This is a genomic window from Methanobrevibacter arboriphilus, assembly GCF_019669925.1.
Lineage (GTDB): Archaea > Methanobacteriota > Methanobacteria > Methanobacteriales > Methanobacteriaceae > Methanobinarius > Methanobinarius arboriphilus_A.
The window spans coordinates 634,388-687,050 of sequence record NZ_AP019779.1 but is presented as its reverse complement, the minus strand read 5'-3'; the positions used below and the strand labels follow the sequence as shown (position 1 = coordinate 687,050).

Here is a 52,663-nt window from a genome sequence, read left to right as displayed (position 1 = left end):
GAGATGCAATGATAAATGAGTCTTCAATGACTGGAGAACCATTATCCATCCATAAAACCATTGGTAAAATAGTTCATGGTGGAACAGTAGTTGAAGAAGGTTCTATAATTGTAGAGGTCAATGCAATTAATGAAGAAACAAGGATAAACAAGATCATTAATTTAATAGAAAATTCTGAAAACTTGAAAGCAGAAATTCAAAGTAAAGCAGAATACTTAGCTGATTCAATAGTTCCATTTAGTTTGCTAGCTACATTATTCACTTATTTGTTAACTAGAAATTCTACTAAGGCTTTGTCAGTTCTTATGGTAGATTATTCTTGTGCTATTAAACTGGCCACTCCAATTTCAGTAATATCTGCAATGGAAGAAGCATCTGATCATAAAATGATGATAAAAGGAGGAAAATATCTAGAAAATTTTGCTAAGGCTAAAACAATAGTTTTTGATAAAACTGGAACATTAACTAAAGCTTGTCCAAAGGTAGCTAAAATAATTTCTTGTGGAAATTTGTCACGAGATGAAGTATTAAAAAATGCAGCATGTTTAGAAGAACATTTTGCACATAGTGTTGCAAGAGCAATTGTAAAACAAGCAGAAATAGAAGGTCTTCAACATGAAGAATACCATGCTGAAGTAGAGTATGTTGTGGCACATGGAATATCAACAACATTAAATAAAAAGAAAACTTTAATTGGCAGTGCTCACTTTATTTTTGAAGATGAAAGTGTTTCAATAACTAAAAAACAACAAAAGTTAATTGACGATAGTATAAATGAATATTCAACAATATTTTTTGCAATGGATGGTAAGTTAGAAGGGATTATTTGTATAGAAGATCCTATAAGAAAAGAAGCTAAAGATGTTGTAATTAAGTTGAAAGAATTGGGAGTTGAAAATATAGTTATGTTGACTGGAGATAGTGAAAATGCAGCATATCATGTTTCAAAAGAATTAAAAATCACTGAATATAGATCTCAAGTTTTACCTGAAGATAAAGCAAACATTGTACAAGATCTTCAAGATAAATTTGGAAAAGTTATAATGATTGGGGATGGAATTAATGATTCTCCTGCATTATCAGTTTCTGATGTATCTGTAGCTATGAAAGATTCTTCTGATATTGCAAGAGAAGTAGCTGATATATCCCTACTTTCTGATGATTTAAACCAGCTTTTAACACTTCGAATTTTAAGTGAAAGAATGCTAGATAAAATAAACAATAATTATAATGGCATATTAGCTATTAATACGTCTTTAATTGTTTTAGGAATAACTGGTATTATGAGTCCTTCAAATTCTTCATTAATTCATAATCTTTCGACAGTAGCTTTTGGAGCATTAAGCACAAGAAAATGTTTAGATAAATAATTTATACTATTTTTAATTTTAACTTTAATTTTTAAAATTTTTTTATAAGTTTTTTGTTATATGTTTGGAGTGCAATGTGGTTTATCATTAGTAGCCCCATAAGCTCTTCTTTCTCTTTCTTCAATTTTTAAGACTATTCCATTGCTAAATATTTCATAGATAATATCTCCATCTTTTATTTTCATTGATTTTGAAGATGCCTTTATTGTATCATCATCTTTCTGATAAAATTGGGATATTGCTATTTCTAAATTGTTAGTTATTGTAATTTTTTTGTCTTTTTCAGTGTATTTATCGATTCTCTTTTTTATATATTTTAAAACCTTTTTTTCATCTGACATTTTTTAGCCTCGAATTTTTCATTAAGTAAACTTGAATATTTGATTTTTAATTCATACCTTTTATTTTTATATTGTGTTAGACTAATCCAATTATATATTCATATTTGTAGTTTTTATTAATTATTTTTTTTGGCTTGATTCTGGGATTTTTATTATAAACTATCTATATTAACTATTTATATAGTGCAATCAATAATTATAATATATTATAATAATTATAATAGAGATAATTTATAATAATTATACTATAGATAACGATAATAACTATACTAAAGATTATTATTTAGATAATTATGGATAATCTAGAGGTAATTATAGAGATAATTTTATTAAAAATAATTATATTTTTATTAAAAATAGTGATAATTAAAAATATAGATAATTCTATTATAATATAATCTAATTTTAAGCATAATTGATTTTCACACGTGATTATATGGATATTTTAGAAATGACTGACTTAGAAAAAACAATATATAAATATGCACTTTTAAATGCAATTAAACATAAAGGAAATGCGAACCCCGGAGCTGTTATGGGAGCTATCATGAGTAGTGAACCAGATTTAAGAAAAGATGCTAAAAAAATAGGGTCCATATCTGGTAAGATAGTTACAAATGTTAATGAAATGTCTATTGAAGAAATAGAACTTGAAATAGCTAATTTAGGCATTGAAATTGAAGACAATAAATCTAATAATGAGAAAGAGAAGGGCCTTTCAGATTTACCAGGTTCTCATAAAAATGTTGTAATGCGTTTTGCTCCTAACCCAAGCGGTCCTTTACATATTGGTCATGCAAGAGCTGCAGTACCTAATGGGGAATATGCTGAAAGATATGATGGAAAATTAATTCTCCGTATTGAGGATACTGATCCAAAAAGAATTTATCCTCCTGCTTATGATATGATTCAAGAGGATCTTGAATGGTTAAATATAAAAATTGATGAAATTTATTATCAAAGTGATAGGTTTCCAATTTATTATGAATATGCAGAAAAACTAATTAAAAATGGTGCTGCATATATGTGTCAATGTGAAGGTGGAGAATTTAAAAAATTAAAAGATGCTTGTGAACCTTGCCCTTGTAGATCAAAATCTCCTGAAGAAAATATGGTGCTATGGAGAGAATTTCCTGATATGGAGGCTGGTCAAGCAGTTCTTCGTGTTAAAACTGATATAAATCATAAAAATCCTGCTATTCGTGATTGGGTAGCTATGAGGATTGTTGAAGAAGAACATCCTCGTATTGGAAGAGAATATAAAATTTATCCTATGATGAATTTTTCAGTAGCTATTGATGATCATTTAATGGGGATGACTCATGTTTTAAGAGGTAAAGACCATTTAGCTAATAGTGAAAAACAAAAATATCTTTATGAGCACATGGGTTGGGATGTTCCAGAGTTCATCCATTATGGAAGGCTTAAAATGGAAGATATTGCACTTAGTACTTCAAAAGCCATGGCTGGAATTGACGAAGGTAATTATATGGGTTGGGATGATCCTAGACTTGGAACTCTTAGAGCTATAGCTAGAAGAGGAATTCAAAGCAAGGCAATCCATGATTTAATGGTTGAAATTGGTGTTAAAATGTCTGATTCAGCTATTAGCTGGAAAAAAATTTATGGTCTTAATAGAAATATCTTAGAAGAAATTTCTAATCGTTATTTCTTTGTTCCAAACCCTAAAAAAATTAATATATATGGCCTAAATATCGAAAAAGATAATGAAACTAATATTAATAAAACTAATATTGAGATAATCGAAAGACCTCTTCATCCAGATCATTTAAAAAGAGGTAATAGAAAACTTGTTTTTGATGGCGAAGTCTACATTTCTAGTAATGATTTAGGTGATGGTATTGTTCGTTTAATGGATGCAGTAAATATAAATATTAAAAATAATGATATTTCTTATAATAGTAAATCTTTTGAAGAAGCAAGAGAATTGAAAGCTAGAATTATTCAATGGGTTCCAGCTAATGACAATATTAAAGCAAAAATTGTTATGGATGATGCTTCTATAGTAGAGGGGATTTGTGAATCTTATTGTAAAAATCTTAATGTTGGGGATATTGTACAATTTGAAAGATTTGGTTTTGCAAGACTAGATGAGATTAGTAATAATGAATTGATTTTTTATTTTGCTCATAAGTAAGAATATATTTATTCATATTATTTTTCATCTGCTCTTGGAAAAAAAGAATAAAGATCAGATGGTAAAAATATGCGTATGAATAATAATGATTTAAATATTTTAAATCAAATAATTGAAGAAAGGAATGTAAAATATAGAACATACCATGCTTATAAATCTTCTTTAAAAAATTACCTTAAATTTCAAAATATCTCTTTTGAAGAACTATTAAAAGAAGCAAAAGAAGAACAAGATTCTAAAATCCCTTGGTATGATAGAACAATTGTTGAAAGATTAACTAAATATAGAAAATATTTATATAATACTTTCAATGGATCAACAGCATCAAGAAGACTATCAAATATTATAAGATTATATAAGGATTCAAAAGTTGAAATGGGGGAGTTACCTTATTTTAATGAAAAAAATGCTAATTATAGTGATCCAATAACTTTTGATGATTTAGCCACATTGGACGAATTGAAAGAGGGTTTAAATATTGCTCCCCCTATAATGAGAGCTATAATTCTTTTCATGTTAAGCAGTGCATGTGCAAAAGTAGACACACTAAATATAAAAGTTATAGACTTCCTAGAAGCTACATCAAAATACCATAATATTAATACATATATTAAAGAAGATATTGAAGATAAATTTAAACAAGAGAATAAAATTGTTAATAATATTATAGGTGTTCTTTTAGAAAAAAATAGGATGATTCCTACTTTTAGACTTAAAAGACAGAAAACTAGCAAATATTTTACAACTTATTGTAGTCCTGAAGCAACAAATGCAATTGTTTCATACTTAATTTCCCTTAAAGAAGAATTAAACTATAATGATAATCTATTTAAAATCAATGAAAGATATTTCAATGATAAATTTAAAGAAATTAACGACAAGTTAGATCGTTTTAAACAGAGAAAAACAAAAAAATTCACTTCTCACATGCTTCGTAAGATGAATGCAAGCTTATTATATAAAAATAATTATTTTGTTTATTCGGATGAATATAAGATAGCTCTTGATAAAGAACAAATAGAGGCATTACATGGTCGTTCTAAGGGCTCTACTGAGGCCAGTTATTATAAAGATAATCCTGAAATTTTAAAGATGATTTATATAAATGCTTTGCCTTTAATCACTGTTTTTCATGAATATACTAATAAAGAACTGGAAGATATGGTTAATTCAGAAGCTGAAAAGAAAGCTAATAAGAAAACAGAAGCTATTCAAAAAGAGTTAGATGAGAAAAATAAATCAGAGAAAGTTATGAAAAAAGAAATTGATGATCTAAAGAAAACTCAAAATCTAATTCTTGAAAAACTTAGTAGTTAAGATGGACAATTATTATTAATAGAATTACATATAATATACATGATTAACAAAATAGGAGGGTTCATCATGAGTGTTAAAGAAATAAAAATTGAGAAAGAAATTTATAAAAAATTAGGTATGAGAGAAGCAGCTGAACAATTTTTTGATAATATTGACAGTGATGGCTCTAAAATTGTTATAGATTTTAATAAAGTTGAATTCATGAGTAGGTCTTTTGCTCAAGAATATATTTATCAAAAAACAATGCGTAAACTTCCTATAGAGGAAAAAAATATGTCTCAAAATGTTAAAGGAATGTATGATATTGTTTGTAATGATTATAAAAAACACTTAAATAAAATATAATTTTCTTTTTTATTATTTTTTTAATTTTAGTTATTACTTTTTCACTATTTTCTCATAATGATTAATTAATGAATTATTAGCTTATTTTTTCCTTATTGACACATATTTTACACTTGCAATCCTACTTTTTTTCTCTTATTTTCTTTTAATACTACTCATTTATTTTTTTTTTATTTTTTTAAGACTTTTTTACACTTGAAATATCACTTAACCTTTGTGGAAGTTTATATATTATGTTTTACAATATTATAATTGGGGGTTTAACATTGAGGTTAAGAAAATATTTATTTTTCTTAGCCTCTTATTTTTACTTAGAGTTTGGTAGTTCATAAAAAAAATGATAGGTAGTTTTTATTATGAACTCAAAAAAAGAAATAATAAGTGGACTTAAAAAAGAATCAGTTTTAAATGTTTTAAACAATATTAGTAAAGGCTATAAATCTAAAATAGAGTTATTAAGTATTTTAGATATTAGTTATAAAGAGTTAACTAATATTTTGTTGGGTCTTAAAAGGAAAGGTTATATTAAAATGTTTAAATTTTATGGTAATGATGAAATGTGTTATTGTGTTACTGTTAATGGATCTATTCTTTTAAGAGAAAATTAGTAAAATAATAGTAAGTGGATAAGTTCTCTTTGGTTGACTTCAAGATAAAATCAAGGAACATCAATGCCCTTATATTTGACAGGTAAAATAACGAACATAGCCTAATCAGAAAAAATCTTAGTTTCAACCCTCTATGGAATTTATTTGATTAACTGAATAATCGCTGATAGTAGGATTAGTAAGTATGCGAGGATGTTGAGGATTTCCCACATGTTTACCAGGCCTCCAATTTTTAGTAACTAACAATTAAAGTTTGGAGTGTTGAGGATTAGAGTAAAACATTAATCATTAGTCCTGAGATATTTTACTATAATTGTTAAACTATAATTTTTTGGAAGTATTAACCGAGAACTATCCAAACGTTATATTTATTGTTTATTTGTTTTATAAAGTTATCTGTTCAAAAAATTAGGGTGTTTTAAAATTATGTGTAAGAAAATTTAATAAAAAAAATAGTAAATAGTTGTTTGTCGTCGTAGCTCTCAAGAGGAGAACTACGAGCATGAATACAACAAGCAATAGACAAACAGCACAGAAGACAATAGATTGGGGTCTTCATATAGTAAAATACCTCATTTAGAGGGTTTAACCTAACCTCAACTTTAGGCATGTTATAATATGTATGAGAATGTATATAAAAGTTACTAATTTCATGATAAATCATGACAAAAATATATAATTAAGAACTAATAAAATTTATAAATTTTTATAAAAAGTATTACTAAAAATCAACAATTTCAAGGTTCATTTATAAAGAAGTTGAAAATATACACTGGTGATCATTTTTCCAGGTTAGCTGAAAAGTAATACTTTATAAATAGTAAACATTTAAAATAAAATTTAATTAAATTAATAAAAATTATAAAATAGTATGAAAATCATTTATAAACAATTATATACCTATTATTACAAACAAAAAATATAGAACTATCATTAACAATAATGAAAGTTTTAAAAACAAAATGAATTTTTGAGAAAATAAGAAATATTTTAGGAGAGATGTAAAAATATGAATTTCGAAACTGAATTAATGTATCTTAAAGAAAGGATTGAAAAAGCAGAAAGCTTAGATGATTTAGAGTATTTAAGAAGAACAAATGAAAAAAAGTATTGGTGGACTAGTATACTTATAACTGGCTTATTTTACGGTTTAAATGGAAAAGTCGGAAAAATGATTCTTGGATGGATTGTTGGTGTTATAACATTAGGGATTTATTCTTTATATTTAATTTATACTAGTTATAAGGATCAAAAAGAATTCAATGATCAAATGGAATTTTATATTTTGAATAGGAAGAAGGAATTAGAAAAAACAAATATTTCAAGTACCAATAATTCTATTGTTTCAGATGAAGATAATAATTTAAATTTTTGCCCATCTTGCGGAAATGAAGTAGAGCCTGAAATAAAATTTTGTGGAAACTGCGGAACAAAAATTGGTGAATAAAATTTAATTATTTTTATTTATTATTTTTTTTTATTAGTTAATTAAATATAAATATGAGTAAAAATAAACAATAAAATCGGTAATCGTGAGATTTTATCAGTAGTGAAAGGTTCAAACGGTACGGCAATACCTCACCAATCTCTACTGAACGGTTACCAAATCTCATTACTCTGTAGGAGACAATAAAATTAGAGCAACCAATAATAAATATGATTGCTATGGTATAAATAGCTTACCATTATCCCTTATAAACTTATCTATGGGTTTATTATGGGTAGCTAGGGCTATAAATAATTTTTATATATTATCAAATAAAACTAGTTTATTTATTATAAAAAATATATTTAAAAAAATAATTCAATTTTCTTTTTCTTTTTGTAGAGATACATATAATTCGTTATTTTCAGCATTGACTACGTATTCAACGGTATCTCCATCTTCAACATTTAATATTTCTGCAACTTTTACTGGCAATGTTATCCTTAGTGACTTGGAAACATTATTTGCAGGATTTGCTTTTACTTTAAATCTCATTACTTCCATACCTCCATATATATATTTCATAGTATATAATTATACTTTTATGTTATATAAATATATCCTATAAAAATTATAAATATAGGTAACATTTATATACTATAAAAAACAACTTATATATTAAGAAAAATTGAGAACGGCAATTTTCAATATTTTTCTAAAACTCTGTAGGAGACAAAATTAAATGAATAATGAAAATAGTAAAGGGAAATTAACCCATTCCCAAAAAACTGAGGGTTGTAACACAGACGGTTTAAATCAGCTGAAAATAGTAAGTGAAGCTAAAAGCTTACTTGAAGATTTTGGATATACAATTTTAAGTCCAAATCGAAAGGAAGAGATTGTTGGCTTACTAGATGTTCAGTCAGAGAAGATTAATTCTCTTGAAAATAGATTAAACCAAAATACTAATTTTGAAAACACTAGCTCAGAATCACCTGAAAAGGTGAAAATATGAGCGGAAGGATATATTACACTATCCAAGACAACACCGGCTTATATCCTATAGGTAGATATTATCCTAAATGGAATCTTAATCTTGAATCTAAAGATAAGAAAATGATAGCTATTTTTAAAAAAGGCATTGAACAAGGAGATTATAATGGTCATGTAACCTTAACTCGTTCTGTTCTTCATGCTAATTGGATTTTCCCTAAAGAAGAGATTATTGCAGAGATTCATAATAGTAAAGATTTCTATCGTGAGCCTTTAGCTGAGTTATGTAGGATTGAGGGGGAAGAATAATGAATTCAACCCCTATTTTATTTTTAAAAGATTTTGAAAGAGTATCTGACACTCAAAAAGTCATTCCTAAAGGATTGGTTTCTTGTAAAGCTAAAAATTATCAGTCTAATGTTGGAGTGATAGAATGAATCACTCTTTATATCCTAAAAGGGAAAAGTCTTTCACTGAAAAACACACTGAACTTATTCTTTTTTTATTATGTGTTTTTGTTGTAATTTCTGTATTCATTGTAGCGTACGCTATCGCTGAACAATCAATATTCACAGCACTAGGAGGCTTTTAAAATGTCTAAACATGAGTTTTATTCAATTAATAAAAGACAAAAACATATCAAAAGTGCTAATAAAACTATAGGTTTTGGGCATAAATCTCATTTGCCTCTATCTTATTACCTCGAGGCCGGTGTTTCAAATGGGCATCATGAAGCAGTCGATATGAGTAATGCTTTCTTATTTTGGCAAGTAATTGATAATCAATTGAGTAAACTATTAAATTTTAGGGGTGTGAGAACATGAGTTCCATTACTATTGAAAAACTAAAAAAAGAATGGAACACTCTAGTTGATATTGGTTGGGTTGATTTTATCTCAAAAGATGGAGAAATTAAATTAAATCCTTCTGCTGGTATGACAGCAAGTAATGGTGAATATATTAACAGAAAAACATTAGAACAAATGTTTAAAGAAGCATTCTTACTTATGGGTGATTGGATGCTTGAAAAGTATAAAAGTAGTTTCTATTATGGTGGTGTGGCTTATGAATGAAATAGCTACTAATAATAATGGATTATCTGAGTTAAATTCCAAAGGAATAGTAACCATTGATACTATTCTCTTTCCTAAGTCTATTGATGATGAAATTCATAATAATGAATTATTAGCTAATGTTTTTGCTAAAGTAATTGAAAATAATAGTTACTTTAGTGAAATACCTGTTAAACACAAAGATAAAAAAACAGGGAAATACGTTAAAGAAATTAAAAAATGGGTTAATATTAGTGGTTGGAGTTTCATAGACCGCGTCTTGAAAATCACACCACATATCATTAAGATTGAGAGGAAAATTGTAAAAAAAGGGAAACAAGAAATAATTCAGCATTGTAGTACTTGTGAACTCAGAACATTAAAAGGTCAAGTAATAGCTACTGGAATAGGGAAAGCCAGTTCTAATGAAAAATTTAAAGATGGCTGGTCTGAATCAAAATTAGAAAGCTTATCACAATCAAGAAGCATCAGCAAAACTCACAGACTATACTTCCAAGACATTCTAGAAAAACTAAATTTAAACAATGACTTCATTATAGAAGCTGACTTTGTTGAAAAATCATCAAATAAAGACCCTGAAAATGCTACTGAACTAATAAATAAACACTCTAAAATGATGAAAAAACACTCACTCCTATCTGATGAAGAAATAGACAAGAATACAGAAAAATTGAAACAAGACCTTGAAAAATCCAAAGAAGAAGCAAAAAAGAAAGAAAACCGTAAAGGACCAGTAATAACAGGAAGTTTCACTAAAAAGGAAGATGAGAAGACAATAGCTGAGAAGGCCATTGAAGACGGTGAAAAAAGAGCAAAAGAAAAAGAATCATCTGATTTTAAGAAAGCTAATGAAGTAGAGAAAACCAATGACTTAGTCGATGACCCAGCAGCACGACAATTCATTAAAGAAATTATCCTAGACATTAATTCTAATAACGAATCTTTAATTAAAAAAGAAATTGCCGATAGGGTCAAGGACAATGACAGTGGCGTTACTATGAAAGAAGCTAGTAGAGCCATTAAAGAGTTAGAAAGGAATGGTGTACCCTCATGAGTAGCAGACTAGAAAAAGCTACTCTTATTCCTTCTGAAAATATTCACGAATCTTATTTAGATTCTGAATATATCTTTTATGAAGTAAAAGGCTCTGATGGACTAGGCTATTATCTTGTAGCTTGTAATCATGACAATCTTTGGAGATGTACTTGTGATGATTTTACTGGCAGAGGATTAAATAAAGATGAAGGTAGTTTTCTTTGTAAACACATTATAGCAGTTATATTACATATTGCTCAAAAAGGAGTTTAAAAACATGAATAATAAAAAACATCTTCTTATTGATTTTGATAATAAGGCTGCATTTGAGTTAAATCGCGATTGTAAAGGGCCAGAATGTAATAAATGTGGTCAATTCTCAAAAAAAGATATTAGGGATTTAGCTGCTCAAGAAAAGATTCATAGTATTATAAAGGATCTTCCTAAGGGTGAAAAGGTAGCTGTTATTTTTTCAATAGCTGATGAATTATTACAAGATGAACATAAGCATACTCAAGTAAGGATGATTAGTTCTTTAATTAATAGATGGGGATTAGGTGATTAGCTATGTCATTTAAAAATGCATTCAAGGCCATATTCATTAGTTACTACAATAATAAACCTATCCGTGCTAAATATCTTAGGAAAATAGCCCATAGAGAAAATGTAAACTTTAATAAGCTTTTAAAGGCTGTTATGGAGAAAGGTTTAGATTTAACTCTTTAGGTGGTTAGATGAAAAAGGGTAAAAAGTATACTGAAACTGTATCTGCTAAAATCACCCCATATACTGCTGATATTATAAGAGATAGTAAATATTCTGTTCGTGAGGCTATTGAGTATTTTGTTAATCAGATTAAAGATCCAGTTGAGAATCTTAAGATAAGAAAGAAGATTTTAACTGAAGAAATTGAAAGGATTATGATTAGAGAGATTAATCCTTTAAAAGAAGAGTTGGGTGATGTTGAGTACAAGTTGAAGCAGTTTAATATTGATACTACTGTTGATGATAATGTATTAGCCATTGCTCGGAAGGTTAAAAATCTTTATATTAGGCAGTCTATTTATGATAATCTGTTAAATTTTATTAAATCAGATAAACAGATTGTTGCTGAGGTTAATAGGTGTCACTTGCCTTTTGAGGAGTTTGTTGTTATTGTTGAGAGGTTGATAGACAGTGAATAATAAGTATTACCTTAGTGTATTACTTTTTAGAATCTATTGTAGGGTCAGGTAATATAGTAATATATTACGGTAATACCGATGACTATAAGATAATTTTAGAAGTATTACCTGCAGGTTTTACTTTTTAGTCGTTCTTAGTCTAAAGATTATTATTATTATTATTATTTATTATTAATATTTTAATAATTTTTATTTAATTTTTTATTACACTTGAAATATACGACTAAAAAACATTGAACATTGAATGAAAAAGGTATAATATGTTAGCTAAATTAAATTTTCATAATGATAATGAACTATTCTATTTTGATATTACAGAGCAGTTCAAAACAACTACTAGTTTAAAAGAATACTTCGATAATATAAAGTCTTTCAGTATCAATAAAATGGTTTTAAATCTTGAAAGCTATGAAATACGTGAATTAGAAGATGATTTTGATCGTGATATTGATGTTGATATATACTGCACAAGATCAGTTGAAATAAAAAATGAAAAAGTAAAACAGAATCAGAAGAAATTATTTGATTTTAAAAGGTGAATATTTATGAGTCCTGAAGAGCTAAATGAACTTAAATTATTATTAGACGAAGGTAACACAGATAAAGCAATAGGTAAGTGTTTAGATTATTCAGAAGGAACTATTCAACGTAATAGGCTTAATATTTTTAAGATTAAAAGATATAAAAATCGAAAAGAGGAGTTAAAACATGAAACCATCAGAACATGATTATCATTGTTGTGATTGTGGTAATCACGATAACGAAGAAGAATGGTGTAATTTAAAAGATGAATCTAAACTAAATACAGAAATAGGTTGTTTAGATGTGCTATTTTTATAATGAGGTGTAGCTAAATGACTGGTAATGACAAGGATTTTTTTAAAACATTTTTATTAACTTTAATAGCTTTCATTATTCTAATTTCTTGTTTAATCTATATGGGAGAAGTCAGTGCAGCTGAAGTTGAGGTTTATGGTTATTCAACTAGTGTAGTATCTGGGTGGGTTATAGTTAATAATACTTTTATTAATCATTGTCCGCTATGTTTAGCTAATAATAGTCTGGTTGTTGGTTTAAAGCGTGATGATGAGATAACTTGTTCATATTGTGGGGCAGATTATAGTTTCGATGGTTATGACAAGATGTATTCACCACGTGCTAGGTTAATTGAAAAAGAGGAGATTTAATGGATACTATAAAATTTGATAAATATTATTCAAAGCTTAAAAATAAAAGTTTCACAACAATAAGAGCCCATTATAAAAATATAAAATTAGGATCTGTTGTTGAATGTAGAGTAGCTGGAAAACAGGAAAAAGAAGAAGATATTATTTTCTATGCAAGGTTGAGAAAAATTAAAGTTCAGACACTATGGTTAATAGATGATGAAATACTTGAAAAAGACTTAAAATTACATAAAAGTGATTGTTATGGTATTTCTATTGATGATGCATTGCGTGTTTTAAGAGAATTTTATCCTGATTTACAGCCAGAAGATAATGTTTTTATTTATTATTTTGAAAGAAACTAGGGGTGTGATTAATGGATTGTGAAGAATGTGGTAACAAAATTAACAATGTAAATGTAACCAGTTTAGTAGCTAATCATGGTTTACATTGTTTTTGTAGTGAGGACTGTAGAAAGGAATATTTAAAAAGAGAGCTTGAATATAGAAGGATGGATATGGTGGAATAATGGTTAATCGTGTTGAAAGGAAAGATGGTTACTGTGAACTTTTACTACTTAAAAATCGAAAGCAAAAGCTCATAGATAAAGAATATGCTAAAGTGTCAGCTGAGGATTATAATAAAATAAAAAAATATGACTGGAGAGTTTATAAGCTTGGTGGTAAATTAGTCGCAGCTACTTATGTTGGCCGTGATTTTACTACTATTAATAAATTATTATATCCTGATTTAAAAAGGTTGCATAGGTGTAATGATGATAGTCTTGACTATCGTAGATTCAATATTAAACATTTCAGAAATGAGAAAGCTGTTAAAAATCAGGAAAAACTAACTGTTGAGGAGAATAAGCTTGTAAGTGTCAGTGCTTCTACTTATGATTCTCTTGAAAAGTTTAAAAAAGATAATGATCTTGAAGATCAAGACACAGCTATAAATCACTTACTAAATAAGACAAATAATAGTTTCTTAGCTAGAATTAAAGGAGTTGTGAAATTATGAATGTTAAATTATTGTTTAAAGACGATGAAATATTATATTATGGATTAAAAGAATTTTATAAGCATTTAGAAGATGAATTTGAATTAAATAATAGTACTGAAGAGTTAAGAGTTTTATTTAATAATACTCAAGAATTTGAACTTAATCATAAGAAAGTTGAAGCAGATATTTTTGTTTTTAGTGAAGATGAAATTTATTTTGAAAAGAAAATTGATGAAAAATATGTTAGAACTGATTATTGTAATTATAATGGTATTGATTCTTTGCAATGGATAGTTAATGATGAATTTATTAATTTATGGACTGAATAATCAAGGTGATAATATGAGTGAAGATAAAAGTGTTATAAGTAAAGCTATTGAGGATTATGATAAAAGACACGAAAATACTGATATTGATAAAGTTGTAAATACTGATAGGGCTTCTAAAAAACTTCAAACAGATCATATTAAAATGAAAGCCGATGAATTAACTCAAGATGATTTTAGTGATGATTGTGTTGATTCAAGTGATAATAAAAAAATCCGAAATAAAGAAACAGGAATTTGTATTCCTCATGAGCTCGTTGAACATAGAAACAGTCCTGTTAGGCTGTTAGAAACTTTAACAAATAATAGAGAAGTTCTTATTTTAGATAAATTACAAGAAACACATAATGCATTTATGAAAGCTAAATATGAGCTTTATAAAATAAGAGGTGAGTTTTACTCAAATAAAGAAAACTGGGATAAATGTAAAGAAAAGACCGGGAAACAATCAGATACTATATTTAAAGAATATTTCCAATCATTCGAGGAACATGGGAAATTAATGATAGAAAGAGAAAAGTCTGAATTTAAGTATGAACAATGTAAAAGGGTTTTTGAAAGCTTATTGAAATGAAGTCTAAAATTAAACTTTTATTTAAAATCCTCCTACTATGGTGGATTTTAATCATAGTAACTACAAGCATATTATTTATTAAAAATGGAAATATTAATTGTTTCAATCCACTAATAGGTTTATCTGTAGCTACTATGTGTTTTATTGTTAATTGTCAAATCCTAGGAGAGTTATAAGTATGACTTCTATATCAGAAAGAAACTTGAATCGTAGGGAAATAATTAAAGCAATAGCTCATACTTATTTAAAACTTGAAGGTGAAGCTACAGCTAAGGAAATAGCATTGTTCATCAATAAAAATAATTTGTTGCATGGTTCTATTTCTACTAGTTATATTAGTAATATTCTTGGCCGTGCTACTTTTAAATGTTATCCTAAACGTTTTAAGAGTGATAATGGTGTATGGAGATTAAATGTATAAGAAAAAAAATGGGAATTGTGGAGGATTATTTATCCTCATTTTAAAAAAGATATAATTATGAAACTACTTTAACCCAAGTTTCATATTTTCCAAAGTCTAAATTAGAGGAGTTATTATCCACGCTCGAACCGTTATGACCTAAAAGGTGATATTCTGGGTTTTTGAAAATGTTTTCTTCTAAATGTTTTTTACTATACTCAGTTTCCTTTAAATCGTCCCAGTCATCAATTGTGAAATCTTTTATGATTATCATGTATGGTTTAGAGTCCCCATTAGTGTTTATTTGTAATGAGTTCATTATGGGGTTATGTCTTATGGATTTGTAATCTGGATGTCTTTTAAGATTAACCATTTTTTTTTCACCTCCTTATTATTATATGTGTATGAAGTAGTTGATAAAATATTGTAAAAATTTAATTTATATATTATAATTTTTATAAGGAGATAAAAATTAATAACAAGGGTGTTTTTTATGGCTGTTTGTAAGTTTTGTGGTTCTGAATTTGATAAAAAACATAATAGACAAATGTATTGTAATGAATATTGTAGTAAAGAAGGTGAAAAAGAGAATAGGAGAAAAAGAAGATCAAAATATTATCATAGATATAAAAATGTTATGCATGAAGAAACTAAGTATGGTTTAGGTAGTGGTTTTTTGTCTATGCATCGTCATGAAGAAGATATTAAGGAATTAATTGCTGTTGAAAATGAAATGAGAAGATTAAAAATAAAGGCGTGATTTATTATGGAGTTTAAATGGTTAGTAAAACAATTGTTGCCTTTGTCTTATTGGACAAAGTATGGTAAAAATGGTAAGTGTTATTTTGTTATTTGGAGGATGTGGTTTGGAAAGTCATTTGATATAGAAGAATTTGAAATAAAAAAATAATAAAATGAAAGTTTATAAAAATTACATTCTTATAATATAAATTTTTATTTCTTATGTTTGGTTCTATCAACTAATTTATATTTTTGACCAGGCTTTTTAGTAGGAGGTAGTTTTTTACCTTTAACTCCTGTAACTTCTGTTTTAGATCCTGTAGCTTTATATTGTCCAGATTCTGGTGCTTTAGTTCCTGGTTTCAACCCAGTTGGTTTTTTCTTAGCTATTATTTCACCTCCTTTGTGTTATTATATAAAAAAAGTGAAGAGGGGTGTTTTTATCCTCTTCTAAAATCGCATCCATTACATTTTGCACAAGGAGGTAATGTGTCAGTTGCATCATCTAAGTATAAGTCTTCACCACAGTTGATACAGACATATCTACCTTTCCCTGGTTTTTGTCCACAGCGTGCCATGATTACCAGCTCCATTTTTTTTTAGATATGAAGTTCTCACGTCTGAGTGAAAAGTTTTAAATAGGTGAAAAAATAACTAAACATGTTATTTGAAAATTACAGAAAAAAGTAAGAATTTATTAATTATATCCATAATCTTTAAATGTTAAGAATTATATAGATATAATTACTTACTAATTTCTTGTAAGTTTTTTCTTTGTTTAGTCTTTTTCAAATGTAGGTCATTATTTTTGTCGTTATTAATAATGATCTATAAAAAGACTTTTCACATACTTATTTTTTATGCAATACTAATTTTTCGTATTACATTATTTCTTTTGTAAAATCTAACATATATAACTTCCTAAATTTTAATAAATTACTATACATATTCTTATGCTTTTTCTTAATTTTCAACTAAGAGTATAATTTTATTGTTTGTACTTATAATGTACTTATTTTATAATTGAACACTATACTTTTTATAGAAGGAATTCTAAATAATTTTATATTGAATCTATATTTTGTTTTTCATTTATTTTTTAGGCTTACCTAAACAAATTATAATTATTATTTTTTTTATCTTATTTTCTAAATCGTTACAGTATATATTGAACATGCCTATTCTGAAATGCCCTTACTGTGATGATGAAGATATCGAAATTTCATATAACCATAAGATTAGACAATATACTCTAACTTGTTTTAATTGTGATAGCTTTATTAAAATCACTAAAAAACAGGCTGATCTTAAGTGTCCTGGATGTGAGAGTAAAAATATTGTTCATGATGATTGTGAGTCTTATTGTTGTGATTGTGGTATGGTTTTGTCTGCTACTAGTAATTATGTCGGTGGTTTTAAGATTGTTTTAGATTGGGGTTTAATATTGTAGGATTAATAATTCGATGGATAGAGCAATAAGGTTTGAGAGTGTTTTCATTATTCTCCTTAAATTTTTTTGTTCTTTTGGGTTAAAGAATATTTTTTTGTTTTTATCCATCGAATTACTAATTATTAATTTTTATTATATCTTTTTTATTTACAAAGTATTACTTTTCAGCTAACCTGGAAAAATGATCACAGCTGTATATTTTGGATTCTTTTATAAAGGAACACTAAAATAGCTAAAATTCAGTAATACTTTTAATATTTTTTAATATATTTTATAATTATTTTTATTATATTTGGAGGCGGTTTTAATATGAAATTTAAGGAAATAAGTTTAGCTAAAACAATAATGCTAGCAGGACTAATAATAGCAATCTTGTATGGAATGTATTTAGGTCAAGAAAATATATCTCTTGCAGCTCTGGGTATAATCGGGGGTTATCTAGCTAAAGATATTGAACTTAAAAATAGTGAGGGTGAAGATGAAACATAATAAAGAATCATTAGAACCTTTAATAATACAAATACCCTACAGAAGAAGGGTTTGGATTACTGGATTTCTAAAAACTACAATAAGTAGTGGCCTTATAGCTACTGGTATTGTTAGTATTTTTGCAGGTATAATAGACCATCCTTTACTAGAGAAATTTAATGAAATAGGAATATTGGTAGGAGTAATAGCTATAGGTTTAGCTATTATACTTATTACTTTTATTGATCAGTATGATGAGCAGAAAAAGAAAGAGGAATTAAAGATTATTGATAATAAGATTGAGGATAAAGCTGAAGAAGTAGCTAAGAGACTTGTAGATAAAGAATTAGAAAAAATATTAGAAGAATGTAAATAATAAAAGAAAAATAATTTTTAATTTGTTAATCTCCAAGATTTTAATTCTAAAATATAATGCTTTCTTTCATTAATTGGAATATTAGATTGTTTTTTATATTCTTCTTCAGAATTATATACAATTAGAAGTACATTTTTATCTAAATTTTCTTTAATCAAATCAGTATCTTGCTCTGTTAAATTTTTAAAATATATTTTTTCACAATTCTTATTATCAGTCACTGATTTGTAATTGATTCTAACTATTCCTTCTTCTAATATATGTATTTCAATTTCGAAATTGTTTTTTGTAGTGGGTTTTACTTTTTTAATATTTAATATTTTTTTTGTCATTTTAATCAAAGCTTATGAATTTTCTTTATTTGTATGTTTTTTATAATTTTTATAAATTTAAATATTTGTTTTTAGTTTAAAAGGATAATGACTATATTCATTATTATGAATAATTATTTTATAATTTTTAGATTTATCTAAAACTTTACAAAAAAAATGATTTATTCATTTAAAAATTTAGTTATAAATAAGATATATTATAAAATTGAAGAAATATCATGTGAATTAATAGTAATAAATAATTAGAAAAAATATTAGAAGAATGTAAATAAAAAAAATGAGTTATTTTTTTATAATTGTAATTGAGTATATTCTATGTTTTCAATGTCTTTGTAGTTAAAAGTTTCTCCTTTATTATTGTTATATATTATTTTTATAGTTTCTAAATCATCATTTAAAAAAATGTTTCTAACTTTTAGATTATCATTATTGTTCACTTGTTTGTTACTAATAAAAACCCTTTCTTCATTAGTAGACTTTATTTTGAATTTAACTTTTTTAATTCTCATAATAAAAAAAAATCCATATATTGTTTATTTTTTATCATAAACTTCATAGAATAATATTGATGAAATGGGGTATACGATTTTTTTCAAGTTTTTAAATGAAATGGAAATTATTTTATTTTCAGTATCAATATGAATGCTTTCGACTATATCTGTTGATTCAATAATTCCTTGTGGAGGGGTAATTCTATTAATTTTTTTACCTACTTCATATTCAAAATTTCTTTTTTCTGTTGTAATTACTATTTTTTCATAGTTCAAATAAATCACCAATTATATTGTAGAATTAAAAAAATTTTAAAAATAAAATAATAATAGGATGTTTTTTTTAAACATTTTATTTTTTATATTAAAATATAATTTAATTATTTATAATATAAAAATATTTAAAAAATGTTTTAAATGGATTTCTATAAAGATTTTGTTTATTTGCTAATAACTAACTCTTTGATTAAAGCTATGGTTTAAGAAAAACCATCCAATTAAAAATATCGCATATATTATTGTTGTGGCGAATATTAAATTAAAATTTATCATTTTTATAATCACCACCTATATTATATATATGTTTTTGATATGTTATAAAAATGATGTATAAAAGAAAAACATTTTTTCACATATTTTACAATTAATGTAAACCTTTACAGTAACCTTTACACTTTCACCCCTTAAGGGGGGTAAATTATACCTTTACAAACCTTTACAAAATTCATTTTTCCTTTACAATTAATATGATGTGATGTTGATATTTATGCCTCCAAAGTCCAAGGTTGAAAAGTCACCTCATTTTAATGAAATACTTGACATGATAGAAAAAAGTATTTCTCCAAGGCATATTTCTGATTACTTGAAGAATGAATATAATGAGAGTATTTCTCATACTGCTATTAATAATTTTGTTAAAAAAATAAAATCTAAGACTGCTTCTGAGTATTATAAGCAACAAAAGGTTAAAGAAAAAGATAAGAAGTCTAAGGTTGATGAAGTTGTTGATAAAGAGTTAGCTAATAAGGAAGCTATTGATGATGTTGTTAATAAAGGAGTCTCCGATTTAGATGCTTTAGACACTATTATTTCTGAAGCTGAAAATGTTGGTTTAGATATAGATAGTCTTTATGTTGAAGAAGGTCCAAGAGGAGGTATTGTTACTTCTCAAGCAGATATTGTTAAAATTCAGATTTTAGTTAAGAGATTAGGGATTGATGCTATTAAGGCTAAAGCTATGATTTTAAAAGATAGTCCTGAACCTCCAGATATTAATGTTAATATTAATGATTTAAATAACTTTTTTAAAAAGCAAAGAGAAATTGCGATAGAAAAAGCTACTGAAGAAAAATGATAGTCAATGATTACAGGGTTTTAAATGAATCCTGGTTTGTTAATTTTATAGAAAAATCATTGATAAAAAATAGGCATATTCCAAACGATATTAAAAAAGGTGTTTTAGAATATCATCAACAATTATTACTTATTTACTACTGTTTTAAATTTAATATTGACCCTGAAAGCTTATCTCCACAAGTAAATAATATTCTGTGTGGTGGGGGTAAATATGGTGGTAAAACACTAATGGGTGCTGTTATTGCACTTTTATTAGCTGAAGAAAAAATTACTATTACTGTCACCAGGCAATTATACAATGACCTTTTTGAAGATGGGAAAAACAGTATACATGGTTATATAACCATGTGGGATAATCAATTGTATCCTAATGGAAATGGTCTTAAATGGAATGCTAAAGAAAGACAATACACCACTCTTGGTGGAGCTGTTATAAAGTTCAGAGCATTTAATTATGATAAAAAAGCTGACAGTACTCAAAGTAAATCAAACCATATTATAATTAATGATGAAGCTTTGCAAAACAGTAAAAAGATACTAGATAACCTCAAAAGTACTCTTAGACAAGATAAAAATTCATTCTATCCTTTACTATTTTTATGTTTTGGAAATCCTCAATTAAATAACTTAACAGTTAATAATTACTTTGATAAGACATATATAAAAGATAAAACCAAAACAAACTATTTTTATATTCGTTTACAATGGGATACAAACCCTCACATTAAACAAGCTGAATACGAGCAAACTCTTAATGAAATGGATGAAGATGAAAAACAAGCTTATAAAAATGGTAATTTTAGTCATATTCCTGGTGTAACTGGTTTTATAAAAAAAGAACTAATGGATACAAGATGTATTAATGTAGACAAGTTCATAAAATCATTACACGATACAAGTAGTATTTTATTCATGGATTTAGCTGGGAGAGGTCGTGATAAGTTTGCAGTTTGGACATATACTTATGATTATAACACAGGTAATATGTTTCTGGATAATGCAAGTCAAACTAAAACTGAAGAAGGTGAAGAACTTATTATATCTCATGTTGAAGAAGATAATGATAATGGTCGCTATCCTGGAGTTGGAATATTGGAAATGGAAGGAGGGAGTTTCTTGTATACTGAGAAATATTGGTATGATATATTTGACAATTTAGATATGGATTTAGATGTCGAAAAACCAGTTGGCAATAAGTATGCAAGAGCTATACCATTGAGAAAAGGTCTTAAGAATGAAAAAGTTTACATCAATGAAAGATTGAAAGAAAAGAATTATACTGAAGATGAGATAACGCAGGATTATTATACTTTATTTTGTAATGAAATGTTACAAATGAAGCCAATTATGGAAGTGAGCCCCAATCTTGTTGATAGTGCTACCTTAGGATATAATTGGATTAGAAATAATAAACATTATTTAAGAAAAGCGGTGGCGAGTGTAGTATGAGCAGAACTCCTGAATTTTTTATAGTAGATGATGAAGCTGTTGAATCTAGTGTATTTGAACAATACTCTATTAAATCAGAATCAATAGAAGAATCTCAGCAAATCAAAGACCCTTTTAATGATTTTTATGGAAACAAAGGTCTTATTCAGCCTAAGCTTGATCCTTATAAATTAGCTAAACTATCTAAAATTAATACTTATCATAGAGCTTCTTGTCGTATAAAATCTAATGATATTGGAGGTTTAGGTTATAATATTAAACCTGTCACTGATAATCCTAATGAGAAAAATAAGATACTTTTACAAGAGTTTTTTGAAGGTTCGGATGAAATTCTTGAAGATATATTACGAAAAAATAGAAGAGACATTGAAGAATTAGGATATTGTGTTTTAGAAGTTATAAGAACAGGATATGCAGCTAAAGGTATTCCTAAGAAAATAGCTCATATTCCAGCTAAAACAGTACGTATTCATCAAGATGAAAATAAATACTGTCAGATTAGAGGAACTAAAGAAAGATGGTTTAAACGCATTGGGTATGAAAAAGACATTGATAAAGAAAATGGTGAAGAACACCCATTAGGTTATTTATCCACTGATAAAAGAGCTACTGAGATTATACTAAGTGTTAAATATTCAACTGATGATGAATATTATGGTGAGCCAGATTCTGTTTCTGCACATAATGCCATATTAGGTGATAAAACAAGAGCAGAGTATAATATTTCTTTCTTTGAAAATTATGGAGTTCCCACTTACTCAGTAAGTGTTTTAGGTGATTTTGACCCAGGAGAAAAAGACCCTAAAACTGGTAAAACTCAAATACAGAAAAACATTGAGAATAAGTTTAAATCTTTTAAGAAGAATCCACATAGTGTCATGATTACAACTATTCCTAGCCGTAAAGGTGCTAAAAATGTTGAAATACGGTTTGAAAAGTTATCTGTTGAGACTAAAGAAGCTAGTTTCAGAATGTACCGTGTTGATAACCGTGATGAAGTACTAACTAGTCATGGTGTCGATCCTAATCGTGCAGGAGTAATCACTACTGGAGCATTAGGAGGTAATGTTGCAGGCGAAACTAAGAAAAATTATAAAGAAAGTGTAGTGATTCCTCAACAGAGAACATTAGCTGCTTTGATTAATAAGTATATTGTTCGCCACGAATGGGGATTTAAAATATTTGATTATAATTTTGAACTTAAAACATTAGATACAGATGATCTTACACAGAAAATAGATAATGATTGTAAGTTAATGGATCATGCAGCTCTCACTCCTAATGAAGTTAGACGTCGTAATGGACTTGAACCTGTTACTGATAATCCTTTAATGGATATGTATTATTTAAACAACATCCCTTTAGAAGAAGATAGGGATGTTGATCCTGTTATTGTGAATCTTGAAAATCTGAGAGATAATATTATACAAGAGGTTGAAAACAATGCCAAAACTAGCACGAAAAGTGATTGGTCATTTAGATCAGTGTATAATGGCTTTAAAAAGTTCAAACCATCCAAAAAAGTATAGTTTTAAGTCTGAAAAAGATTTATATAGGCAATTGCAGATTTATCTAAATAATCTTATTGATAAAAAAGTTAATCAAATTAATGATCCTGATCTTAATAAGTATACAGCTAATAGTTTTGCTCAAGAAGCTATTTTCTTAAACATTTTCAGTCTTAATAATCCTACTATTGTACGTGATTTTCAGACAATACTTAATAGTCCTTTAACAGATAATAATGCTGTCACAAGAAATCTTATTAGTGTTTCTGCAGATAATACTGCTCGAATTATATCTGAATTGGAAACTGAGCGAGTTTTAAAGAATCTTGAATATGTTGAAAGAACTTTAGAACAATCTAAAATTGATTTAGATAAATATAATAGTTTAAGTGAAAAATTAAGTCCGACTGTTTCAAGACAAGAAATTCTTGAACGATCTCTTGAAGAGGGGAAAATGTATAATGGTCGCGATTTGTCTTATAAAGAACTAAATAATCTTGCTAAGAATCTTGAAAATTATAAAACTCATAGGGTTGATTATGACGAAGCTTTAGCTATTAATGAAGAAGCTAGAGCTAATGGTTTACCTCCTGTATATACTCATAAAAAATGGATATGGTCTGGATTGGAAAATACTCGTCATAGTAATATGGATGATGAGATTGTTGAACTTGAAGATATGTTTGAAGTTAAAAATGAAGTTAGTGGTGATATAGATCATCTATTGTTTCCTGGTGATGTAGAAAATTATCATAATCCTGGAAATATTATTAATTGTGGATGTACCTATGAAATAATATCTGATTATAGTGATTATGAAGAAATTAATAATCAACTATCTGAAGATAGTTTAAAAGAATTAGATAAAAAGTATAGTAAAGAATATTCTGAAAATGTGAAAAGATCCATGAAAATGTATTCTGATGATGGTAACATTGTTAATGATTGTCTTATAAATCATAATGGTAAATGGAATTCTGATTTAGAAACTAAATATGGTATAAATGAACAAAAATATAAAAATATGGTGAAAAATTTAAATAATAGTCAAGTTAAGCTAGTTGAAGATACAAATCTTTTTAGAGGGTTTAAAAATAATGTTAATGACTTTTATTTAGGTCAATCTATTGAACACAGTGGTTTTGCTTCAACTAGTTTTGATAGAGGTGTTGCAAAATTCCATGCTACAGAAAAAGGAAGTATTTTGCAGATTGATGCTCCAAAAGGAACTAAAGGAGTTTATATAAAACAAAATTCTTTAAGGCCTGAAGAAGTAGAGTTTTTATTACCCAAAGGTACTGTATTAGAAGTTTATAAAATCAATAAATCAAATGGCATAGTTCATTGTGCCCTAAATTATTTATAATAATAAAAATATAACAATATATTAAGTGATTAAGATGATTAAAAATTTTGAAGAATATAAAACTTATCGAAGTAGATATTTAACTGAAGGCATTCCTGCTGAAGAATCTGCTGAGATAGAAAAAGAGATGGATGATTTTAGAAAAAACAATCCTGAAATATTCCGCAAAATGAGTGAAGCCAAATGGGTTGGTTCTTTAACTGATCCACAATAATAATTAACTTTTCTTTTTTATTTAATAATTTTTATATTTAATTTATAAATGATTTTTAAGCCAATAACCAAAATTGGGTTGTTGGCTTTTTTAATCTAAAAATTTTAAAATCAATTTTTAAAGCATTCATAACAAGTTATTCTAGTGATAGCTATATCTAATTTTTTAAAAACCCTATTTTATTACATTTTAATAAGTTATATTAGCGATAGCTATGAAAAAGAGGTTTATTCATGTTTATTAAAATAATAGGACAACCACCACCAAAATCTTACAAATTATTTATTATAATGTAATTTTGACTGTAGAACTAATTAGAAAAAGGTGATTACAATTGCAAAAACAATGATTGTAAACAAAAATGAAGAACAAAGACTCATCACATTACCTTTACTGATTCCAAACTATGATGATTGCGACGCTCCACATGGAGAAAAACAATTATCAATAGAAGAAATAGCTGATTTTTCTCACAAATATATGGAAAAATATAGGAAAGTCGATGGAGGCCATACCTATATTAAAACTAAAAAAGAAGTAGCTGTTCCTGTCGAATCTTGGCAATTAAGAGAAGACACAGCTATGAAAACCATTGAAGGTGATGAGATTACTTATCCTGAAGGTACTTGGATGGGAACTTTGAAAGTTTTTGATGATGATGCTTGGGATAAAGTTGATAAAGGCATTTATACGGGTGGAAGTGTCACTGTACTTGAAGAAGCTGTTGCTGATGATATTGTTCTTAAAGAAGCTGCTGAAAAAGGTCGTGTTCTTATTAAAGATATTCCAGATCCTGCTGTTGCAACAATAGCACTCGTGGAAAAACCATGTGTTTTTGGTGCTAAATTTTGTAGTGTTAAAGCAGCTACTAAATCAGATAAAAAAGAGTCTTTTGAAGCTAAAAGAGATAAAATTTCAGGAGCTATTAGAAAAAAATTTGGTGATGATAACTATGTTCAATTGACTTATGATGATAAGGTAGTTGTTCATAGTTGGAAAGAGGAAAAATATTATGAGATTCTATATTCTATTGGATTGGATGATACTATTGAATTTGGAGAGCCTGTGGAAGTTGAACAAGAATTTGTAGCTAAAAAAATGTTAGAAGTAGCTAAAAAAGCAGGGCGTAGTATAAGTGATTCCACATTTAATAAATTAAAAAATGCTTGGGATTCATTAGGTAAATTGATTGATAAAGCAAATAATGAAAGAGAGGATAATTCTCTTGGATTAAAAAGTGATAAAATGACTAATGATAATGAAAAAAACAAAGATGTTGTGACTAAAGCTGAATTAGATACAATATTAGATGAAAAATTTGAAAAACAGGAAGATAAATTAGTTGAAGCTGTTAAAGCAGCAAATGAAACTGATGAAGATAAGAAGAAGAAAAAACTTGATAAAATAAAAAAAGATTTAGAAGATTTAGGGATAGATACATCTAAAATAGATTTCACTGTAAAAAAACCCGAAAATGATGAAGATGAGGAAGTTGTAAGTAAAAAAGAATATAACGAAGTTGTTGAGAAAAATAAAGAATATGCAGAACAGTTAGGAATAGATGTAGAATCACAATCATTAAAAGGAAAAGATGATGATTCTAATGTTTCTACTAAATCTGAAGATGATAGAATATTCGCTTCTATGAATAAAACTAAAAAATCAATGAAAAATGAATAATAATAATTAAGAGTGTGTTAATAATGACTACAACTTTAGATAAAATAACAAATCAAGAAGCTGCATTTAAAAATATGACCAATATAAAAGATGGTAAAGCTATTTTATCACCTGAACATCTTGGTCAGTTTTTAGCTTATGCCGCATTAGACAATATAATGTTAGCAGGTTCCAAACCTGAGCTAATGAATGCTCCAGAGAAAAACTTAAATCGTGCTGGAATCGTTGGAAGAGTATTAACCAATGGTTATGATGATGATGGAAACACTCGTGAATTAGGTGAAACTGAAAAGAAATCTCTTAGTTTTGGAGCTAATACTTTAATAGCTAGAAAACTTAAAGCCTGTGCAAAAATACAGGATGAAGATATTGAAGACAATATCACAGGGGAAGGCTTAGTGCAGTTTTTACTTAGTGAAATGGGTAGAGCTATTGGTGAAGACTTATCATTATATACTGCATTTGGAGATAGTGATTTAACTAAATCTCAAGATCCTCTTTTATGTATTAGTGATGGTTGGTTTAAAAAAGCAGCTCATCAATTAGAAGTAGGAACTGATTTTGATATGGGGGGTGCTAATCAAGTAGAAAGACTATTTAACACTGCTATTAAGAAATTGTCTCCAAGATTCCGTAAAAGAGATAAACTAGTATTTTATGTTCCTTTCGAAGTTGAAGACGCATACAGGGAATTATTAGCTAGTAGACAAACTGGTTTAGGGGATGCAACACAAATAGGATTTGCAGAACTCAAATACAAACAGATTAGTATTAAAAATCCTAATGCTCTCGATGACCCTGAGGTAAGGGAACTTATTGCATCTGGTAAAATGATGTTAACTGATCCTAAAAATCTTGCATGGGGTATTAGGAAGAACATGAGTATTGAACCTGAAAGAAAAGCAGGTCTTGAAAGAACTGATTATTGGTTCCGTGTTCGTGGAGATATGGATATGTACTTCAGAGAAGGTGCAGTAACTACAACTATTCCTCTTGATATATTAGAAGAAAGTTTAATCGCCGATGGAGGGGACATATCACCTATAGAAACCATACCTACTGTCCCTGTTTTTGTTAAAGACAGTTCTGATAATCCTATCGACGGAGCTAAAGCAGTACTTAAAAATAGTGATAATGTGACAAGACAAGTTACCGTCGGAGTTGATGGTAAAGGTGTTCTTAATAGTGTTGTTGCTGGTGATTGGACTGCTACTGTCACAGCTACTGGTTATGAAACATTAATTGAACCTGTTACTATTAACGATGATACAGAAATATCTTTCACTTTAACAGCAGAATAAGAAAATATTTAGGAAGGATAGTTTTTAGCATGAATATTGGAAACATTCCTCCTCATGATACAAATCTTGAAGAACCTTCAGAAACTAATATTCCTATTTTTTCAGAAGAATTAGCTAGAAAGATTTTGATTGAACTTGATGGTTGGCAATTAATAAATTCAGAAGATACTGAATCTGATGGATCAAGCCAACTATTCATTGATCATGATGATGAAGAACAGCTAAAAAATATTAGTATTAATCATAATGTTTCTATAAAGGAAGTTGAAGACTTTTTCAATAAAGCTTTTGATGAAGCATTATCTTATACTAATCGTTATGATATTGATGATTTGGATGAAATAAAGGCTAGATTATTTTTTAATGGTGTTATTAAATTAACAGCTTCTAATTTATGGTTAAAGTACAATACATCTGTCACAGTAAATAATGATGAAGGTACTATTGATTATGGTCAAGGTGGTAAGCTTTTTAAAAAATATTTAACAATTATTGAGCCTTTTATCAAAGGAGTTCATATTGAAATAAGTGCTATCTAAAAAAATAAGAAGGGGCTTGTTTTATTATGGGAGCAATACTTTCTGAATTGAAAACTAGAGTTAGTGTTAAAACTGATACTTCACAAATTGATAAAACTATAAATAGTATTGATAATGATGTTTTTGCTCCAGCTATTAGTATTCTGAAGAATATAAAATCAAAAATCGAAAATGATGTACCTAATGCATTATCTAATCGTGTAGCTGAAAGAATAAGATCTTATCAAGAACAGTTTATTTGGATGAATGGAACTGTTGACACTACTCAGATGGTTAATACTATTTTTGTTGAACCTTCTGCTCAAGGTGAGGTTGATGTTGGAGCAACTGCTTTATCTGAAGATGGTTTCCCATATCCAATTGTTATTGAGTTAGGAAGTGTTAAATACGAAGGTAAACCCTTTGCTGAACCTTCATTGAACTATATTCAAAAAGATATTCAGAAAATAGGATGGGAAGTTGTAAGAAGTAAGTTGGGCTGATAATTATGGATAAAGAAATAATATCTGATACTAGTACTACAGAAACAAGTGCATTTCTGATTTATAATGCTTTGAAAAAATCAAATCACCCTTTAATAAGGAAATTTAAAGTTACCTTTCCATATGAGGGAGTTTTAGTTGAAGAATCAAATGTTATTATTGTTGCAGAAGCTAATGAAGAACATGACTATAGTACAAGTAATAGTGATCATTATAAAGCTTTGACTGAGGTTTATATTAAAACTAAAAAAGCTGATTATAGTGAGGTTAGTAAATTACTTAGATCAACTCGTCGAGCTGTTAAAAATGTTCTTAAAACGGATGATGTGTTGAAACGTACAAATATGGTTTTTAGAAATAGTTCTTCTAAGTATGGGAGCAAGTTTGCACTTAAAGCAAGTAATATGCTAGTTCAAATTGATGAAATTGATATTTATAATCAAGAAGAAAATGAGGATTTTAGTGTCTTTTTTGATGATACAGAAATAAATAAGTGAAGAGACTTATTTTATGAAATAAATTAGGAATGATTAATTATGGTTGAATTTGAAGAATTGCCCGAAGTAGGGGAAAAAACAGCACAAAAACTACGAGATGCAGGTTATAATACAATCATTGATTTAGCTATTGTTGAACCTGAGGAGTTAGCTGAAAAAGCTAAAATTGGTAATAAATTAGCTAAGGATCTTGTAAGTTTTTCTAAAGAATTGGAAAATGCAGCTGAAAATATTGAAATAGATTATACTAGTTTAGAAGAAAAAAAATATGATTTTGATTTAAAAAAAGAAAACCAGTATCTTGTAGCTGGATTCAAAGCCAGTGAAAAATATAATAAAGATTTAAAAGGTGAAAAGTTAAAAGAAGCCTTTGAAGAATATAAAGGAGGAAAAATAGAATGATAGGTGAACCAAAGATTAATTATAGTGAAGGAACTGAAACTATTAAAAATATTGGGAATAGAAATGTTTTATGCATTATAGCACCGTTTAAAGACAGTTCATTTGCGTTTAAAGCATATCCTACTATTGAGCAAGCTGTTGAAGATCAAAAAACAGAAATTACTGAAGCGTTAGGATATAAATATTTACAGTTATTACAAAAACATTTTCCAACACTTAAAGACATTGTACTTGTTAATATAACAACTGGCACAACTACACCAGATTATGCTTTAACAAATGAAAAATTATCTAATGCTTTTGAAGAATTAGAAAAAACAGAAGTTAGTATAATTAATATTCCATATTTATTAACATCAGATCAATTAGAAATGTATAAAACATTTAGGGACGAGCAATTCCAAAATATGTTTGGTTTTGGATTAATCTATCCTACAGATCCAGAAACATCAAGTTTAACTGCTGTTTTCAATCAATTCAAAACAGGAGGAATTTATGCAATAGCTACTACTCCTCAGGAAATAGAATCTGAAGAATACTCAATAATTGATATGAGTGTTTATTTCGCTGGTTTAGTTGCTAGTGTTGATGAAAATAGAAGCTTAACTCATTATGTTCTCGATGGAGTAGTTGGAGAAACAACTAAAGAAAAGTATGGAACAAGTATTTATGAAGCTATATTGAATAATGGTGCTTTAGCTACTGGTTATAGGGATAAAGTTAATAATATACTTCAGATTGTCAATAGTGGGACTTGTACTTGGAATGAAAAAATAAATGATACTAATGATCTTAAAATAGACAGAGTACATCATTTGATTATGAATGAAATTAGAAGAGCTATATTTAATATTATTGGAAAAGACAATAATCGTATTGCTTCTGAAGATTTTAACATGGCTGTTTCTAATATAAAAGAGAAATATCTTAAAGCAGGATTCATTACTGATTTAAAAACAAGTATTAGTAAAACAAGCTCACCTAAAGTAGAAATTTTAATGAATGATAAACAAGACAATATTCTAACTATTGTTGATGTTCTAGGAAATATTGATATAATAAACTAAAAAAGGAGGATGGATTTATGTCTGGAGTAATAGATCTTAAAAACGGTGTTTTAAAAGTATGGCTTAAAGAAAATGCAAGACCAGTTGAATTTAACTTTTTAACAAGTTTTTCACCAGAAAAAGCTGATGATACTAGCACTAAATTAACCAGTGATGGTGAAGTACAAATAGGTGCTCCTAATACTGGTGCAGAGGTTAGTGTTGAAGGTGTTGCGTATGGTAAAAATAAGCAGCAAATTAAAGAACAATTAAGAGTTTTTGCAGTGGGTAATTTTTACTCTGCATTATGGAGTGGTGAAGAAAATACAAATGATTCTATTGATTCTACTCCTTATGTGCATGAATTTTTAATGTTTGGAGGTACTATTAAAAGAACAAGTGAATGGAGTCCTGAAGACCAATTCAGTAATAAAATGACTATTAAAACTAATAAATTAACTGAATTAGTAGATGGTTATGATGGTTCTACACCACTCGAAGGAGTAGGCTAAATTTAATATACTTTTATTAATTTTTTTTTATCCTATAAACAAAAAGCTGTTTTTAATGGAGTAGTGCAAGTCTGCTCATAGGATATTTACCTTTTTTGTACAAGTTGGTAAACCGTGCCAGATACGTTAGTTGGCGACCCTACCGCACAGAAATCCTTAATATGGGTCGTTAAAATTATAACTGTGTGGTAACATGATATTAAGGAGTAAAATTATGAATAATTTAGAAAAATTTAAAGATTTAATCCATGGCTACGGATTAGATGAAAGAGAAACTAAAATAGATGACAATAGTATGTGTTGGTTTACAAACCGTTTTTTCACTGTTTTATTTGATGTAAATCAATCAACTATTGATAGAAACATTAATGAATTGTTAAAAGTTGGTGAAATTGATCAAAATAGCAATATGCAAAAATGCATATTAGTCGGTTCTGATAAACCTGTGAATTTTTATGATATAAATGTTTTGTATAGTCTTGGTATGTGGCTTAGAAGTCCAAGAGCGTTAGAATTTAGAAACCATATTAAAGAATTACTTGAAGGCTTAAGAAAAGGCGATTTAAAAATAACTTCAACTAAATCTTTCTTTGAAATTGTAGGTAACAAAAAACCCACTGTCAACCATCTTAAAAACCGTGATTTATGGTTAAATGAAGGAAAATCAACCCCTCAATTGCAACAAAGAAGTTTAAGTATTTTTATTAATTTAGGAAGGAATGAGTATTTATCAGAGTTAGAGATAGCATCTCCTAATCTTTGTAGTAAAATCAGTGATGTATTCAACATTCATATAACTGGACACACAGCTAAAGAATTACGGGAAATAAGAAAAGTACCACATAATAGGTTGCTTAGAGATTATTTAACTGATGTAGAATTAAAAGCTATGATAAGTGCTGAAACTATTTTTAGTTTTTTAATGGAAAAAGAAAGGTATGTTCCAAGATATGTTAAAGTTATTGAATTAGCTGAAATAGCTGCAAGTCAAGCACACAGAGAAGCAGTATCAATGAGTAAACTTTTAGGTAAAATATATCATGATTATACTGTACAAATTGATTTATTAGAAGCAATAGGATGTTAAAAAAAACTATTTTAATATATATTATTAATTTTTTAAAGGAGTAAAAATTATGAGTGAAAATAAACCGAAAATACAAGAAAAAAGCTTAAATGAATTATTAGCTGAAACAGAGGTAAAAATAACACAAAAAGATTACTACCAAACAGAAAAATTCAAACTAGGAAATGGAATAGTAGCAATAAACTTCAAACCATTAAGCCAGAAAACTTTCATGAAAATGAATAATAAGCACGTAGATGAACGTATACCTTATCTTTTATCACAAACATTATACAATCCAGAAGAAAAACGATTATATACTATTGATGAGTTAAAAGCTTTATTCGATGGCTTAGGTGGTTTAACAATTACAATAGCTAATAAAATATTAGTAGAATCAGGATTTGACATCAAGTCTAGTGGCATACAATTAGCTTTTTAAAGAAGCACCTTAACTTTGAAAATGGCAAGTTAGGACACATAACACGAAAATATTGTGCAGGATTGTTATTATTAGATCAAGAAGATCTTAATAATCGTTCAGGTTTTGTCAGACTTGCTTTTGAAGTTATTACAAATGAGGTGCTACGATACAAATTCATTATGGCAGGAGGAAAAAGAAAATAAAAATAAATAAAAAAAAAGGAATTAATAATATATAATATATTTATATGGTTTATAATTATTAATTTTTTTATAATTTTTCATATTAATCACTTATATTTTATTTACTTATAGTCCCATTAAAAACCATATTACCACGATCAAATATTTTAAAATTAATATGATCAAGATTATGTGTCTCTATATTTGATGAAAAAGATCTTTCAGTTTGGCTTGACCCTCCAACAGCACTAATAGTTTCTTTTGATAATTGTTTTCCATTACTATCGTAATATATAAATTCTGCAGAATAAGGTCCATTTTCTAAATTTCCAATTCTTAAATATATATTAGTTGAATTTTTGATATCATAAGTAATATTCAAATCAGTATCAGTATAATTATGTTCATTAACTGTATTCATACTTGAACTAACTACATATGCATCAGTATCTAATGTTAAATTTCCATTATTTAAAACCATAATTCCACCAACTGCAGATACAGTAATAATAGCTATTATTGCTATTAATATTATAATTATCTTTTTATTTTCCATATTTTATTACCTCATATACTATTTTTATTAAATATTATTATTTTTTCTTATTATACTTATTAATCTTTTCTAAAAAAATTTCCCAAAGGAGTAGTATTATTATGTCTTCCAATGAAGTAGATATTAAAATCAAAACCAGTGTAGATGGTGATGAATTAGAATCACTAAACAAACAACTTAAACAACTTTCTGCAGAAGAAACAGAAATCAAAGTAGGTGCTGATGCAAATAGTGCAACTGATAAACTAAGAGAGGTGCAGAAAAAAGCTAAAGAAATTGCTGCTGAAAAAACATTAGTCAATATAGGTGTGGCTACAGAAGGATTAGAAGAGATAAAGAAGATTAAATCCGAATATAATGAATTAAAAAATATGCTTCCTCCTAATCTTCGTGTACAAATGGATAATGCGGCAGAAGATAGGATAGATGAAATTCGTAAGAAAATAAATGATCTTGATGGTTTATCTCCACAAATAAAAACTATGATTGAGTCTGGGGCTATTGATGAATTACAAGCTATTCAAACAGCTACTGATAACCTCGATGGTTCTTCTCCTAAAATTAAACCTACTGTTGATGATTCTGAAGCTATATCCTCATTACAAAATATCCAAAATCAAGCTGAAGGCATAAGCGGACTTGAACAAGGAGTAGGAGGTTTACTCGCTACTGCAGGAGCTAGTCAACTTTTAACCAACGGAGTAGAAACAGCTACTAACATGGATAAAGCTTGGAGGAATTGGGTAGGAAGTTTACAACAATCAGGCATGGGATTGGATCAAGCTAAAAAGAAAGCTGATAGATTTTATGATACTGTTAATAATTTAGCTAGTACAGGCCAATCAAGTGATTCATTATTTAAAAATGTAGCAGGGTTAGTAATTAATCTTAACAATAAAGTATCTGATTCGACTTTAGGTATGACTGAAAAGGTAGTTGCTGGGTATGAAATGCTTGGTGGTCGTACTGGGGCAACTATGTATGAGATGGAAAAAGAACTTAAAAATTTCTTATCTACTGGTGATTTAGGTTTGATGGAAGATACTCTTTCAAGTTTAAGAGATCCTGAAAAATGGAAAGGTCTTTTAGAAGGTGCTGATACAGTAGATGAGCGAATCAAAATATTGCAAGATATGCTTCAAGAAGAGGGAATTATGGGAGCATTAGATATTGATGCTCCTTCTAAATCTATTGATCAATTAAAAGCTCTTTTCGACGCCAGTATGACAAACATAGGAACAACTCTTATTAATATGATTAAACCTATTGCTGACGGTTTTATGTGGTTAGATGAATTAACTAAGGGTGCTTCTACATCAATATTATCTACTATTGCAGTTGTAGGATTGTTAGGTGTAGGACTTATAGGTCTTGTTGGTGCTCTTGGAATGGTAGGTAGAAGTTTCACAGCTACTTTGTCAGGAATTAAAGGGTTTGGATCAATTCTTAAAGGAGGAGGCGGACTAGTTAATGCTTTAAAAGGTGCTGGTTTAGCCACTCAAACGGCAGAACTAGGAGCAAATACTGCAGCACTTACAGCAAATACGGCTGCTCTTGAAGCGAATAATCTTGCAAGAGCTGCATCTATGGGTGGTGCAGCAAAAGGTATAAAAGGTGTTGGGGCTGTTGGTGGTGCAGCAAGTGGTGCAGCTCCAGGAGCAGCTGCAGGTGCAACAGGGTTGTCTGCTATTAGTGCTTCTATTACTACAATGCTTGTACCTTTAATCGCTATTAGTGCAGTAATTGCTATTATGATACCAATAGTGGCAGGATTAGCCATTGAAGTATTGTTATTTGTTAGACTTATTGGTGAGGTTGTTATAGCTCTTAGATTTGATAAACTTAATTTGACCTCTGCAATTGAAGGCATCAAACAGATTGGTCTTGCTATGTGGGAACTTTTAAAAGCTTTCACAGTACTCACTGCTATCAATATTGTTAATGTTGTTTATACTGCAACAGGAGGTATCATTAATACTAGTTTAGCTTTGGCTCAGTTTTGGGTAGCAAGTAAAGAAATAGAAGCACTTCTTAATGAAGTATCTAAAATGAATATAGATGATTCAAGTGTTAATAAAATTAACCAAATTGCTTTATCAATTAAAGGTATTGCAAGTGCTATGGGTCAATTGACTGGGCTTAATTTATCTGGTTTGGGCGTTATGCTTACAGGAGGTATGCAGGCTATAAGACAGAATATAAGACACATGACCGATATTGGAAAAGAAATACAAGCTATAAACATACCATCTATTCCAAAAGAAAAAACAGACATGATACAAAGATTAGCTGATACATTAAAGTATTTACAAAAAGCTAGTGATGCGGTTAATGAATCTTTAGGTTGGTTTGGTGAGAAAATAATCACCATAAAGGACAGTAAGGGTATGAAAGCAACTTTAGACAATCTATATAAAATTGCTACACAGATTAATACTGTTAATATACCTTCAGTCAATGCAGGCAAAACTGACACAATTAAACGATTATCTGATGTCACAGGCGATCTTCAAAAAGCTTCTGAATCTATCAAAGATGCTCTTGGTGTTGGGTGGTATGGTAAAAAAATGGTCAGTATAACTGACACTAAAGGTATGAAAACTACTTTAGATAACCTATATATAATTGGCACCGCTATTAATACTGTTAATTTGCCTAATATTCCTAAAGAGAAAATAGATACTATTCGTAATCTTAACAATGCTATAATGCCATTAGTAAATGCATCTAAAAGTATTAGTGATAATTGGACATCAATTGTTGCAACTCCTGCTATGGCAGAACCATTTAAACTTGCTATCGATACTTTATATAGTATTAATCAACATTTAAATACAAAAGGATTTAATATTGATCCTGCTAAAACACAAGCTATAACCAACTTAAAGACAATAATTTCAAAAATAGCTGAAGTAGGATTATACATTTCAAATAACTGTGCTAATATTGGAACAAATATAACTGATAATGCTGGAAATATTAAATCAGCTATATCTGCTTTGTATAGTATTAATCAGCATTTAAACAGTATGCCTTTCCAAGTTGATACTGCTAAAATAAACATATTAAACTCATTAAAAACAACTATTCAAGCGATTAATAATGCTTTGTCTGCTGGTGCTGGTGTTCAAGCTGCTGCTCAAAATATGGGTTCTAAAATTACCACTGGGTTTAAAATAGGAGCTAAAAATTTAGGATCTGCAAGTGTTACTGTTGTAAGTGCTGCTATATCAGCTGTTAAAAATCGTTATGATACAATGCAAAGTGCAGGTAATGCACTAGGCGCTGCATTAGTCAGTGGTTTTAGAGCTGGTGCAGGAATAAACAGTCCAATAGCAGCTATTATTTCAGGAATGAATGATACTATTAGTTTTATTCGTAGCCTTACTAGTGATTTTTATACTGCAGGATCTGCACTAGGTGCTAATTTAACAGCAGGTATGACTGATGAGGAAAAAGCAGATTTAAATGTTAATGATTTATTAAGACAAAATTCTGGTTCTGTGATGGATATTTATTATGGTAGTAGTGTTAATTGGGTAGGTGGTGCTGCTGGTTCTCCTTTTGAAGAAGCAAATAATGGTGAAAGTATGTATCCTTCAGGAGGCAATAACATTATTAATAATTTTAATAGCCTAATTACTGAAAGAGATGTTGCAAATTACGTAATGGATATTATAGAGGACTATAATGATCGTGAAGCTAGTAGGAGTTAAAAATCATGGGTGAACATGTAACTTTAACAAAAGTTGTTGTTAATGGACTTAAAATTGAAAAGATAATCCAGAATCTAGGGGTTGATTTTGAAAATACTTTGAATTATAAAAAAGCTGAATTAACAAGTGGGAAATCATATTTAAAGAATTTCCCAAACAAAAGTGAAAGTATAAAATTCAAAAGCATTTTAACTCCAGATCAGTATGAAGTTTATGAAAAAGCTTACAACAACCTAGTGAATTTAACAAAAACTAAATCAGTGCCTATTGTTATAGGTAATAAATCTTTTATGGGAGTTGTTGAATCTATAACACCTAGCTATCCTGTTGAAGATTATAGGGAGTATGAATGGGTTATAACAGAACAAGAAAAATTTGTAGCTGATATAAAAAAATTTAACACATTCAATTCATCAAGCACAACTGCTAAATCAACAAATAAAAATAAAACGCCTTCGTATATAACTGCTTTGCTTAAATGCACTCCTAAAAAGAATTGTAAAAAAAGCAAAGTGAAATGTGTGTATCATTTGCAAGATATGCTTAAGAAAGATAAATTTTATCTTAAGTATCGAAGAGATGGATTATTTTGTATTTATACTGAACAAGAGCTTAAAAGATGGCAAACGAAAAAAGCTAAGCTTAAAAGTAAATATAGGACTGGTAAATGGAATAAACAAAGTAGAGATTATCTTAAAAAGAGATATGGGATAAAATGACAACTGAACTTTATACTACTTTTAAAAAAACTAATAGTTTTAAAAAAACTCCTATTTTTGCTGATTGGAATATTAAAAGAGATTGGAATAAAGCTGGAAGCTTAACTTTTTCATCATATTCTGACCTTGAAGAAGGAACTCATGTTAAACTGGTGAGTAGTAGGCATAGGACTTTTGCAGGGCAGATTGTTAAAAAGACAAGTACTAAGAATGATTTTTATAAGTATGAATGTTTAGATTATAAAAGATATTTATTAAGAGAAGTTTCTGAAACTTTTAAAAAGAAAACAACACATCAAATTGTGAAGTTGTTGTTTAAGAGATATTTAGGTTCTAGTCCTCTTAAATTAAGTTTAAAGAAAACTAAAACGGTTTTTTCTAGTTTAACTTTTAAAGATATAACTATACTTGAGGTTATTTCTCAGTTAATTTCGCTTGAATTTCAAAAAGGAACACTTATTTATTTTAATATTGATGAGAATGCTAATCTTATTTATAAGCCTTATCCTGAGGAAATGAAAGGTTATAGTATTAGTAGTGCTATTAGTTTTGTTAATAATACTGATTATTCTGATATTCAGACAGGTTATGAATTGTATGATGAAAATGGGAAGTTGATTAAAAAATATAGTAATAAAGCTTTAGTTAGTGTTTGGGGTGATATAAGGAATGTTACTACTCTTAGTGATAATTCATCTTCCAGTTCTGATAGTAATACTGATAGTGACATTAAAAAGATTGTTGCTAGTGTTAATAAGTCAATGCGAGGATATAAACACCCTAATAGTGGAGGTTCATGTGATTGTTTTTGTATGAGTGATAAAATATTTGCTAAATTGAAGAGTAATAAAGTGTCTTGTAGGATACTCTCTTATTATTCTGCTTCTGCAAGTAGTGGTACTCATCGTACTGTAAGTGTTAAGTATAAGTCTGGTTGGAAAGATTTTGATTATTCGGGTATGGATAAATGGTATGGTGCAATGTCTACTAAGAAAAGTTTAAAAGTATTGAAAGAATATAAAGGGTGATCTTGTTGCCTATTCGTGATGGTTATAGGATTCTAGCAGGTGTCAGCTGGACTAATGATAAAAAAACAATAACAGTAAAAATGGCTCCTGCTAGTTGTAATAAAAACAAAAGTTATAAACAACGCTACAAACGTACTTGGAAAAACTATTGCCCTGCATGTAAACAATCAGGATATTTAAGAGCCATTGGAGCTAAAGGTAGGAAAACTGCTGTTGAGGGTGAAATCAATTGTAGTTATGTTAATCCAAACGGTGGGAGATGTGATGTTGATTATGATGGTGTTAGTGGTAAAAGTAAAGAAGGTAGTTGTAAATATAGTTTGACGAAAGGTAGTAGTTCTAGTGATAGTAATACTACAGCTGAACAAAAAGTATTAGATAAGAAAAAAGCTTTACGAGAATTGAAAAATGAATATAAAGAGAAAAGCAAACCTAAAAAAGACTCAAAACTAACAATACCTCCATTAAAACTGATTAGAGAAGGTAGTTACATTGAATTAAGCCCTCCTCTTCGTTCGACTAAAACTTATTTTATAATTAGTACTGATGAATCTGAAGATGATGTTCAATTGAATATTTCTTCATCAGTTCCAGCTCCTGGTTCACAATATTCTGAAAAATACACAACTTCTGTCAGCAATGGAAGTAGTGATATAGAAAAAAGAATAAGACTACAGGGAAAAAAGCTTAAAAATGTATCTGCGATATATAAGTGGCTTAAAACAGGTAATGGTAATTTTAAATACAAATATTATAAAGGACATAAAATTCCAAGTGAAAATGAGAATAAATTCGGTAAAGCTAGTGCTGAATGGTGTTGGAAAAATAAAAGAGCCAACTGTGTTGATTACGCTTATATATTTTATATGATGTGTAGAGGTGCAGGTATAAAAGTAAATGTTATATCTGGAATTGCTAATTTCAACGACAGGTCTAATCGTCATTTTTGGAATAAATATAAAGGAAAACTTTATGATTGTTCTTCTGTTTCAGCTCGTAATTATCGTAATGGTAAAAAGGTGATTTAATTATGGTTGATTTGGGAACAGATATTGCAAGTCATGGTAAACTTTCAAGTAATGGGCAAATAGCTTTAGTTTCAGGATTAGACAATCTCCATCAAGCGATTAAAAATAGGATTAAAACATATAAAGGAACTTATTATTATATTGATGAAGATTATGGAACTAATCTTAAAGAATTTCTAGGATATGATGATAGTAATGAGATGAGAGCTATTATTTGTCTTGATATTGAAACTTCTGTAATTCAAGACTCTAGAATCAAAGATGCTGAATGTTACTATGAAAATGGTAATTTTAAATTAAAAATTACAACTGTTAATGGTGATGAAATAATTGAGGATGATTTATTATGATAATACAAGAAGATGCTGAATTTATAAAAGGTGATGGATCTATAAGAAAATTATCAGATATTATTGATGAAAATATAGATTTAGTTCGTAATGCTCAATTCCAAGGCTTAACTACTGTTGCAGACTTTAATCCAGGAAGTGTTAATTATGGTTTTATTGTTATTTATTCAATGTTACAATTTAATCAAGAAATGATGGCTGAAACAAATGATGAGAATTTCAGACTTAATGATGCAATTGGTGATGCCCTTGATGAAATAGGCTATCAAAAAGGAGTATATCGTGAAGACCCATCATTTAGCACTACTAATGTTATTTTCAATTTACCAAATCCTTTAGAATCACCTTTCACCATACTCGAAGGAACAGAAGTATCAACTGATGATTTAGTGATTTTTACCACAACTGAAGATTTGAAAATACTCAGAGGAGAATCTACAGGTGTTGTGGAGGTTATTTGTGAAGAAGAGGGGACTATTGGTAATGTAAAAGCAGGTGAAATAAACACAATTATTACTCCATTGGGTATTGATATTTCAGTGATAAATGAAGAAGATGTCACAGATGGAAAAGATGGTGAAGATGATGATAATTATAGAGCTAGGATTAAAGATTGTTGGCTTAATTATCAACCTCGAACTGCCTTGTGGTTTGAAAAGAAAGCAGAAACAATTGTTAAAAGTGCAAAATATAAGAAAATAAATAACAAACAAGGAAAATTAATTTATAAACCTCAAAATGACATTAGAGAAGTTGATCTAGTTAATTATTTTAATTTAAAAGAGAATGATATTGTTGATCATGATTTGTATTTTCAAGAAGCTACACCAGTGACAGTTATTGATGAAAATACTACAATCACTGTTTTTTTAGATAATAATTATGTTCCTGAGATTGTTAAAGATCAAATAAAAAATAACATTCAAAATTATATTAATGATATTGAGATAGGAGATGTTTTTAAATCAAATTGCCTTTTATTTATGGTTGAATCAACTGAGGGAGTTATTTTAGTTAGAATTGATGAGCTTTCAGATGTGGATTTAACAAATGAAGAATATGCTGTTATGGGCGATTTGAATATTGTGGAAGGGTGAAAAATAATGGCTTATGATGATACTAGTGAAAATGGAGATATGATATCTGATTACTTCGATGAAGAAAATAATGTCATGAATCCTCCATCAGACGCAGGCTGGTTTTTCTATAACCTTATTGGTAAATCATTAGATAGTGTTAGTGATGTGTATAATCAATCTGTACTTAATCGTTCTCCGATAAGGTGTAGTAATAGCTATTTGAATGTGCTTGGTAAAAGTATGGGGGTCAAAAGGGATTTTAATTGGTCTGATGATGAATATCGTGCTTATTTAATCTTGAATTATTATAATACTGCAACAATTAAAGGTTTGGAATATGTTTTAAATCAAATAGCTATTATTGAAACTTCTGAAATAGAAGGTTATATTACAATAGAACAATTTAGAGATAATTTTAAGTTTAGTAGTAGATTTAAAGAAAATGAATTGACTAGTGATAGGTTTATAACAAATGATTTATTGAGAACTGGTAAATCAGAGATTGTTTTGATTAATGTTCCTGTAACTGTTAATATTGAATTAATAAGTTTTATTGCAAAATTTTTAGATTATGAGGTTGAGATAATATGAATATTGATTATGATTTACTTAGAATGAATATTGAAGCTAATAGTGAAGTTGAATTAAATATAAATGAGTTACTTATTAGTGCTGAAGTTTATAAAGATGATTTTATAAGAGTTAGAAATAAAGAGGTCACTATGATTTTTGATGAAGAATATGAGCTTGTTGAATGCTATGGTGAGGTATAGATTATGACTTATGATACTAAAAATCCATATCCTCGAGAAGGTGAGGGGGCGTATATCGAATATACTGGCAGTAGTATGCTACTTGCAAGTATGTTCGAGGTCATTGGAGCAGTTAATATCCCTCGTAATTATCAGAATGGTGCTTTTAATGATAGTGAGATTTCACAAAAAGCTAAATTCATGAATATAAGTTTAATTAATCTTACAGGAGAAAATGATGGGGATAGTATTATTCTTAATTCTGGAGATTCATTCACACTTGATTGTATAATTTATTTAGCTTTATATAATAATCTGAAAATCTTTAGAATAGATAGTTCAAATAATGATTTTAGTATTGGTATTTATGATGCGAATGATATTAAAATAAAAGATATACAGAATAATGAAGATCTTAAAAATTATAATATTAATAATACAGAATTTAAAGTGAAAATCACAGCTAATACTAGTACAATTATTAATAATATTCATTTTGAAATAGTTACTAAAACACCGGATAATGATAGTAAAGTTAAGATTTTCTTAGATCAAATCGAAGGAGTAGCTCAATGGGAAGATGAACTTATTGAAAAGGTTCTAGAAACAGAGGAACTTGAGGATATTAATGAAATACCTCGAACAGCGAAAATAGGTGATGTATTTTTCAATAAGGAAGGTACAGAATTATCATTATCTGCTCAACAATTATTAAATGTGATTAAAACAGTCGATGGAATAAATTCAGGTTTAGACTCTGAATATCTTGGTGGTCAGAAGTATGATAAATATGCTTCAAGAATTAGAAGGGTTACTAAAAAATATTCTGAATTAGCTAATGGAGATTATATTGTTGGATATAATCATTTAGGTGCAATAAGTGGAAAGTTTGTTACTATTAATTTAGAATCAGGTGATTGGATTAATCTTGATGGGTATGATTTTTCACATTCTGAAAACTTTGGAGGAGTTTTCAATAGTTCTTATGTTGAATCAAGTATGAGTACTTCTGAAATTGATTCTTGTTTTACTTTTGAAGTTCAAAGACAAACTCCTCAGGACTTGATTGATGTTAAAACAGAATTACTAAGTAAAATAGGGGATAATATAACAGTAGAAAAGTATGATAATGGTATTAGATATAAAAAAGATGGAGTTTACATTTATAGTGCTTGTTGGGGTTTGGTAAATCTAACAACAACTGGTAGTAATGGAACAGCAAGTACAACAGTTAATTTTCCTTTTACCTTTCACAATGTTGGAGGAACACTAACATCTGTAATAGCTCAGTCACCATTATATCAAAATTGTGGTAATGGAAATAATCAAGTTTCTTCGGTTGATATTTACGCTCAACGAACAACAGCAGGTACATCTGGAGTTAGGTGGTGTGTGTATGGAAGATAAAATTATATTAAGTTATAATATTAGTAATGAAGAAAAACAAGAAATATTTCTGTGTCATGAAGCTACGAGTGGAGAGCATATAGTTGAACTAACACAAGAAGAGTACGATAAAATAGTTCAAGACCCACCAGTACCATTAAAACTTGATAATGAGGGTAAAATTATTGTAGATACTGTTAGATTAAGAATTTCAGAGATTTATCAAGAATTAGAAAGTACTGAATATGTTATTTCTGAAATTATGGAATATATAATTAATAATCAAGAAGTACCTCAGGAATTGCTAGATATTAGAGATTCTAGAAATGTTTTAAAAGATGAATTAGCTGAATTAGAATAAATTAAAATTAAATTATTTTTATTTATAATATTACTATTTTTTTATTAAATTTAAATTATGTGTTAGCGTTAGCTATAAAAATATTTTGAGGTGGATTCAAAAATGCCAAACAAACATAACAATCCATGTATTCAGGATTCCCGGTTAACAAAGCTGGAAACTGTCTTAGAACAAGTGAAAGAAGATAATGAAGACTTTCAAGAATCGCTGAAAGAACATCGTAAAAGCATTGAAGAAAACACCATAGCTATCAAAGAACAAGTCGCCACATGGAATACTATTAAACTCATGCTCGGGGTGTTTTTAACAATATTTGGGGGTTTATTTACTCTTATGGTGTGGCAATTTTTTAAACTGTTTTGATGGAGGATAATAAAAATGAAATTTAAGGAAATAAATGTAAATGACCTTGTAGCTGTGAGTGTGGCGGGTCTTGTTGTAATAGTAGCTATAATAATGAGAGCAAATGAACCAATAATACCAGTTATTACATTGTTTTTAGGTTTAGTTGGTGGTTATGTGGGTTCTAGATTATTAAATAATAATGAAGAGGCTTAATATTTATGTCAAAAATTATAGATATATCAAATAAAGAATTATTAATACCTTATCCAACAGTAGCTAAAATGTGGGATGTTAAAAAATATATTGCTGATTTAAAAAAAGATACCTTGATTAAATTAGGTAAAGAATCAGGTGAAGGAATACAATATCATGTTTTAAAAGATATGGTAGCTAGAATAAAAGATTATAAAGCTAAGCATGGTAAAGCCCCTTTAAATGTTTGGATAGTCAAACCTAAAACAACAGCTACAGATATAAAACCAACACAGGATTGGCAGAAAAATAAATATATCCTAGCTATTCAAAAACTAATAGGAAAATTCAATAATTTCACTGAATTTGTAGAAAAACTAAGAACTTATGCTAAAACAAAGAAAGGATTATACAAATACTACTTGAATAGTCGTTTTATTGGAACACAAAAAGAAATATCAGCACTTACTAATGGCCTTATGGGTAATTGTGTAGACTGGTCACAATTAGCTCGTGCTGTGGCCTTGATAATGGGTTATAAGTGTGATTATATCCAATGGCAATGTACTAATGTTACTCATCTTACAATAAGAATATCTAGTAAAGAATTCAGTAAACCTACTATTGTTGATTTAGCTGCTATTGTAGATTGGAATAGTCGAAGATATGAGCTTGGGGAACATTGGTGTAGTAACCAGATTGTTAGTATTAATCCAGCTTGGATGGATGAATAGATTTTAGGTTTTAGCAATTATTCCTTTCTAAACTTATTATAAAATAATTATATTAAATATAATTAAAATAAATTTTATGAGGTAGGTCTATTATTAGGTCTACCTCTATTTTTTTTAGAAAGTTTTTTATATTAATCATACATACTATTAAATAATTAATATTTAATTTATGAGGTTTTAAATGATTAAAACAATTTTAGCAATAATCGGTGGAATATTTATATTATTAATAGTAGGAAGCATGGCTGCAGGATTTTTATTGACTGTTGATAATGATAATCAAGCAGTGGATAAAATTATAAAAGAAAATCTCACAATATCTGATGCCGATGGAGTTGTGATAACCCCCTCACAAGAGTATAATTTAATAAATAGTAGTGAATATGGTTTGTGTGTGGAGGTTCCTTTAAAATATTACCCTGTGGCAATATTTGAGCCAAATACGACTATAAAAATAAATGATAAGGATTATGTTGTTGTTGATTATATAAACTTGAATGTTGATGGAGAAACTAATGACCTTGTAGCAGTAGAATCTGTTTAATGTAGTTTTTATTAATTTATAACTTAAATAATCTTAATATTTAATATTATTGTATTTTTTACCCCTTGACAACTTCTGTTGTTTGAGGGGGATTTTTTTATTTAATAATATTAAAATATTAATATTATAAATTTTAAGGGTAGAACTTTAGTGATCTACTTTTATTTTTTTTTAAATATTTTTAATCTTAATTATTAATCATTATAATATATTAAAAAAGTTACAATACATGTATACTAAATTATAAATATAACATTAGTTATCAATATGATTAAAATAATTAAAGAACCAGTTAATATTTATTGAAGAGGTAATGATAAGTAATCTAAAAAAATAGTATTTTGTTAAATAAAATACAAATATTTATATATCTGTTTTAACTAAATAAAAATTGTAAATAAAAAATTAGAAAAAAAATAGTCAAAGTAATCATTAGTAGTTACAGCTACTAATGAAAACCCAAAAAAGAACGACTAAGAAATGAGTACACAAATCTATATAATACTTAATTTTTTTTAGTATATAAAGGTTTCTATCTAATACATTTTACTAGTTTTTATATTTTTATTTGACTCACTTTTTCTAATTTTAGTGGTTGAATTTCTTAAATATTAAATACTGGTGAAATAATGAATGAATTAATGAACTTTGAAAATGAAGAATTTGGTAAAATAACTGTATTAATACAAAATAATGAGTATTGGTTTGTTGGAAAGGAAATAGCAACAAAATTAGGGTATAAAAAAACAAGGAACGCATTAAAAAGGCATGTTGATGATGAAGATAAGGGGGTTGCAAAACAGGGCACCCTTGGTGGAAAGCAAGACATGACTATCATTAATGAATCTGGTTTGTATAGTCTTATTTTATCATCTAAGCTAAAAACTGCAAAGAGTTTTAAAAAATGGCTCACTAAAGAAGTACTTCCATCTATAAGAAAAGATGGTTATTATATAAAAGAAGATAAAAAAGAACAGGCATTACAACACCTTAAAAAACTACGTTCAGAAAGTACTCATGTTCAAAAAGTACTTAATGAGTTATTTATTCATGCAACAGATTATGAGCCAAGTTCTCTTAAAATTGGTGAGTTTTATGGGACTATGCAGAATAAACTATATCAGGCTGTTACAGACTCAACAGCAAAAGAATTGGTTTATTATCGTGCTGATCATACTAAACCGCATATGGGTTTAACCACATGGGAGGGTAAAAAGGATGTTACTAAATCGGATGTTAAAATTGGTAAAAACTATCTAACAAAAGATGAATTAGACCTTTTAGTTAGAATTATTAATATGATGATTGATGTTATTGATATTAAACTTCGTATGAAAAAAGAGTTTACGATTGATTATGTTATTAGTGTTTTTGATCATTACTTGAAATTAGTGTCTGAAAAAGAAGTAACAGGTTATGGAGTAATCAATAAAATTGAAGCTGAAAATAATGCATTATCTGAATTAAAAAAATATAGATGTTTGTTGAATGTTGGGAAAGAGGCAATAGGATGTTAAAAATTCGAATCGTTAATCAAGACCTACCTATTTTTGATATATAATTCAACAACCTTTATAGGATTTATATATACTTTATTCTACTTTTAGAATAACAATTTAATATTTATAATTTCATAATATATTTATTTTTTTCATTTGAAATGTTTAGTCTTGCAGTTGCAAGTAGTGTTTTTTCAAGTGTAAATACTATTTTTTAATATTTTTTTATATTACTTCTTTTATAAAATATGTAATTGGAATGTTCTCTTTTTATATATCATTAAGTATCATTAAAAACATATTATAATTAGAGATTTTGTATATATTGTGATTGTTGTTTTAATATGAAAGTGGGTTTTTGAAAAATGATTGTTATTTGACAAAAAATGAGTATTTAGAAATTAAATTAGGCAAAGGCATATGCTCATGGAAATGAGGAACATTATAATAATGTCTATTGAAAGGCATGTTATACAGTTGAATATACTTGAAATGTAAATTCAACAAAATTATTTTAATATATAACTGGGGGGTTTTTTTCATGGATATGAAGGATTTTCTTGATATGGAAGTAATTGATAAAGAGGGGCAAAGTATTGGGAAAGTTGATACTGTTAAATTTAATGAAGATACTGGAACAATCAATGAAATTGTTATTAAATTAGATAAAGGGATATTTTCACGTGCCAAAGAAATTATTACATTTAATGAGATAAAAAAAATAAAAGATGTAATATTACTGAATATTATGGTAGATATGGAATAAATAATTTCTATTTTAAATAGAAATATTTTTTTTTATATAGATATTAATTGAAATGAATTATTGAATGAGGATGAAAACATGAGTGATGATTTAAAAGATAAATTGAAAAAAAAGGTTAATGAAACTAATGAGAAGATTAAAGATGTTGCATCAGATGCTAAGAGCGTAGCTGAAGATGTTGCATCAGATGCAAAAGATAAGGTTGATGATGCTACAGATACTGTTAAAGATAAAACAGAAGAAGCAAAAAATAAAACTGAACATGAAGGTAAAAAAGCTAAAGATAAAGCCGAGTATGAGGCTAAAGAAGCTGATAGAAAATCTTAAAAATTATAAATACATTATTTTCTTTTTTTAAATTTTTTTTATATTTAATTTTATAAAGCTATTTTTTTTAGGAATTTTCAAACAAAAATAACATATCTTTTATTAGTGAGGGAAAACATAGTATAGTATAGGTTTTCAAAGTTTTATATTTCTCAAAAAAAGACGCCCGGTGTGGGAATAAAAAAGATATTTTTTTTTATGCGTTAAACATTCGCAAATCATCAATCTCACATTTTTTTTCTTTCAAAATATTGATGTTTTTATAACGCAACTGGAACCCCAAAGTTAGGGTGAAAACAGGAGAAATAGTGTTTCCGCCTCTGAATCTTGGCTTTACTCTAATTTTAAACATTATTTATATTAATTATCTTTTTTCATTTGTAATGTTTAGTTTTGCAGTTGGAAAAGTATTAGTTTCAAGTTTATTTATTTTTTAGATTTCTATTATATTATAGTAACAAAATATATTAATATAGGTTTATTTTAAATTGAAAAAGAAAAATTAATAAACAATTATAATCATAACAAATTTTCTAATTATTGTTGTTTAATGTAATTATTATGAATTGAATCAGTATTATTGGGAAAACCTTTGTAATATTATATGTGAAATTTATCAAAAAAAGGTGATTTAAAAATGATATTAAAAATTTTAGGGATAATTATGTTATTAATTGCAATAATATTGATTTTAAGGTTATTGGTAAGTAAGGGTGAATAAATTAGGAGTATGGTACCAAAGAAGCTGATAAGAAATTTTAAGAATTATAAATACATTATTTTCTTTTTTAAATTTTTTAGTTTTTATTACTATTATATTTATAATGTTTTTTTGGGGTTTAATATGATAATTTGGACTATTTTTAATAAGTTGAAAGTTTTTCTTTTAATAGTTTATAAGAAATTAAAGATACCTATTAAGGCATTTTCTTATAAATTGAAGATAAGGCGCATTATTAAAAGAAGAAAATCTAAAAAGAAACCTGAAAAAGAGAGATAGGTTATAATATAATAATATTGATGGCTACTGAAAAGTAATGTTTAATAATGTAGTTCAATATACTTATTAAAAAATATTATTTTGTTTAATTTTATATAGTAAATTTTATTAGGGTGTTTTAACATATTTTTATTTGTATTTTTTTCTAAAGGTGATGAAAAATCTACTTATTTTGCTCATAAATCATTTATTTAGTATTTTTTTTATTATATTAATGTTTATTTTTATTTTTTTTTAGATATTAGTATTATTTTATATTATTATTAATATTATCTATATTAGTATTATTTAAAATTTAATTTAATATTTAATTTAATAATAAATCTAAAAATTAGTCTAAATATAAATTTAAAATATAAAAATGAAAAATTTTTGAAAATAGAATTAATAGAAAAATGAATTATTAATTAATAGAAAAATATGTTATTCTTTCAATTTTTTAAAGTTTTTTGTATGGATATTTTTCCTTAATATATTTGCTGAAATATGTTCCATGTGAATCAGCGGATAATAAATCTTCATGGTCTGAATTAGAAACCCCATAGAAGTGATAAATCTTTTTATTTAGAAGTTCGACTTCTAATGTTTGTGTTATAGGGTCATATCCTACCGAAGCAAGATCTTTTGAATTAACGGGAACTCTATCCATAACTCATCACCCCCAGTATTAAGTTACTATTATATATGTACATGATTTTATTTAATTATTTTGGATATTATAAATAAAATCTGTCTATTATTCTATTTATCATAACTATTTTATTTATTTTAATATAGTAACTCATGAGTTATAGCTATGTAAATATTAAAATATGGTATAATATTAATTTATATAGTTAATAAAAGAATTTAAACTATAGGTTCATTGATTCATTAGCAAAAAATAAGTTAATTTATAGAATAAATTAAATTATAATTAATAAAGTAATTTATTAATAATTCTAAAAATTATAATAATTCTAAAATTATACTTAATAATTCTAGAATATTTTTTTAACATCAGAAAAACTTATCCATTTTTCCTGTGCCCTATATTTCACTCTTATATTTTCGTGTTTTATTTCTAATATTTTACTGGAATAGCTTTCACCATTATAATTGAATATTATTTCATCTCCAACTTTTATATCATAATAGTTTCCACCAATAAGTATTTTTTCACCCATATCAAACAACCCTTCAGTATATGAAGATTTTTCATCATCATTATGAGAATCTGAGTATTTTAAGTTATTATGATTATTATACTTTTCATATTCTTTTTCATATTCTTTTTCATCATTATAGTCACTATAATTCTTATACTTCTCATCATTATAATTATTATAATCTATATAATCATTATTGTATTGATTATCAATATTTAAATCATTTTTGACAGGATGTTCTTCAGGGGTTTTATGTGGAGTTATAGTATCATAATTTACTAAATCTGGTTCTTTTTTAATCATCCTAAAGCTTCCATCCTCATTTTCTTCTAGATCAATATTTTCATTATTTTCAATTTCATTTGTTTCAGTGTTTAAGTTTTCAGGAGTATTTAAATTATATAAACTTTCTTCTTCTAAATCAATATTCTGATTTAAAGAACTTTCTATATCTTGTTCATGGTTTTGATAATAATCATTACTTATAATATCTTGATGTTTTATATGCATAGGTTCTTGAAATATTTTACTTGCTACTCCATTTTTCAATTCTTTTTTTTCTTGCATTGGTTCTTCCCAAGACTTACTCACAAAACTATATTCATTCGATTCTTCTTCTTCTTCAAGATTATTTTCTGTGAATGGATCTTTCCAATGTTTATTTACAATTGGTGGTAGATCATCTGATAAATCTGAAGTTTTTTTATCTTTATACAGTAGTTTAACTAATATAATAGCTATTGCTCCAATTACAATTATTGTAGTAATTATTGGGAATGTTATTGGATTCATGTTCATCATCGATTTAGATTTTTTATGTTTCATTATAAAATTTTTTATACAAATATACAATTAAAATGAATATAAACTAAATTAAAAATATAACTTTTTTCAATATTTATTAATTTAATATACTTAATTTTATATATTTATTTATAATGATACTTAATATAGATACTTAATATATTTAATTCTTATCTTAACTATATTTTTATTATATATTTTTATTATTCTTATTTTAATCTTTATTTTTTAATTTTTTTCAGTTAATTTTTATTTATAGTTGTTACTTTCCTTATATTTTTGGTTTATTTAAAAATTAATAAAAGTGTTTTTGATTAATACTAAATTTTTTAATACTATTATTTTTTATTAAAATTGTCTTTTTAGATTTTTTATAAAAAAATTTATTAAATACTTTTTATAAATAGTTATTATTCTCTATTTGTTATAATATTATTCTCTATATTATAATACATCTTTATTTATTAATAATACTCTTTATTTATTAGTAATATTCTTTAAATAATGATTATAATTTTTTAAATAAATATTATAAGTAATCATTTGATTTTATTTACAAAATAGGTCTTTATTTTAGATCTCTATTAGCAGGCCTTTATTTTTAGGTCTTTAGTAGGTCTTTATTCATAGATCTTTATTAGCAGATCTTTATTTGAATATATTTATTAGCAGGTCTTTATTAGTAAAATATTTAATCAATTATATTTTATAATGGTGGACAATTTATGAGCGTAAAAATTAATGAAAATTATCTTTTATTACAAAATAGCTATTTATTCATTGAAATTGCAAGAAGAATTGATGAATTTCAGAAAAATAACCCCGAAGTTGATATAATTCGTATGGGAATTGGAGATGTAACAAAACCTTTAACACCAGCTGTTTTAAATGCTTTTAAAAAAGCTGTTGTTGAGATGGGTGATGAAAAAACATTTATGGGTTATGGCCCTGAGCAAGGTTATCCTTTTTTAATTGAAACAATTATAAAAAATGATTTTGAGCCATTAGGCGTTAATTTAGAGTTAGATGAAGTCTTTATTAGTGATGGATCAAAGTGTGATACTGGTAATATTCAAGAAATATTCGATTTAAATAATAAAATTGCTGTAACTGATCCTGTTTATCCAGTT

At 27.5% G+C, this 52,663-nt stretch carries 80 protein-coding genes (2 of these 80 cut by a window edge); 67 read left to right on the top strand and 13 right to left on the bottom strand.

From position 1 onward, the window contains the following. Positions 1 to 1,370, top strand: partial view of a heavy metal translocating P-type ATPase gene (locus tag MarbSA_RS02965; RefSeq protein WP_221061826.1) — the 3' portion only. The gene continues 793 nt to the left of window position 1, outside the view; the window shows 1,370 of its 2,163 coding nt (coding positions 794-2,163); its start codon lies off the left edge, out of view; the stop codon is at positions 1,368 to 1,370. Positions 1,371 to 1,426: 56 nt separating this feature from the next. On the opposite strand, the gene MarbSA_RS02960 is transcribed toward MarbSA_RS02965, so the two are convergent. Then, positions 1,427 to 1,711 carry a hypothetical protein gene (locus MarbSA_RS02960; RefSeq protein ID WP_054835280.1) on the bottom strand — a complete coding sequence of 95 codons (285 nt, stop codon included), beginning with the start codon at positions 1,709 to 1,711 and terminating at the stop codon, positions 1,427 to 1,429. A gap of 451 nt (positions 1,712 to 2,162) precedes the next feature. On the opposite strand from MarbSA_RS02960, the gene MarbSA_RS02955 reads away from it, so the two are divergent. The 4 genes from MarbSA_RS02955 (at position 2,163) to MarbSA_RS02940 (ending at position 6,139) form a co-directional block, all read left to right on the top strand. After that, complete coding sequence (locus MarbSA_RS02955) at positions 2,163 to 3,869, top strand: glutamate--tRNA ligase (RefSeq protein ID WP_221062045.1); 1,707 nt, start codon at positions 2,163 to 2,165, stop codon at positions 3,867 to 3,869. A gap of 69 nt (positions 3,870 to 3,938) precedes the next feature. Then, a complete protein-coding gene (locus MarbSA_RS02950; protein WP_221061825.1) occupies positions 3,939 to 5,186 on the top strand; it encodes a site-specific integrase in 1,248 nt (415 codons plus the stop codon). 66 nt (positions 5,187 to 5,252) lie between these two features. Continuing rightward, the gene (locus MarbSA_RS02945; RefSeq protein ID WP_054834687.1) at positions 5,253 to 5,531 is read left to right on the top strand and encodes an STAS-like domain-containing protein; all 279 of its coding nucleotides are present in this window, start codon (positions 5,253 to 5,255) and stop codon (positions 5,529 to 5,531) included. Between the two features lie 356 nt (positions 5,532 to 5,887). After that, positions 5,888 to 6,139, top strand: a complete 252-nt coding sequence (locus MarbSA_RS02940) for a hypothetical protein (protein WP_054834688.1) — start codon at positions 5,888 to 5,890, stop codon at positions 6,137 to 6,139. A 123-nt stretch (positions 6,140 to 6,262) separates the two neighbouring features. On the opposite strand, the gene MarbSA_RS10400 is transcribed toward MarbSA_RS02940, so the two are convergent. Together MarbSA_RS10400 and MarbSA_RS10395 are read right to left on the bottom strand one after the other, a co-directional pair. Further along, positions 6,263 to 6,385, bottom strand: a complete 123-nt coding sequence (locus MarbSA_RS10400) for a hypothetical protein (protein WP_269432262.1) — start codon at positions 6,383 to 6,385, stop codon at positions 6,263 to 6,265. A gap of 178 nt (positions 6,386 to 6,563) precedes the next feature. After that, entirely contained in the window at positions 6,564 to 6,698 is a 135-nt protein-coding gene (locus MarbSA_RS10395) for a hypothetical protein (RefSeq protein WP_269432263.1), read from the bottom strand. A 450-nt stretch (positions 6,699 to 7,148) separates the two neighbouring features. Between MarbSA_RS10395 and MarbSA_RS02935 the strand changes: the two genes are divergently transcribed. Further along, positions 7,149 to 7,586 carry a zinc-ribbon domain-containing protein gene (locus tag MarbSA_RS02935; protein WP_221061824.1) on the top strand — a complete coding sequence of 146 codons (438 nt, stop codon included), beginning with the start codon at positions 7,149 to 7,151 and terminating at the stop codon, positions 7,584 to 7,586. Positions 7,587 to 7,943: 357 nt separating this feature from the next. Here the strand turns inward: MarbSA_RS02935 and MarbSA_RS02930 are convergent, their stop codons facing one another. Continuing rightward, the gene (locus tag MarbSA_RS02930; RefSeq protein ID WP_054834689.1) at positions 7,944 to 8,129 is read right to left on the bottom strand and encodes an AbrB/MazE/SpoVT family DNA-binding domain-containing protein; all 186 of its coding nucleotides are present in this window, start codon (positions 8,127 to 8,129) and stop codon (positions 7,944 to 7,946) included. Between the two features lie 178 nt (positions 8,130 to 8,307). Between MarbSA_RS02930 and MarbSA_RS02925 the strand changes: the two genes are divergently transcribed. The 22 genes from MarbSA_RS02925 (at position 8,308) to MarbSA_RS02830 (ending at position 15,338) form a co-directional block, all read left to right on the top strand. Then, on the top strand, positions 8,308 to 8,580 hold the full coding sequence (locus MarbSA_RS02925) for a hypothetical protein (protein WP_054834690.1): 273 nt from the start codon (positions 8,308 to 8,310) through the stop codon (positions 8,578 to 8,580). Then, on the top strand, positions 8,577 to 8,867 hold the full coding sequence (locus MarbSA_RS02920) for a hypothetical protein (protein WP_221061823.1): 291 nt from the start codon (positions 8,577 to 8,579) through the stop codon (positions 8,865 to 8,867). The genes MarbSA_RS02925 and MarbSA_RS02920 overlap by 4 nt, the downstream gene beginning before the upstream one ends. Next, positions 8,867 to 8,995 carry a hypothetical protein gene (locus tag MarbSA_RS10390; protein WP_280636272.1) on the top strand — a complete coding sequence of 43 codons (129 nt, stop codon included), beginning with the start codon at positions 8,867 to 8,869 and terminating at the stop codon, positions 8,993 to 8,995. The genes MarbSA_RS02920 and MarbSA_RS10390 overlap by 1 nt, the downstream gene beginning before the upstream one ends. Next, on the top strand, positions 8,992 to 9,150 hold the full coding sequence (locus tag MarbSA_RS02915; RefSeq protein WP_156314561.1) for a hypothetical protein: 159 nt from the start codon (positions 8,992 to 8,994) through the stop codon (positions 9,148 to 9,150). The genes MarbSA_RS10390 and MarbSA_RS02915 overlap by 4 nt, the downstream gene beginning before the upstream one ends. Before the next feature lies 1 nt (position 9,151). Beyond that, positions 9,152 to 9,382 carry a phospholipase D-like domain-containing protein gene (locus MarbSA_RS02910; protein WP_221061822.1) on the top strand — a complete coding sequence of 77 codons (231 nt, stop codon included), beginning with the start codon at positions 9,152 to 9,154 and terminating at the stop codon, positions 9,380 to 9,382. Beyond that, positions 9,379 to 9,630 (top strand): hypothetical protein, encoded by a 252-nt coding sequence (locus MarbSA_RS02905; RefSeq protein WP_054834693.1) that lies wholly within the window; start codon positions 9,379 to 9,381, stop codon positions 9,628 to 9,630. The genes MarbSA_RS02910 and MarbSA_RS02905 overlap by 4 nt, the downstream gene beginning before the upstream one ends. Further along, positions 9,623 to 10,684, top strand: a complete 1,062-nt coding sequence (locus MarbSA_RS02900; protein WP_054834694.1) for a hypothetical protein — start codon at positions 9,623 to 9,625, stop codon at positions 10,682 to 10,684. Before MarbSA_RS02905 ends, MarbSA_RS02900 begins: the two co-directional genes overlap by 8 nt. Further along, positions 10,681 to 10,938, top strand: coding sequence for an SWIM zinc finger family protein (locus tag MarbSA_RS02895; RefSeq protein ID WP_054834695.1), 258 nt, complete (start codon positions 10,681 to 10,683; stop codon positions 10,936 to 10,938). The genes MarbSA_RS02900 and MarbSA_RS02895 overlap by 4 nt, the downstream gene beginning before the upstream one ends. Before the next feature lie 4 nt (positions 10,939 to 10,942). Further along, positions 10,943 to 11,230, top strand: coding sequence for a hypothetical protein (locus tag MarbSA_RS02890; protein WP_054834696.1), 288 nt, complete (start codon positions 10,943 to 10,945; stop codon positions 11,228 to 11,230). Between the two features lie 2 nt (positions 11,231 to 11,232). After that, positions 11,233 to 11,391, top strand: a complete 159-nt coding sequence (locus MarbSA_RS02885; RefSeq protein ID WP_156314562.1) for a hypothetical protein — start codon at positions 11,233 to 11,235, stop codon at positions 11,389 to 11,391. Positions 11,392 to 11,399: 8 nt separating this feature from the next. Then, positions 11,400 to 11,849, top strand: a complete 450-nt coding sequence (locus tag MarbSA_RS02880; RefSeq protein ID WP_221061821.1) for a hypothetical protein — start codon at positions 11,400 to 11,402, stop codon at positions 11,847 to 11,849. A gap of 260 nt (positions 11,850 to 12,109) precedes the next feature. Next, positions 12,110 to 12,388, top strand: a complete 279-nt coding sequence (locus MarbSA_RS02875; RefSeq protein WP_054834698.1) for a hypothetical protein — start codon at positions 12,110 to 12,112, stop codon at positions 12,386 to 12,388. 6 nt (positions 12,389 to 12,394) lie between these two features. Next, complete coding sequence (locus MarbSA_RS02870) at positions 12,395 to 12,577, top strand: hypothetical protein (protein WP_054834699.1); 183 nt, start codon at positions 12,395 to 12,397, stop codon at positions 12,575 to 12,577. Next, positions 12,558 to 12,689, top strand: coding sequence for a hypothetical protein (locus MarbSA_RS10385; protein ID WP_269432265.1), 132 nt, complete (start codon positions 12,558 to 12,560; stop codon positions 12,687 to 12,689). Before MarbSA_RS02870 ends, MarbSA_RS10385 begins: the two co-directional genes overlap by 20 nt. A gap of 14 nt (positions 12,690 to 12,703) precedes the next feature. Further along, on the top strand, positions 12,704 to 13,036 hold the full coding sequence (locus MarbSA_RS02865; RefSeq protein WP_054834700.1) for a hypothetical protein: 333 nt from the start codon (positions 12,704 to 12,706) through the stop codon (positions 13,034 to 13,036). Then, complete coding sequence (locus tag MarbSA_RS02860; RefSeq protein WP_054834701.1) at positions 13,036 to 13,380, top strand: hypothetical protein; 345 nt, start codon at positions 13,036 to 13,038, stop codon at positions 13,378 to 13,380. The genes MarbSA_RS02865 and MarbSA_RS02860 overlap by 1 nt, the downstream gene beginning before the upstream one ends. 11 nt (positions 13,381 to 13,391) lie before the next feature. After that, positions 13,392 to 13,544 (top strand): hypothetical protein, encoded by a 153-nt coding sequence (locus MarbSA_RS02855; protein WP_156314563.1) that lies wholly within the window; start codon positions 13,392 to 13,394, stop codon positions 13,542 to 13,544. Beyond that, positions 13,544 to 14,035: a hypothetical protein gene (locus MarbSA_RS02850; RefSeq protein ID WP_221061820.1), complete on the top strand. Its 492-nt coding sequence runs from the start codon at positions 13,544 to 13,546 to the stop codon at positions 14,033 to 14,035. The genes MarbSA_RS02855 and MarbSA_RS02850 overlap by 1 nt, the downstream gene beginning before the upstream one ends. Continuing rightward, on the top strand, positions 14,032 to 14,346 hold the full coding sequence (locus MarbSA_RS02845; protein WP_054834703.1) for a hypothetical protein: 315 nt from the start codon (positions 14,032 to 14,034) through the stop codon (positions 14,344 to 14,346). The genes MarbSA_RS02850 and MarbSA_RS02845 overlap by 4 nt, the downstream gene beginning before the upstream one ends. A 13-nt stretch (positions 14,347 to 14,359) precedes the next feature. After that, on the top strand, positions 14,360 to 14,917 hold the full coding sequence (locus MarbSA_RS02840; protein ID WP_156314565.1) for a hypothetical protein: 558 nt from the start codon (positions 14,360 to 14,362) through the stop codon (positions 14,915 to 14,917). Beyond that, complete coding sequence (locus MarbSA_RS02835) at positions 14,914 to 15,093, top strand: hypothetical protein (RefSeq protein WP_221061819.1); 180 nt, start codon at positions 14,914 to 14,916, stop codon at positions 15,091 to 15,093. The genes MarbSA_RS02840 and MarbSA_RS02835 overlap by 4 nt, the downstream gene beginning before the upstream one ends. A 2-nt stretch (positions 15,094 to 15,095) precedes the next feature. Then, positions 15,096 to 15,338, top strand: a complete 243-nt coding sequence (locus tag MarbSA_RS02830) for a hypothetical protein (RefSeq protein ID WP_054834705.1) — start codon at positions 15,096 to 15,098, stop codon at positions 15,336 to 15,338. Positions 15,339 to 15,393: 55 nt separating this feature from the next. Here MarbSA_RS02830 and MarbSA_RS02825 read toward each other — a convergent pair whose 3' ends face one another. Next, positions 15,394 to 15,636 (bottom strand): hypothetical protein, encoded by a 243-nt coding sequence (locus MarbSA_RS02825; RefSeq protein WP_221061818.1) that lies wholly within the window; start codon positions 15,634 to 15,636, stop codon positions 15,394 to 15,396. A 174-nt stretch (positions 15,637 to 15,810) separates the two neighbouring features. On the opposite strand from MarbSA_RS02825, the gene MarbSA_RS02820 reads away from it, so the two are divergent. Further along, a complete protein-coding gene (locus tag MarbSA_RS02820; protein WP_054834707.1) occupies positions 15,811 to 16,077 on the top strand; it encodes a hypothetical protein in 267 nt (88 codons plus the stop codon). A gap of 6 nt (positions 16,078 to 16,083) precedes the next feature. Next, positions 16,084 to 16,227, top strand: a complete 144-nt coding sequence (locus MarbSA_RS02815) for a hypothetical protein (protein WP_156314566.1) — start codon at positions 16,084 to 16,086, stop codon at positions 16,225 to 16,227. A gap of 44 nt (positions 16,228 to 16,271) precedes the next feature. On the opposite strand, the gene MarbSA_RS02810 is transcribed toward MarbSA_RS02815, so the two are convergent. Together MarbSA_RS02810 and MarbSA_RS02805 are read right to left on the bottom strand one after the other, a co-directional pair. Then, on the bottom strand, positions 16,272 to 16,424 hold the full coding sequence (locus MarbSA_RS02810; protein ID WP_197272491.1) for a hypothetical protein: 153 nt from the start codon (positions 16,422 to 16,424) through the stop codon (positions 16,272 to 16,274). A 74-nt stretch (positions 16,425 to 16,498) separates the two neighbouring features. Next, positions 16,499 to 16,636 carry a zinc ribbon-containing protein gene (locus MarbSA_RS02805; protein ID WP_054834709.1) on the bottom strand — a complete coding sequence of 46 codons (138 nt, stop codon included), beginning with the start codon at positions 16,634 to 16,636 and terminating at the stop codon, positions 16,499 to 16,501. 596 nt (positions 16,637 to 17,232) lie between these two features. On the opposite strand from MarbSA_RS02805, the gene MarbSA_RS02800 reads away from it, so the two are divergent. The 3 genes from MarbSA_RS02800 (at position 17,233) to MarbSA_RS02790 (ending at position 18,352) form a co-directional block, all read left to right on the top strand. Beyond that, positions 17,233 to 17,508 (top strand): hypothetical protein, encoded by a 276-nt coding sequence (locus tag MarbSA_RS02800; protein WP_221061817.1) that lies wholly within the window; start codon positions 17,233 to 17,235, stop codon positions 17,506 to 17,508. Positions 17,509 to 17,817: 309 nt separating this feature from the next. Continuing rightward, positions 17,818 to 17,997 carry a hypothetical protein gene (locus MarbSA_RS02795; RefSeq protein WP_221061816.1) on the top strand — a complete coding sequence of 60 codons (180 nt, stop codon included), beginning with the start codon at positions 17,818 to 17,820 and terminating at the stop codon, positions 17,995 to 17,997. Beyond that, on the top strand, positions 17,987 to 18,352 hold the full coding sequence (locus MarbSA_RS02790) for a hypothetical protein (protein ID WP_054834712.1): 366 nt from the start codon (positions 17,987 to 17,989) through the stop codon (positions 18,350 to 18,352). Before MarbSA_RS02795 ends, MarbSA_RS02790 begins: the two co-directional genes overlap by 11 nt. A gap of 17 nt (positions 18,353 to 18,369) precedes the next feature. On the opposite strand, the gene MarbSA_RS02785 is transcribed toward MarbSA_RS02790, so the two are convergent. From MarbSA_RS02785 to MarbSA_RS02775, 3 genes are all read right to left on the bottom strand, one after another. Further along, positions 18,370 to 18,684 (bottom strand): hypothetical protein, encoded by a 315-nt coding sequence (locus MarbSA_RS02785; RefSeq protein ID WP_054834713.1) that lies wholly within the window; start codon positions 18,682 to 18,684, stop codon positions 18,370 to 18,372. 290 nt (positions 18,685 to 18,974) lie between these two features. After that, positions 18,975 to 19,193, bottom strand: coding sequence for a hypothetical protein (locus tag MarbSA_RS02780; protein WP_156314568.1), 219 nt, complete (start codon positions 19,191 to 19,193; stop codon positions 18,975 to 18,977). A 24-nt stretch (positions 19,194 to 19,217) separates the two neighbouring features. After that, the gene (locus tag MarbSA_RS02775; protein ID WP_054834715.1) at positions 19,218 to 19,451 is read right to left on the bottom strand and encodes a hypothetical protein; all 234 of its coding nucleotides are present in this window, start codon (positions 19,449 to 19,451) and stop codon (positions 19,218 to 19,220) included. A 490-nt stretch (positions 19,452 to 19,941) separates the two neighbouring features. Here MarbSA_RS02775 and MarbSA_RS02770 point away from each other — a divergent pair, with 490 nt between their 5' ends. The 15 genes from MarbSA_RS02770 to MarbSA_RS02700 all read left to right on the top strand — a co-directional run bounded on the left by MarbSA_RS02770 (position 19,942) and on the right by MarbSA_RS02700 (position 33,035). Next, a complete protein-coding gene (locus MarbSA_RS02770) occupies positions 19,942 to 20,529 on the top strand; it encodes a hypothetical protein (protein ID WP_054834828.1) in 588 nt (195 codons plus the stop codon). Next, entirely contained in the window at positions 20,526 to 21,980 is a 1,455-nt protein-coding gene (locus MarbSA_RS02765; protein ID WP_221061815.1) for a hypothetical protein, read from the top strand. The genes MarbSA_RS02770 and MarbSA_RS02765 overlap by 4 nt, the downstream gene beginning before the upstream one ends. Beyond that, positions 21,977 to 23,509, top strand: coding sequence for a phage portal protein (locus MarbSA_RS02760; protein ID WP_221061814.1), 1,533 nt, complete (start codon positions 21,977 to 21,979; stop codon positions 23,507 to 23,509). Before MarbSA_RS02765 ends, MarbSA_RS02760 begins: the two co-directional genes overlap by 4 nt. Beyond that, on the top strand, positions 23,424 to 24,854 hold the full coding sequence (locus MarbSA_RS02755; RefSeq protein WP_221061813.1) for an ADP-ribosyltransferase: 1,431 nt from the start codon (positions 23,424 to 23,426) through the stop codon (positions 24,852 to 24,854). Before MarbSA_RS02760 ends, MarbSA_RS02755 begins: the two co-directional genes overlap by 86 nt. A gap of 34 nt (positions 24,855 to 24,888) precedes the next feature. Continuing rightward, positions 24,889 to 25,068 (top strand): hypothetical protein, encoded by a 180-nt coding sequence (locus MarbSA_RS02750; protein WP_054834821.1) that lies wholly within the window; start codon positions 24,889 to 24,891, stop codon positions 25,066 to 25,068. 324 nt (positions 25,069 to 25,392) lie between these two features. Then, complete coding sequence (locus MarbSA_RS02745; protein ID WP_156314585.1) at positions 25,393 to 26,748, top strand: XkdF-like putative serine protease domain-containing protein; 1,356 nt, start codon at positions 25,393 to 25,395, stop codon at positions 26,746 to 26,748. A gap of 23 nt (positions 26,749 to 26,771) precedes the next feature. Next, positions 26,772 to 28,049 (top strand): carboxypeptidase-like regulatory domain-containing protein, encoded by a 1,278-nt coding sequence (locus tag MarbSA_RS02740; protein WP_221061812.1) that lies wholly within the window; start codon positions 26,772 to 26,774, stop codon positions 28,047 to 28,049. Between the two features lie 29 nt (positions 28,050 to 28,078). Then, on the top strand, positions 28,079 to 28,588 hold the full coding sequence (locus MarbSA_RS02735; RefSeq protein WP_054834818.1) for a hypothetical protein: 510 nt from the start codon (positions 28,079 to 28,081) through the stop codon (positions 28,586 to 28,588). Positions 28,589 to 28,614: 26 nt separating this feature from the next. Further along, positions 28,615 to 29,070 carry a hypothetical protein gene (locus MarbSA_RS02730; RefSeq protein ID WP_054834817.1) on the top strand — a complete coding sequence of 152 codons (456 nt, stop codon included), beginning with the start codon at positions 28,615 to 28,617 and terminating at the stop codon, positions 29,068 to 29,070. A 5-nt stretch (positions 29,071 to 29,075) separates the two neighbouring features. After that, on the top strand, positions 29,076 to 29,567 hold the full coding sequence (locus MarbSA_RS02725) for a hypothetical protein (RefSeq protein WP_054834816.1): 492 nt from the start codon (positions 29,076 to 29,078) through the stop codon (positions 29,565 to 29,567). 39 nt (positions 29,568 to 29,606) lie between these two features. Beyond that, on the top strand, positions 29,607 to 29,969 hold the full coding sequence (locus tag MarbSA_RS02720) for a helix-hairpin-helix domain-containing protein (protein ID WP_054834815.1): 363 nt from the start codon (positions 29,607 to 29,609) through the stop codon (positions 29,967 to 29,969). Further along, positions 29,966 to 31,036 carry a hypothetical protein gene (locus MarbSA_RS02715; protein ID WP_054834814.1) on the top strand — a complete coding sequence of 357 codons (1,071 nt, stop codon included), beginning with the start codon at positions 29,966 to 29,968 and terminating at the stop codon, positions 31,034 to 31,036. The genes MarbSA_RS02720 and MarbSA_RS02715 overlap by 4 nt, the downstream gene beginning before the upstream one ends. Positions 31,037 to 31,053: 17 nt before the next feature. Further along, entirely contained in the window at positions 31,054 to 31,527 is a 474-nt protein-coding gene (locus MarbSA_RS02710; RefSeq protein ID WP_054834813.1) for a hypothetical protein, read from the top strand. A 214-nt stretch (positions 31,528 to 31,741) separates the two neighbouring features. Further along, on the top strand, positions 31,742 to 32,614 hold the full coding sequence (locus MarbSA_RS02705) for a virulence RhuM family protein (RefSeq protein WP_054834812.1): 873 nt from the start codon (positions 31,742 to 31,744) through the stop codon (positions 32,612 to 32,614). A gap of 49 nt (positions 32,615 to 32,663) precedes the next feature. Beyond that, positions 32,664 to 33,035: a hypothetical protein gene (locus tag MarbSA_RS02700; protein WP_054834811.1), complete on the top strand. Its 372-nt coding sequence runs from the start codon at positions 32,664 to 32,666 to the stop codon at positions 33,033 to 33,035. A gap of 282 nt (positions 33,036 to 33,317) precedes the next feature. Here MarbSA_RS02700 and MarbSA_RS02695 read toward each other — a convergent pair whose 3' ends face one another. After that, positions 33,318 to 33,755 carry a hypothetical protein gene (locus MarbSA_RS02695; protein WP_054834749.1) on the bottom strand — a complete coding sequence of 146 codons (438 nt, stop codon included), beginning with the start codon at positions 33,753 to 33,755 and terminating at the stop codon, positions 33,318 to 33,320. 101 nt (positions 33,756 to 33,856) lie between these two features. Here MarbSA_RS02695 and MarbSA_RS02690 point away from each other — a divergent pair, with 101 nt between their 5' ends. The 18 genes from MarbSA_RS02690 (at position 33,857) to MarbSA_RS02605 (ending at position 49,581) form a co-directional block, all read left to right on the top strand. Continuing rightward, positions 33,857 to 37,471, top strand: coding sequence for an AAA family ATPase (locus tag MarbSA_RS02690; protein ID WP_221061811.1), 3,615 nt, complete (start codon positions 33,857 to 33,859; stop codon positions 37,469 to 37,471). 5 nt (positions 37,472 to 37,476) lie between these two features. Further along, entirely contained in the window at positions 37,477 to 38,190 is a 714-nt protein-coding gene (locus MarbSA_RS02685) for a hypothetical protein (protein WP_221061810.1), read from the top strand. Further along, complete coding sequence (locus MarbSA_RS02680) at positions 38,187 to 39,218, top strand: XkdQ/YqbQ family protein (protein ID WP_221061809.1); 1,032 nt, start codon at positions 38,187 to 38,189, stop codon at positions 39,216 to 39,218. The genes MarbSA_RS02685 and MarbSA_RS02680 overlap by 4 nt, the downstream gene beginning before the upstream one ends. A 5-nt stretch (positions 39,219 to 39,223) precedes the next feature. Then, positions 39,224 to 40,246 carry a transglutaminase-like domain-containing protein gene (locus MarbSA_RS02675; RefSeq protein WP_221061808.1) on the top strand — a complete coding sequence of 341 codons (1,023 nt, stop codon included), beginning with the start codon at positions 39,224 to 39,226 and terminating at the stop codon, positions 40,244 to 40,246. A 2-nt stretch (positions 40,247 to 40,248) separates the two neighbouring features. Beyond that, positions 40,249 to 40,596: a contractile injection system sheath initiator gene (locus MarbSA_RS02670; protein ID WP_054834743.1), complete on the top strand. Its 348-nt coding sequence runs from the start codon at positions 40,249 to 40,251 to the stop codon at positions 40,594 to 40,596. After that, positions 40,593 to 41,693, top strand: a complete 1,101-nt coding sequence (locus tag MarbSA_RS02665) for a baseplate J/gp47 family protein (RefSeq protein ID WP_221061807.1) — start codon at positions 40,593 to 40,595, stop codon at positions 41,691 to 41,693. Before MarbSA_RS02670 ends, MarbSA_RS02665 begins: the two co-directional genes overlap by 4 nt. A gap of 6 nt (positions 41,694 to 41,699) precedes the next feature. Beyond that, on the top strand, positions 41,700 to 42,266 hold the full coding sequence (locus MarbSA_RS02660) for a hypothetical protein (protein WP_221061806.1): 567 nt from the start codon (positions 41,700 to 41,702) through the stop codon (positions 42,264 to 42,266). Beyond that, on the top strand, positions 42,263 to 42,448 hold the full coding sequence (locus MarbSA_RS02655; protein ID WP_054834739.1) for a hypothetical protein: 186 nt from the start codon (positions 42,263 to 42,265) through the stop codon (positions 42,446 to 42,448). The genes MarbSA_RS02660 and MarbSA_RS02655 overlap by 4 nt, the downstream gene beginning before the upstream one ends. A gap of 3 nt (positions 42,449 to 42,451) precedes the next feature. Next, positions 42,452 to 43,834 carry a hypothetical protein gene (locus MarbSA_RS02650; protein ID WP_221061805.1) on the top strand — a complete coding sequence of 461 codons (1,383 nt, stop codon included), beginning with the start codon at positions 42,452 to 42,454 and terminating at the stop codon, positions 43,832 to 43,834. Beyond that, positions 43,824 to 44,174: a hypothetical protein gene (locus MarbSA_RS02645; protein WP_054834737.1), complete on the top strand. Its 351-nt coding sequence runs from the start codon at positions 43,824 to 43,826 to the stop codon at positions 44,172 to 44,174. The genes MarbSA_RS02650 and MarbSA_RS02645 overlap by 11 nt, the downstream gene beginning before the upstream one ends. A 102-nt stretch (positions 44,175 to 44,276) precedes the next feature. Further along, a complete protein-coding gene (locus tag MarbSA_RS02640; RefSeq protein ID WP_221061804.1) occupies positions 44,277 to 44,537 on the top strand; it encodes a hypothetical protein in 261 nt (86 codons plus the stop codon). A 15-nt stretch (positions 44,538 to 44,552) separates the two neighbouring features. Further along, positions 44,553 to 44,732 (top strand): hypothetical protein, encoded by a 180-nt coding sequence (locus MarbSA_RS02635; RefSeq protein WP_054834735.1) that lies wholly within the window; start codon positions 44,553 to 44,555, stop codon positions 44,730 to 44,732. 5 nt (positions 44,733 to 44,737) lie between these two features. Continuing rightward, positions 44,738 to 45,445 carry a transglutaminase-like domain-containing protein gene (locus MarbSA_RS02630; protein WP_221061803.1) on the top strand — a complete coding sequence of 236 codons (708 nt, stop codon included), beginning with the start codon at positions 44,738 to 44,740 and terminating at the stop codon, positions 45,443 to 45,445. 181 nt (positions 45,446 to 45,626) lie between these two features. Continuing rightward, the gene (locus MarbSA_RS02625; protein WP_054834733.1) at positions 45,627 to 45,989 is read left to right on the top strand and encodes a hypothetical protein; all 363 of its coding nucleotides are present in this window, start codon (positions 45,627 to 45,629) and stop codon (positions 45,987 to 45,989) included. A gap of 629 nt (positions 45,990 to 46,618) precedes the next feature. After that, positions 46,619 to 47,506 (top strand): RhuM family protein, encoded by an 888-nt coding sequence (gene rhuM, locus MarbSA_RS02620; protein WP_221061802.1) that lies wholly within the window; start codon positions 46,619 to 46,621, stop codon positions 47,504 to 47,506. A gap of 523 nt (positions 47,507 to 48,029) precedes the next feature. Further along, positions 48,030 to 48,254, top strand: a complete 225-nt coding sequence (locus tag MarbSA_RS02615) for a PRC-barrel domain-containing protein (protein WP_221061801.1) — start codon at positions 48,030 to 48,032, stop codon at positions 48,252 to 48,254. A gap of 78 nt (positions 48,255 to 48,332) precedes the next feature. After that, positions 48,333 to 48,581, top strand: a complete 249-nt coding sequence (locus MarbSA_RS02610; protein ID WP_054834730.1) for a YtxH domain-containing protein — start codon at positions 48,333 to 48,335, stop codon at positions 48,579 to 48,581. An 844-nt stretch (positions 48,582 to 49,425) separates the two neighbouring features. Continuing rightward, positions 49,426 to 49,581, top strand: coding sequence for a hypothetical protein (locus MarbSA_RS02605; protein WP_156314569.1), 156 nt, complete (start codon positions 49,426 to 49,428; stop codon positions 49,579 to 49,581). Positions 49,582 to 50,020: 439 nt separating this feature from the next. Here the strand turns inward: MarbSA_RS02605 and MarbSA_RS02600 are convergent, their stop codons facing one another. Beyond that, positions 50,021 to 50,230, bottom strand: a complete 210-nt coding sequence (locus MarbSA_RS02600) for a KTSC domain-containing protein (protein WP_221061800.1) — start codon at positions 50,228 to 50,230, stop codon at positions 50,021 to 50,023. 331 nt (positions 50,231 to 50,561) lie between these two features. Further along, complete coding sequence (locus MarbSA_RS02595) at positions 50,562 to 51,554, bottom strand: hypothetical protein (RefSeq protein ID WP_221061799.1); 993 nt, start codon at positions 51,552 to 51,554, stop codon at positions 50,562 to 50,564. 704 nt (positions 51,555 to 52,258) lie between these two features. On the opposite strand from MarbSA_RS02595, the gene MarbSA_RS02590 reads away from it, so the two are divergent. Then, on the top strand, positions 52,259 to 52,663 hold the 5' portion of the coding sequence (locus MarbSA_RS02590) for an LL-diaminopimelate aminotransferase (protein WP_054835537.1). The gene runs 831 nt beyond the window's last position; the window shows 405 of its 1,236 coding nt (coding positions 1-405); it begins with the start codon at positions 52,259 to 52,261; the stop codon falls past the right edge of the window.

What these genes read in the sequence shown, in the direction of transcription:
- MarbSA_RS02960 (WP_054835280.1), bottom strand. Translation starts at nt 1,711, where the DNA reads ATGTCAGATGAAAAAAAGGTTTTAAAATATATAAAAAAGAGAATCGAT.
- MarbSA_RS02955 (WP_221062045.1), top strand. Translation starts at nt 2,163, where the DNA reads ATGACTGACTTAGAAAAAACAATATATAAATATGCACTTTTAAATGCA.
- MarbSA_RS02950 (WP_221061825.1), top strand. Translation starts at nt 3,939, where the DNA reads ATGCGTATGAATAATAATGATTTAAATATTTTAAATCAAATAATTGAA.
- MarbSA_RS02945 (WP_054834687.1), top strand. Translation starts at nt 5,253, where the DNA reads ATGAGTGTTAAAGAAATAAAAATTGAGAAAGAAATTTATAAAAAATTA.
- MarbSA_RS02940 (WP_054834688.1), top strand. Translation starts at nt 5,888, where the DNA reads ATGAACTCAAAAAAAGAAATAATAAGTGGACTTAAAAAAGAATCAGTT.
- MarbSA_RS10395 (WP_269432263.1), bottom strand. Translation starts at nt 6,698, where the DNA reads ATGAAGACCCCAATCTATTGTCTTCTGTGCTGTTTGTCTATTGCTTGT.
- MarbSA_RS02935 (WP_221061824.1), top strand. Translation starts at nt 7,149, where the DNA reads ATGAATTTCGAAACTGAATTAATGTATCTTAAAGAAAGGATTGAAAAA.
- MarbSA_RS02930 (WP_054834689.1), bottom strand. Translation starts at nt 8,129, where the DNA reads ATGGAAGTAATGAGATTTAAAGTAAAAGCAAATCCTGCAAATAATGTT.
- MarbSA_RS02925 (WP_054834690.1), top strand. Translation starts at nt 8,308, where the DNA reads ATGAATAATGAAAATAGTAAAGGGAAATTAACCCATTCCCAAAAAACT.
- MarbSA_RS02920 (WP_221061823.1), top strand. Translation starts at nt 8,577, where the DNA reads ATGAGCGGAAGGATATATTACACTATCCAAGACAACACCGGCTTATAT.
- MarbSA_RS10390 (WP_280636272.1), top strand. Translation starts at nt 8,867, where the DNA reads ATGAATTCAACCCCTATTTTATTTTTAAAAGATTTTGAAAGAGTATCT.
- MarbSA_RS02915 (WP_156314561.1), top strand. Translation starts at nt 8,992, where the DNA reads ATGAATCACTCTTTATATCCTAAAAGGGAAAAGTCTTTCACTGAAAAA.
- MarbSA_RS02910 (WP_221061822.1), top strand. Translation starts at nt 9,152, where the DNA reads ATGTCTAAACATGAGTTTTATTCAATTAATAAAAGACAAAAACATATC.
- MarbSA_RS02905 (WP_054834693.1), top strand. Translation starts at nt 9,379, where the DNA reads ATGAGTTCCATTACTATTGAAAAACTAAAAAAAGAATGGAACACTCTA.
- MarbSA_RS02900 (WP_054834694.1), top strand. Translation starts at nt 9,623, where the DNA reads ATGAATGAAATAGCTACTAATAATAATGGATTATCTGAGTTAAATTCC.
- MarbSA_RS02895 (WP_054834695.1), top strand. Translation starts at nt 10,681, where the DNA reads ATGAGTAGCAGACTAGAAAAAGCTACTCTTATTCCTTCTGAAAATATT.
- MarbSA_RS02890 (WP_054834696.1), top strand. Translation starts at nt 10,943, where the DNA reads ATGAATAATAAAAAACATCTTCTTATTGATTTTGATAATAAGGCTGCA.
- MarbSA_RS02885 (WP_156314562.1), top strand. Translation starts at nt 11,233, where the DNA reads ATGTCATTTAAAAATGCATTCAAGGCCATATTCATTAGTTACTACAAT.
- MarbSA_RS02880 (WP_221061821.1), top strand. Translation starts at nt 11,400, where the DNA reads ATGAAAAAGGGTAAAAAGTATACTGAAACTGTATCTGCTAAAATCACC.
- MarbSA_RS02875 (WP_054834698.1), top strand. Translation starts at nt 12,110, where the DNA reads ATGTTAGCTAAATTAAATTTTCATAATGATAATGAACTATTCTATTTT.
- MarbSA_RS02870 (WP_054834699.1), top strand. Translation starts at nt 12,395, where the DNA reads ATGAGTCCTGAAGAGCTAAATGAACTTAAATTATTATTAGACGAAGGT.
- MarbSA_RS10385 (WP_269432265.1), top strand. Translation starts at nt 12,558, where the DNA reads ATGAAACCATCAGAACATGATTATCATTGTTGTGATTGTGGTAATCAC.
- MarbSA_RS02865 (WP_054834700.1), top strand. Translation starts at nt 12,704, where the DNA reads ATGACTGGTAATGACAAGGATTTTTTTAAAACATTTTTATTAACTTTA.
- MarbSA_RS02860 (WP_054834701.1), top strand. Translation starts at nt 13,036, where the DNA reads ATGGATACTATAAAATTTGATAAATATTATTCAAAGCTTAAAAATAAA.
- MarbSA_RS02855 (WP_156314563.1), top strand. Translation starts at nt 13,392, where the DNA reads ATGGATTGTGAAGAATGTGGTAACAAAATTAACAATGTAAATGTAACC.
- MarbSA_RS02850 (WP_221061820.1), top strand. Translation starts at nt 13,544, where the DNA reads ATGGTTAATCGTGTTGAAAGGAAAGATGGTTACTGTGAACTTTTACTA.
- MarbSA_RS02845 (WP_054834703.1), top strand. Translation starts at nt 14,032, where the DNA reads ATGAATGTTAAATTATTGTTTAAAGACGATGAAATATTATATTATGGA.
- MarbSA_RS02840 (WP_156314565.1), top strand. Translation starts at nt 14,360, where the DNA reads ATGAGTGAAGATAAAAGTGTTATAAGTAAAGCTATTGAGGATTATGAT.
- MarbSA_RS02835 (WP_221061819.1), top strand. Translation starts at nt 14,914, where the DNA reads ATGAAGTCTAAAATTAAACTTTTATTTAAAATCCTCCTACTATGGTGG.
- MarbSA_RS02830 (WP_054834705.1), top strand. Translation starts at nt 15,096, where the DNA reads ATGACTTCTATATCAGAAAGAAACTTGAATCGTAGGGAAATAATTAAA.
- MarbSA_RS02825 (WP_221061818.1), bottom strand. Translation starts at nt 15,636, where the DNA reads ATGAACTCATTACAAATAAACACTAATGGGGACTCTAAACCATACATG.
- MarbSA_RS02820 (WP_054834707.1), top strand. Translation starts at nt 15,811, where the DNA reads ATGGCTGTTTGTAAGTTTTGTGGTTCTGAATTTGATAAAAAACATAAT.
- MarbSA_RS02815 (WP_156314566.1), top strand. Translation starts at nt 16,084, where the DNA reads ATGGAGTTTAAATGGTTAGTAAAACAATTGTTGCCTTTGTCTTATTGG.
- MarbSA_RS02805 (WP_054834709.1), bottom strand. Translation starts at nt 16,636, where the DNA reads ATGGCACGCTGTGGACAAAAACCAGGGAAAGGTAGATATGTCTGTATC.
- MarbSA_RS02800 (WP_221061817.1), top strand. Translation starts at nt 17,233, where the DNA reads ATGCCTATTCTGAAATGCCCTTACTGTGATGATGAAGATATCGAAATT.
- MarbSA_RS02795 (WP_221061816.1), top strand. Translation starts at nt 17,818, where the DNA reads ATGAAATTTAAGGAAATAAGTTTAGCTAAAACAATAATGCTAGCAGGA.
- MarbSA_RS02790 (WP_054834712.1), top strand. Translation starts at nt 17,987, where the DNA reads ATGAAACATAATAAAGAATCATTAGAACCTTTAATAATACAAATACCC.
- MarbSA_RS02785 (WP_054834713.1), bottom strand. Translation starts at nt 18,684, where the DNA reads ATGACAAAAAAAATATTAAATATTAAAAAAGTAAAACCCACTACAAAA.
- MarbSA_RS02780 (WP_156314568.1), bottom strand. Translation starts at nt 19,193, where the DNA reads ATGAGAATTAAAAAAGTTAAATTCAAAATAAAGTCTACTAATGAAGAA.
- MarbSA_RS02770 (WP_054834828.1), top strand. Translation starts at nt 19,942, where the DNA reads ATGCCTCCAAAGTCCAAGGTTGAAAAGTCACCTCATTTTAATGAAATA.
- MarbSA_RS02765 (WP_221061815.1), top strand. Translation starts at nt 20,526, where the DNA reads ATGATAGTCAATGATTACAGGGTTTTAAATGAATCCTGGTTTGTTAAT.
- MarbSA_RS02760 (WP_221061814.1), top strand. Translation starts at nt 21,977, where the DNA reads ATGAGCAGAACTCCTGAATTTTTTATAGTAGATGATGAAGCTGTTGAA.
- MarbSA_RS02755 (WP_221061813.1), top strand. Translation starts at nt 23,424, where the DNA reads ATGCCAAAACTAGCACGAAAAGTGATTGGTCATTTAGATCAGTGTATA.
- MarbSA_RS02750 (WP_054834821.1), top strand. Translation starts at nt 24,889, where the DNA reads ATGATTAAAAATTTTGAAGAATATAAAACTTATCGAAGTAGATATTTA.
- MarbSA_RS02740 (WP_221061812.1), top strand. Translation starts at nt 26,772, where the DNA reads ATGACTACAACTTTAGATAAAATAACAAATCAAGAAGCTGCATTTAAA.
- MarbSA_RS02735 (WP_054834818.1), top strand. Translation starts at nt 28,079, where the DNA reads ATGAATATTGGAAACATTCCTCCTCATGATACAAATCTTGAAGAACCT.
- MarbSA_RS02730 (WP_054834817.1), top strand. Translation starts at nt 28,615, where the DNA reads ATGGGAGCAATACTTTCTGAATTGAAAACTAGAGTTAGTGTTAAAACT.
- MarbSA_RS02725 (WP_054834816.1), top strand. Translation starts at nt 29,076, where the DNA reads ATGGATAAAGAAATAATATCTGATACTAGTACTACAGAAACAAGTGCA.
- MarbSA_RS02720 (WP_054834815.1), top strand. Translation starts at nt 29,607, where the DNA reads ATGGTTGAATTTGAAGAATTGCCCGAAGTAGGGGAAAAAACAGCACAA.
- MarbSA_RS02715 (WP_054834814.1), top strand. Translation starts at nt 29,966, where the DNA reads ATGATAGGTGAACCAAAGATTAATTATAGTGAAGGAACTGAAACTATT.
- MarbSA_RS02710 (WP_054834813.1), top strand. Translation starts at nt 31,054, where the DNA reads ATGTCTGGAGTAATAGATCTTAAAAACGGTGTTTTAAAAGTATGGCTT.
- MarbSA_RS02705 (WP_054834812.1), top strand. Translation starts at nt 31,742, where the DNA reads ATGAATAATTTAGAAAAATTTAAAGATTTAATCCATGGCTACGGATTA.
- MarbSA_RS02700 (WP_054834811.1), top strand. Translation starts at nt 32,664, where the DNA reads ATGAGTGAAAATAAACCGAAAATACAAGAAAAAAGCTTAAATGAATTA.
- MarbSA_RS02695 (WP_054834749.1), bottom strand. Translation starts at nt 33,755, where the DNA reads ATGGAAAATAAAAAGATAATTATAATATTAATAGCAATAATAGCTATT.
- MarbSA_RS02690 (WP_221061811.1), top strand. Translation starts at nt 33,857, where the DNA reads ATGTCTTCCAATGAAGTAGATATTAAAATCAAAACCAGTGTAGATGGT.
- MarbSA_RS02685 (WP_221061810.1), top strand. Translation starts at nt 37,477, where the DNA reads ATGGGTGAACATGTAACTTTAACAAAAGTTGTTGTTAATGGACTTAAA.
- MarbSA_RS02680 (WP_221061809.1), top strand. Translation starts at nt 38,187, where the DNA reads ATGACAACTGAACTTTATACTACTTTTAAAAAAACTAATAGTTTTAAA.
- MarbSA_RS02670 (WP_054834743.1), top strand. Translation starts at nt 40,249, where the DNA reads ATGGTTGATTTGGGAACAGATATTGCAAGTCATGGTAAACTTTCAAGT.
- MarbSA_RS02665 (WP_221061807.1), top strand. Translation starts at nt 40,593, where the DNA reads ATGATAATACAAGAAGATGCTGAATTTATAAAAGGTGATGGATCTATA.
- MarbSA_RS02660 (WP_221061806.1), top strand. Translation starts at nt 41,700, where the DNA reads ATGGCTTATGATGATACTAGTGAAAATGGAGATATGATATCTGATTAC.
- MarbSA_RS02655 (WP_054834739.1), top strand. Translation starts at nt 42,263, where the DNA reads ATGAATATTGATTATGATTTACTTAGAATGAATATTGAAGCTAATAGT.
- MarbSA_RS02650 (WP_221061805.1), top strand. Translation starts at nt 42,452, where the DNA reads ATGACTTATGATACTAAAAATCCATATCCTCGAGAAGGTGAGGGGGCG.
- MarbSA_RS02645 (WP_054834737.1), top strand. Translation starts at nt 43,824, where the DNA reads ATGGAAGATAAAATTATATTAAGTTATAATATTAGTAATGAAGAAAAA.
- MarbSA_RS02640 (WP_221061804.1), top strand. Translation starts at nt 44,277, where the DNA reads ATGCCAAACAAACATAACAATCCATGTATTCAGGATTCCCGGTTAACA.
- MarbSA_RS02635 (WP_054834735.1), top strand. Translation starts at nt 44,553, where the DNA reads ATGAAATTTAAGGAAATAAATGTAAATGACCTTGTAGCTGTGAGTGTG.
- MarbSA_RS02630 (WP_221061803.1), top strand. Translation starts at nt 44,738, where the DNA reads ATGTCAAAAATTATAGATATATCAAATAAAGAATTATTAATACCTTAT.
- MarbSA_RS02625 (WP_054834733.1), top strand. Translation starts at nt 45,627, where the DNA reads ATGATTAAAACAATTTTAGCAATAATCGGTGGAATATTTATATTATTA.
- rhuM (WP_221061802.1), top strand. Translation starts at nt 46,619, where the DNA reads ATGAATGAATTAATGAACTTTGAAAATGAAGAATTTGGTAAAATAACT.
- MarbSA_RS02615 (WP_221061801.1), top strand. Translation starts at nt 48,030, where the DNA reads ATGGATATGAAGGATTTTCTTGATATGGAAGTAATTGATAAAGAGGGG.
- MarbSA_RS02610 (WP_054834730.1), top strand. Translation starts at nt 48,333, where the DNA reads ATGAGTGATGATTTAAAAGATAAATTGAAAAAAAAGGTTAATGAAACT.
- MarbSA_RS02605 (WP_156314569.1), top strand. Translation starts at nt 49,426, where the DNA reads ATGATAATTTGGACTATTTTTAATAAGTTGAAAGTTTTTCTTTTAATA.
- MarbSA_RS02600 (WP_221061800.1), bottom strand. Translation starts at nt 50,230, where the DNA reads ATGGATAGAGTTCCCGTTAATTCAAAAGATCTTGCTTCGGTAGGATAT.
- MarbSA_RS02595 (WP_221061799.1), bottom strand. Translation starts at nt 51,554, where the DNA reads ATGAAACATAAAAAATCTAAATCGATGATGAACATGAATCCAATAACA.